Source organism: Algibacillus agarilyticus (assembly GCF_003286125.1).
GTDB classification, from domain to species: Bacteria; Pseudomonadota; Gammaproteobacteria; order Enterobacterales; family Alteromonadaceae; genus Algibacillus; species Algibacillus agarilyticus.
Genome location: NZ_QMED01000004.1, coordinates 57672 through 115342, shown reverse-complemented (window position 1 = coordinate 115342; position 57671 = coordinate 57672). Strand labels below are relative to the sequence as shown.

Annotated in this window: 41 protein-coding genes and 1 other RNA gene (1 of these 42 only partly in view); 27 read left to right on the top strand and 15 right to left on the bottom strand. The window is 37.3% G+C overall.

The window, feature by feature from the left end; all coding sequences use genetic code 11:
- Positions 1-528 precede the first annotated feature (528 nt).
- From DPX34_RS05090 to DPX34_RS05080, 3 genes are all read left to right on the top strand, one after another.
- Positions 529-4137, top strand: coding sequence for a TonB-dependent receptor (locus DPX34_RS05090; RefSeq protein WP_111977330.1), 3609 nt, complete (start codon positions 529-531; stop codon positions 4135-4137).
- A gap of 66 nt (positions 4138-4203) precedes the next feature.
- Positions 4204-5775 (top strand): Ig-like domain-containing protein, encoded by a 1572-nt coding sequence (locus DPX34_RS05085; protein WP_198673631.1) that lies wholly within the window; start codon positions 4204-4206, stop codon positions 5773-5775.
- 184 nt (positions 5776-5959) lie between these two features.
- Positions 5960-7489 (top strand): tryptophan halogenase family protein, encoded by a 1530-nt coding sequence (locus DPX34_RS05080; protein WP_111977328.1) that lies wholly within the window; start codon positions 5960-5962, stop codon positions 7487-7489.
- Between the two features lie 437 nt (positions 7490-7926).
- On the opposite strand, the gene DPX34_RS05075 is transcribed toward DPX34_RS05080, so the two are convergent.
- The gene (locus DPX34_RS05075) at positions 7927-9432 is read right to left on the bottom strand and encodes a UxaA family hydrolase (RefSeq protein ID WP_111977327.1); all 1506 of its coding nucleotides are present in this window, start codon (positions 9430-9432) and stop codon (positions 7927-7929) included.
- 130 nt (positions 9433-9562) lie between these two features.
- Here DPX34_RS05075 and DPX34_RS05070 point away from each other — a divergent pair, with 130 nt between their 5' ends.
- The gene (locus DPX34_RS05070; RefSeq protein ID WP_111977326.1) at positions 9563-9913 is read left to right on the top strand and encodes an L-rhamnose mutarotase; all 351 of its coding nucleotides are present in this window, start codon (positions 9563-9565) and stop codon (positions 9911-9913) included.
- A gap of 81 nt (positions 9914-9994) precedes the next feature.
- Here DPX34_RS05070 and DPX34_RS05065 read toward each other — a convergent pair whose 3' ends face one another.
- On the bottom strand, positions 9995-10795 hold the full coding sequence (locus DPX34_RS05065) for an alpha/beta hydrolase (RefSeq protein ID WP_111977325.1): 801 nt from the start codon (positions 10793-10795) through the stop codon (positions 9995-9997).
- Positions 10796-10909: 114 nt separating this feature from the next.
- Positions 10910-12016: a Zn-dependent alcohol dehydrogenase gene (locus tag DPX34_RS05060; protein ID WP_111977324.1), complete on the bottom strand. Its 1107-nt coding sequence runs from the start codon at positions 12014-12016 to the stop codon at positions 10910-10912.
- A 195-nt stretch (positions 12017-12211) separates the two neighbouring features.
- On the opposite strand from DPX34_RS05060, the gene DPX34_RS05055 reads away from it, so the two are divergent.
- The 7 genes from DPX34_RS05055 to DPX34_RS05025 all read left to right on the top strand — a co-directional run bounded on the left by DPX34_RS05055 (position 12212) and on the right by DPX34_RS05025 (position 22734).
- The gene (locus DPX34_RS05055) at positions 12212-13081 is read left to right on the top strand and encodes an AraC family transcriptional regulator (protein WP_111977323.1); all 870 of its coding nucleotides are present in this window, start codon (positions 12212-12214) and stop codon (positions 13079-13081) included.
- Between the two features lie 92 nt (positions 13082-13173).
- A complete protein-coding gene (locus DPX34_RS05050) occupies positions 13174-15771 on the top strand; it encodes a glycoside hydrolase family 2 TIM barrel-domain containing protein (protein ID WP_232824661.1) in 2598 nt (865 codons plus the stop codon).
- Positions 15772-16015: 244 nt separating this feature from the next.
- Positions 16016-16954, top strand: coding sequence for a family 16 glycosylhydrolase (locus DPX34_RS05045; RefSeq protein WP_232824660.1), 939 nt, complete (start codon positions 16016-16018; stop codon positions 16952-16954).
- Positions 16955-16969: 15 nt separating this feature from the next.
- A complete protein-coding gene (locus tag DPX34_RS05040) occupies positions 16970-19510 on the top strand; it encodes a glycoside hydrolase family 2 TIM barrel-domain containing protein (RefSeq protein ID WP_111977321.1) in 2541 nt (846 codons plus the stop codon).
- 321 nt (positions 19511-19831) lie between these two features.
- Positions 19832-21583, top strand: a complete 1752-nt coding sequence (locus DPX34_RS05035) for a TonB family protein (protein WP_111977320.1) — start codon at positions 19832-19834, stop codon at positions 21581-21583.
- A 128-nt stretch (positions 21584-21711) separates the two neighbouring features.
- Positions 21712-22461, top strand: a complete 750-nt coding sequence (blaDIM, locus tag DPX34_RS05030; protein ID WP_157964623.1) for a DIM/SIM/IMP family subclass B1 metallo-beta-lactamase — start codon at positions 21712-21714, stop codon at positions 22459-22461.
- Positions 22462-22512: 51 nt separating this feature from the next.
- On the top strand, positions 22513-22734 hold the full coding sequence (locus DPX34_RS05025) for a hypothetical protein (RefSeq protein ID WP_232824659.1): 222 nt from the start codon (positions 22513-22515) through the stop codon (positions 22732-22734).
- A gap of 117 nt (positions 22735-22851) precedes the next feature.
- On the opposite strand, the gene DPX34_RS05020 is transcribed toward DPX34_RS05025, so the two are convergent.
- The gene (locus DPX34_RS05020) at positions 22852-23763 is read right to left on the bottom strand and encodes a LysR family transcriptional regulator (protein ID WP_111977318.1); all 912 of its coding nucleotides are present in this window, start codon (positions 23761-23763) and stop codon (positions 22852-22854) included.
- A gap of 141 nt (positions 23764-23904) precedes the next feature.
- On the opposite strand from DPX34_RS05020, the gene DPX34_RS05015 reads away from it, so the two are divergent.
- From DPX34_RS05015 to DPX34_RS04980, 8 genes are all read left to right on the top strand, one after another.
- On the top strand, positions 23905-24366 hold the full coding sequence (locus tag DPX34_RS05015) for a DoxX family protein (RefSeq protein WP_198673630.1): 462 nt from the start codon (positions 23905-23907) through the stop codon (positions 24364-24366).
- Positions 24367-24446: 80 nt separating this feature from the next.
- On the top strand, positions 24447-25394 hold the full coding sequence (locus DPX34_RS05010) for a glutathione S-transferase family protein (RefSeq protein WP_111977317.1): 948 nt from the start codon (positions 24447-24449) through the stop codon (positions 25392-25394).
- 11 nt (positions 25395-25405) lie between these two features.
- A complete protein-coding gene (locus tag DPX34_RS05005) occupies positions 25406-26209 on the top strand; it encodes a DODA-type extradiol aromatic ring-opening family dioxygenase (RefSeq protein ID WP_232824658.1) in 804 nt (267 codons plus the stop codon).
- Positions 26210-26628: 419 nt separating this feature from the next.
- Positions 26629-28233: a DNA phosphorothioation-dependent restriction protein DptF gene (dptF, locus tag DPX34_RS05000; protein ID WP_111977316.1), complete on the top strand. Its 1605-nt coding sequence runs from the start codon at positions 26629-26631 to the stop codon at positions 28231-28233.
- A gap of 1 nt (position 28234) precedes the next feature.
- Entirely contained in the window at positions 28235-29545 is a 1311-nt protein-coding gene (gene dptG, locus DPX34_RS04995) for a DNA phosphorothioation-dependent restriction protein DptG (protein ID WP_111977315.1), read from the top strand.
- Complete coding sequence (dptH, locus tag DPX34_RS04990) at positions 29526-34559, top strand: DNA phosphorothioation-dependent restriction protein DptH (RefSeq protein WP_232824657.1); 5034 nt, start codon at positions 29526-29528, stop codon at positions 34557-34559. The genes dptG and dptH overlap by 20 nt, the downstream gene beginning before the upstream one ends.
- A 1-nt stretch (position 34560) precedes the next feature.
- Positions 34561-35856, top strand: a complete 1296-nt coding sequence (locus DPX34_RS04985; protein WP_157964622.1) for an ATP-binding protein — start codon at positions 34561-34563, stop codon at positions 35854-35856.
- A gap of 3 nt (positions 35857-35859) precedes the next feature.
- Complete coding sequence (locus DPX34_RS04980) at positions 35860-36849, top strand: O-methyltransferase (RefSeq protein ID WP_111977312.1); 990 nt, start codon at positions 35860-35862, stop codon at positions 36847-36849.
- Here DPX34_RS04980 and dndE read toward each other — a convergent pair.
- From dndE to dndB, 4 genes are read right to left on the bottom strand one after another with little or no spacing between them, the layout of a single operon-like run.
- Positions 36846-37187, bottom strand: a complete 342-nt coding sequence (gene dndE / locus DPX34_RS04975) for a DNA sulfur modification protein DndE (protein WP_111977311.1) — start codon at positions 37185-37187, stop codon at positions 36846-36848. The two genes, DPX34_RS04980 and dndE, sit on opposite strands and share 4 nt — an antisense overlap.
- On the bottom strand, positions 37187-39142 hold the full coding sequence (dndD, locus tag DPX34_RS04970; protein ID WP_111977310.1) for a DNA sulfur modification protein DndD: 1956 nt from the start codon (positions 39140-39142) through the stop codon (positions 37187-37189). Before dndD ends, dndE begins: the two co-directional genes overlap by 1 nt.
- Positions 39132-40799 (bottom strand): DNA phosphorothioation system sulfurtransferase DndC, encoded by a 1668-nt coding sequence (dndC, locus tag DPX34_RS04965; protein ID WP_111977309.1) that lies wholly within the window; start codon positions 40797-40799, stop codon positions 39132-39134. The genes dndD and dndC overlap by 11 nt, the downstream gene beginning before the upstream one ends.
- Positions 40789-41880, bottom strand: a complete 1092-nt coding sequence (gene dndB, locus DPX34_RS04960; protein WP_111977308.1) for a DNA sulfur modification protein DndB — start codon at positions 41878-41880, stop codon at positions 40789-40791. The genes dndC and dndB overlap by 11 nt, the downstream gene beginning before the upstream one ends.
- A 123-nt stretch (positions 41881-42003) precedes the next feature.
- Here dndB and dndA point away from each other — a divergent pair, with 123 nt between their 5' ends.
- Positions 42004-43131, top strand: a complete 1128-nt coding sequence (gene dndA, locus DPX34_RS04955; RefSeq protein ID WP_111977307.1) for a cysteine desulfurase DndA — start codon at positions 42004-42006, stop codon at positions 43129-43131.
- Position 43132: 1 nt separating this feature from the next.
- Here dndA and DPX34_RS21860 read toward each other — a convergent pair whose 3' ends face one another.
- The 3 genes from DPX34_RS21860 to DPX34_RS04945 all read right to left on the bottom strand — a co-directional run bounded on the left by DPX34_RS21860 (position 43133) and on the right by DPX34_RS04945 (position 44695).
- Positions 43133-43303 (bottom strand): hypothetical protein, encoded by a 171-nt coding sequence (locus tag DPX34_RS21860; RefSeq protein ID WP_198673629.1) that lies wholly within the window; start codon positions 43301-43303, stop codon positions 43133-43135.
- A 217-nt stretch (positions 43304-43520) separates the two neighbouring features.
- Positions 43521-43886, bottom strand: a transfer-messenger RNA (tmRNA) gene (gene ssrA / locus DPX34_RS04950).
- 113 nt (positions 43887-43999) lie between these two features.
- Positions 44000-44695, bottom strand: a complete 696-nt coding sequence (locus DPX34_RS04945) for a hypothetical protein (protein WP_111977306.1) — start codon at positions 44693-44695, stop codon at positions 44000-44002.
- Between the two features lie 346 nt (positions 44696-45041).
- Between DPX34_RS04945 and DPX34_RS04940 the strand changes: the two genes are divergently transcribed.
- Entirely contained in the window at positions 45042-45743 is a 702-nt protein-coding gene (locus DPX34_RS04940; protein WP_111977305.1) for a division plane positioning ATPase MipZ, read from the top strand.
- On the top strand, positions 45700-46038 hold the full coding sequence (locus DPX34_RS04935; RefSeq protein WP_111977304.1) for a hypothetical protein: 339 nt from the start codon (positions 45700-45702) through the stop codon (positions 46036-46038). Before DPX34_RS04940 ends, DPX34_RS04935 begins: the two co-directional genes overlap by 44 nt.
- Positions 46039-46059: 21 nt before the next feature.
- Here DPX34_RS04935 and DPX34_RS04930 read toward each other — a convergent pair whose 3' ends face one another.
- Positions 46060-47238 carry a flagellar assembly protein T N-terminal domain-containing protein gene (locus tag DPX34_RS04930; protein ID WP_111977303.1) on the bottom strand — a complete coding sequence of 393 codons (1179 nt, stop codon included), beginning with the start codon at positions 47236-47238 and terminating at the stop codon, positions 46060-46062.
- Between the two features lie 158 nt (positions 47239-47396).
- Here DPX34_RS04930 and DPX34_RS04925 point away from each other — a divergent pair, with 158 nt between their 5' ends.
- The 3 genes from DPX34_RS04925 to DPX34_RS04915 are packed head-to-tail and all read left to right on the top strand — an operon-like array spanning position 47397 to position 49253.
- The gene (locus DPX34_RS04925) at positions 47397-48047 is read left to right on the top strand and encodes a FlgO family outer membrane protein (protein WP_111977302.1); all 651 of its coding nucleotides are present in this window, start codon (positions 47397-47399) and stop codon (positions 48045-48047) included.
- 19 nt (positions 48048-48066) lie between these two features.
- Positions 48067-48531 carry an LPP20 family lipoprotein gene (locus DPX34_RS04920; RefSeq protein ID WP_111977301.1) on the top strand — a complete coding sequence of 155 codons (465 nt, stop codon included), beginning with the start codon at positions 48067-48069 and terminating at the stop codon, positions 48529-48531.
- On the top strand, positions 48531-49253 hold the full coding sequence (locus DPX34_RS04915; protein WP_111977300.1) for a FlgO family outer membrane protein: 723 nt from the start codon (positions 48531-48533) through the stop codon (positions 49251-49253). The genes DPX34_RS04920 and DPX34_RS04915 overlap by 1 nt, the downstream gene beginning before the upstream one ends.
- A gap of 113 nt (positions 49254-49366) precedes the next feature.
- Here DPX34_RS04915 and DPX34_RS04910 read toward each other — a convergent pair whose 3' ends face one another.
- Positions 49367-53734, bottom strand: a complete 4368-nt coding sequence (locus tag DPX34_RS04910) for a PKD domain-containing protein (RefSeq protein ID WP_198673628.1) — start codon at positions 53732-53734, stop codon at positions 49367-49369.
- 203 nt (positions 53735-53937) lie between these two features.
- On the opposite strand from DPX34_RS04910, the gene DPX34_RS04905 reads away from it, so the two are divergent.
- Entirely contained in the window at positions 53938-55620 is a 1683-nt protein-coding gene (locus DPX34_RS04905; protein ID WP_111977298.1) for an alpha-amylase family glycosyl hydrolase, read from the top strand.
- 75 nt (positions 55621-55695) lie between these two features.
- Here the strand turns inward: DPX34_RS04905 and DPX34_RS04900 are convergent, their stop codons facing one another.
- Complete coding sequence (locus DPX34_RS04900) at positions 55696-56550, bottom strand: AraC family transcriptional regulator (protein ID WP_111977297.1); 855 nt, start codon at positions 56548-56550, stop codon at positions 55696-55698.
- Positions 56551-56758: 208 nt separating this feature from the next.
- On the opposite strand from DPX34_RS04900, the gene DPX34_RS04895 reads away from it, so the two are divergent.
- Complete coding sequence (locus tag DPX34_RS04895) at positions 56759-57367, top strand: N-acetyltransferase (RefSeq protein ID WP_111977296.1); 609 nt, start codon at positions 56759-56761, stop codon at positions 57365-57367.
- A gap of 115 nt (positions 57368-57482) precedes the next feature.
- Here DPX34_RS04895 and DPX34_RS04890 read toward each other — a convergent pair whose 3' ends face one another.
- Positions 57483-57671, bottom strand: partial view of a ThuA domain-containing protein gene (locus DPX34_RS04890; protein WP_111977295.1) — the end only. Its footprint extends 837 nt past the window's final position; the window shows 189 of its 1026 coding nt (coding positions 838-1026); its start codon lies beyond the right edge, outside the window — the gene reads right to left on this strand; its stop codon occupies positions 57483-57485.

Genomic DNA, 57671 nt, shown 5'->3' with positions numbered 1-57671 from the left:
TGTACTAAGCTTTTTTGTAACTCATTTAATCTTTTCTTATAAATTCATTTATATATAAATATCATTTTCTCTATTGAAATAATGGCGTCAATATAATTATTTGTTTAGTTTTAATTGTCATAATCAATTGCCTTCTAATAAACAGTGCTAAATTGTTATCTATTTGTAAAATTAAATTACAATTTAAGCAAAATAAATAAACCAGTTAGCTTTAGTACAAAAATTTTCCGGCTATTAATGAGTATGTAAAGCTCAATAATTAAGCACTTTATATTTAAAAGGTTATTAAAATGGATACATTTATTCCTTTATGTACTTAAAAAACACATATGTTTATTAAATGTAAAAAAGTTTTATTATATTTGATATATGAAACCATGAATTTGTTGACAAATAGTTAGTCACTTGGTTAAGATGTTTACATGCGATGTAAATGATTCATTTGTAAAAATATTTACGTTTAAGCGTTGTTATAAATTTATAAAAATATAATAAAGATAATTGAACTACCATTTGGAGAACAAACAGATGTCGAACAGTTTCAAATTAAAACCAATCGTCTTAGCTATGGTGCCATTACTTGTCACTGGTAATGTATATGCCGTTGAAGAAGAAAATAAAGCAGACGAAGTAGAGACGATTGAAGTAACTGGCTATCGAGGCAGTATATTAAAGTCAATACATGATAAGCGTAATTCTAAAACGATTGTTGATTCTATTTTTGCCGAAGATATAGGTAAAACAACCGATCAAAATATAGCTGATGCATTAAGCCGTGTTACCGGTGTCTCTATTCAACAAGAAGATGGTGAAGGAACTAAAATATCTGTAAGGGGTGCAGGCGCAAACTTAAATAACATCTCACTTAATGGTGTGCAATTAACCAGTTCAGATCCTAATCAAGGAGTTGATTTAAGTGCGTTTTCTGCTGATATATTGTCACAAATCAGTGTTTATAAAACCTCAAGTGCCGATCACGATGAAGGTTCATTAGGTGCAAATGTTATTTTAAGAACGGCTAAACCGTTAAATACAGATGAGCGCACATCATTTGAATATCAAGGTCGATATAATCAATTTGCAGATAAAGCCGATCGTAAATTAAGTGCGAGTTTATCACGCAAATTTTTTGATGAACGTTTTGGTTTTATATTAACAGCTGCGGATGAAACACAATCAGTAAGAAAAGACTCAGTAACGGGTAATTGGTTAGACCCGTATCAAGTTACAACGTTAAAAGCGGGCGGTGCACGTGATTTAGATGGCAACATCATTCAAGAAGATATGAATGTCATTATGCAAAAATCGTTAGGTTTTAGTTTAAATCAAAACCAACGTGACCGAAGCACTGTTACAGCTGGTTTCCAATTTATCCCTACCGATTCAACCGATATTCAACTTGATTTAAGTTATTCAAAGCAAAATGTTGTTACCGATGATCATAAAATTAATGTCAATGTGCCTAATTTTTGGGGCAACAGTGATAGTGATAACTTAACCGTGGGTAAATGGGGTAATGTACAAGATCCTGAAGGTGGAGATTTATTAGACCCCGAGACTGGCACGCCAATTCCATTACCGGCGGTTGCCGATCCACAAGAAGATTGGTGGACGGTTAACACGGATTCACATACGGTGGTAAAATCGTTAAACCGGTTTGGCAATGGGAGTTTTGGTCGTTTACAACGTGAAGACGAAACAATAAATAAAATTGTAACTTTAAATGTGACGCAAGATATAACCGACTCTTTAAGAGTTGAGTTTAAAGCAGGTTACTCTGCAACAGATTACGATATTTTAAATGCATCTAATGTAAATACGGCTAACTGGGATACAACCCCTAACTCAGTATTACGTGAAATTCCATTATCAGAGTTAGAACCGGTTGGCTACGACTGCACATCTGGTACATGCCAAATGGTGGTGGGTACAAGCCCATACACTTATGTACCCGGTGGAATAAATGACAACATGCGAAATAAACCAACTACGGGTTTTAATCCTTTAGATCCAGGCGCACATCATGTCGGCTATGTTTCTGCTGATGATAATTTTACAAAAGATGTAAACAAGAGTTTATTTGTTGATTTTGATTGGGACTTAGATGAGTTTGGCATCACGACCATTGAATTTGGTGGTAAAGTCTCGCAACGCACAAAAGATGTTTATACAAAAAATGGTTTATTTCAGGGAAATGCAATTAGCGCATTTGACCCTATCACGGGTAAACCTATACCGGGTTTAAGCCCATCGAGTATCCGTGCTTCTGAAATTGTAGATGATGCTTCATTTCCTGTCACTGATTGGATGAATGGCTTAGCGGGCATGAGCAGTGATTACGACACCAGTTTTGTTAAAAATGGTTGGGGCTTAATCAATGCTGAAAAAGCATTTTATCAAATGTTTGCCCTCGATGATGTTGAAATTAATTATGACGAAAGTGGCCGTCGTAAGATGATCCAAGATAATTATTCAGTCTACGGTAAGTTAAACTTTGAGCTATTTGATGGCCGTTTGACGGGGGATGCAGGTCTTCGATTTGTGCATACCGAAGTGACTTCACCTATCGGTAGTTCAAAAATTGAATATTTCAGAACAGATAGAATCTTTACACCACATGAATTAGTCGCTAATGGTTTATTCAATCAAGAGCTCGACCCTTGTACCAAATTTGCCAATACAAACCAAACGATCCGTATTGATGGTACATATCAACTAGGCGATGATCAAAGCTTTACTGACAGTAATGGAACTACCTACGGTGCCGGTGAAACCATCCCTAATGAATACCCATGTTATGACCCTAATATTGCGGAATCGACTTATGTAGACCCTGTTAGTGGCGAGTCAGTTGAAGGTTTTGCTGGACCTGAAATACCGGTTACTAATGGTCGTAGCTGGTGGGGTAATATTCGCCATGCTGATCAATCAACATTAGGCGACGCAAATTACCAGCGTTTATATGAAAGCAACGGCTTTGGTGAAAGTGATGTTTGGTTACCTAGTTTAAATCTGAATTATCAATTTTCACAAGAATTGATTGGTCGTTTTGCCACGTCCAAAACGATGGCTCGTCCTGGGTTTGATAAATTACGCCCTGCTTTTAGCGTGAATGAAGATGTTTGGGGCCAATTCTCTCGTATTAATGTACCTAACCCAAATCTGCAGCCGTTAGAATCTACTAATTTAGATTTATCTATCGAATGGTACTTTAACGACAGTGGTCAACTCTCGATAGCCGCCTTTAATAAAGATATGGTTAACTTTGCTGAAACGGTTAAAGATAATTTTTATTACCGAGATATGCGTCATTCAACAGATAGTGAAATCAGTATCGAAGATATTTTAATTCCTATTGATAGCAATTTAATGGCTGGTCAAGACACGACCACGGTTAATGGTACGGCTGCGCAATGTATGCCTGACCGTGCGGTACAAGATAAGTTGAAAGGAACATTAAGTCTAGGCTGTGAGTTAGCGCAAACGACGATTGAACGTAATGGTAAGTCAGCATATACAAGAGGTATTGAGTTTGCTTATCGTCAAAGTTTTGATTTTCTACCGGGTATTTGGTCTGGAATTGGGACTAACATTAACTACACGTATGCTAAATCAGAATCAGATGCCGAAATATTAGAAGCATCCGGTAATAAATTAAAAGCGGCACCGCAAGCTTATACACCAAAACATACCTTGAATACGGCGTTATATTGGGAAAAATTTGGTCACCAAATTAAATTAACGCATCGTTATAATTCTATCCAAATGGATGCTCAAGGTATGCTAGATGGTAGAGCGTGGGTTGACGCTCGTAGCGTAATTGATTTATCTGCCAACTATAAAGTTAATGACATGGTTTCAATTAGCTTTAATGCACTTAACTTAACAAACTCAGATGTTCGTACATTCTTTACAAGTACCACTATGAATTTAGGTGATCAATTAATGGATGCCGAGGGTAACTATTTAAATTCTGACGGCGCTATTTTACCTGAAGGTCATGCAGAAAGTGAGCGTGTATCAGTGGTATTTGATGAAGGAAATCCAATGGAAGACAGCAGTGTTCCAACGCATCGTACGATTAATGCCTATAAAACGGGTCGTCAATTCCGTTTAGGTGTTCGTGTTAAATTTTAATTAATACGTATCAAGGTTTTCATGAGTCGCGATGAGCGGCTCACGTTCAAGTTTTGGAGAAAAAGAATGAATTTTAAATTAAAAGATGCGATTTTACCGAGTGTATTGATTAGCTTATTAAGTGCATGTGGCAGTGATACTCAAACTCAGGCCACCACAGCAAGTGCATTACCCACGACAGATGAACCGGTTATTGTTAAAGAATACAATGAAAATGATCCGATAAGTGAAGTTGATTTACTCGCCGGAATGAGTAACCCCGATGGCACGACATTATTTATCAATGGGACTATCCAAGCGTTATCAACTGAGGTTATTCCCTATATACAGCAAATAGGTAAAGGCACTGATAAATATAAGATATTTGACCGTCCGCAAGCGGGTATTGAACTCAGTGGCAATATGCTTAAAGTTCAACCTTTTGTTTGGACCGATAAATTAGCATTTGGTGATAAAGAAGTTATCGAATTAACTTATAAAATTGATAATGGTTACGATAATGGCGATGCTGATTTTGATAATGATCAGTTTACGCGTAAGGTCGTAATAACTATTAATGGTGTTGTTGATGAAGTTGAAGACATTATATTTAATCATCCTTCTGGTTTAGTTGCTAACCCAGGGTTTACCACTGATTTAAGTACGTCTATTTATCCAGCGAATTCAACTTATCAAGCGTTAACTTATGAAAGCTCTAACCCAGCGGTGGCTACGATTTCTGATTCGGGTGTTATTACGGGTGTGACACTAGGTGATTTTACTATTACCGTTAAATCACACAATGGTGATGCAGGGCAAATAGTTAAAATGATTAACGGTAAAGTAGAGCAGTTAGTCGACCCTATTGGTGTTGAGTTAAGAGCGGGTGGTGGTAATTTATCTGCTTTTGCACTTGATGTGACCGGAACGCAAACTTTACAACCTGTTTTTTTACCTGAAGGTGCTGATTTCCAAAATGTGCCTACCGTAACCTGGACATCAACTGATACATCTAAAGTAACGGTTGATGCTAATGGCGTAGTCACAGCACTAGAGTATGATATTAATGATAGCAATAATGTGAATGTTGTTGATATTGTGGCATCAATTACGACTGGCGCGGGCACATTAACTAAAACTTTACCAGTAACCGTTACACCCCATAAAACCAATTTTTTCCATTCTCGTAATGCAGATTTTGAAAAAGGTGAGTTGGGTTTATGGAGTAATTATTGGGAGAACTTACCTAACTCCGTTAGTGTAACAACGGCAGCAGCTAAAGATGGCATGTATGGCGCACATATTGTATCTGACGGCACTAAACATACTGGTATTACTTTTGCTGCCGATATTTCTCCACAAATTGTGGGTGAAGGTCAAGGCCGTAAATTTAAAGTGAGTTATGATATAAAATCGAATAATTACTCGGGTGCGAACCAACCATTCCGTTTCTACTTTATTGCTCAAGGTTCTTGGGGTACGCGTATTGAAAAATGGCACGCACCCATTAATAGTAATGATTGGCAACATGTTGAAATTGAGCTGGATGAAACTGACTGGTCAACCACATCAAATTTAGGCCGTTTTGATTTTTATTCAATATTAGGCAAGCCTATTGATGTTTATGTCGACAACTTCAAGTTAGAACTTGTTGAATAATATCTATCAGGTTATTTATTGATATAAAACCCTTCTCATGAAGGGTTTTTTGTTTCTAATTCTAATATTATTTAGCAAGTTTCAGATACTCGTAAATAGACGATAAAATCGGTATCTGGCGTTTGGTTAATAACTGCGGATTTATTGTCATTATTTGTGTGAATGTTTAAAAATGGAAACGGTTATGATTAACAAAAATAAAATTGCAATCACGATTGTGGGCGGTGGAACGGCAGGGTGGTTAACCGCCGCCATTTTGGCAAAAGGACTTGATAAGCAAAAGTATACGATCACCGTTATCGAGTCACCTGACATTCCAACAATTGGTGTAGGAGAGGCTACTATCCCGACAATTATTCAATTATTTGATTACTTAGGTTTACCTGAAGCCGATGTATTAAGCAAAATTGAGGGAACATATAAATATGGTATCCATTTTGAAAATTGGTCTCAAATAGGCGATCAATATATGCATGCTTTTGGCCAAGTGGGTACGCCATTAGAAAATATATCGTTTATGGATATATGGCTTAATTTTGCCGAAGAATTACAATTAAACAATCTAAATTCTTTTTCACCCACCGCGGTTGCAGCATACAACAATAGGTTTAGCCGATCGGCGCAACCCAAACAACTTCAACCCAATTGTTATTATCCATTGTCAGTTTTGCATTACGCGTTTCAGTTTGATGCAGGGCTATTAGCTAAAATTTTACAAGAGTTCGCGGTTGAACAAGGTGCTATATGGGTACAAGATACTGTTGAACAGGTCAATTTAGCCGTGAAAGGAGATATCGAATCCGTAAAATTAGCATCAGGTAAAAATAACCATGCGGATATCTTTGTGGACTGCTCTGGAACAAGAGGCCTATTAAATAAGCAAGCGCTTAAAGGTCACTTTGAAGAATGGAAATCATTTTTACCTTGTGATACCGCAATAGCGGTACAAACTTCAATTGACGAGCCCGTGTTACCTTATACAAAATCGATTGCGATGAACTCAGGGTGGCGTTGGCAGATACCGTTACGTAAACGAATGGGTAATGGATACGTTTTTTCATCTGAATTTATTGGCGCTGATAAAGCAGAACTTGAGTTTATGCAGTCACTTGAGTTACCAACAATCAATACCCCAAGAACAATTAAATTCCAAACAGGTTGTTTAGACAAGCCTTGGGATCGCAATAGTGTCGCGATAGGCCTGTCTGCCGGTTTTTTAGAACCGCTAGAATCAACCAGTATACACTTGATATACAAATACGCGATTAATCTAAAGAACGCCTTTGTTTATGGTAAAAAAGTTGAAGAAGAAGCTGACCTTTTTAATACAGAATACAAACAAGATTGTTTAGAAATCAGAGACTTTTTAATAGCACATTATCACCTAACTGACAGAGAAGACTCTGCATTCTGGCGATACTGTAAAAACATGAGCATTCCAGATAGTTTAAATGAAAAGCTTAGGCAATTTAAACAGACAGGGCATATCCAATTAAAACAAGGTTCGCTATTTGCTTTTGAAAGTTGGGCGCAATTGCTTGTTGGTCAAAAATATTTGAAATCCTACAAACAATTTAATAATCCGATCAAGGTGAATGGGCAAGTGGTGACAACAGAACAAGCACATGCCTTTTTAAGTCGGGTTCATCATGCGATACAACAAGAAATTATTAAATTACCTAGCCATACTGATTTTATAAAAAGTGGCTACTGAAGATAAACACGTCCTAGACATACTCTTTATTAGGAAGGGGTAATTCGGTTAAACGGGTACGAATTAATCTATTTGAACTTTAAGTTCAAGTATTAAAAGGGTGCTCATTTAATATATAGTCTTCTCGCTCAGGTTTTATGGTTCATTGTCAGCGCTTGCTCTCGACTTTGGCTCCTGCGTCGTTCTAACACCTAAATCCATTTAGGCGGCCCCAATCACATAGTAGAGCATATGCTCATGGGGTCTCGAAGCTTGCCTGCATGGATGCAGGTAAGGGGCGAGAGCAGGACGCGGTAGCTTTGACGGCTTTGCTTACATGGATGTCAGTACTTAGGTTTCGTCTGGAACTAGAAACCTGCCCCTAAAACCCGATCGCTTTGACTATAAATAAATGCAAAAAGAACACCAAAAAAATGGTTTTAGCTAGAATAAAAAAGTTACAAGGTCACGCCATTTTTCCAAATTGAAATCTCGCGGCTTTCATTGATTTCATTGTTGGTCAACTTACCCGACGCGACTTGTAATAAATAGTCAAATAACTCATCTGCACATTGATCGATATCAATATCAGAATCTAATATTTTACCGGCATTGAAGTCTATCCAATGAGGTTTCTTTTGGTATATACCTGAGTTAGATGATATTTTAACCGTGGGTACAGGGAAGCCAAGTGGCGTGCCTCGACCGGTAGTGAAAAGTACAATATTAGCGCCAGCAGCGGCTAAAGCAGTCGACGAGACAGCATCGTTGCCAGGCCCTTCAAGTAATGTTAAACCCGCTTTAAGAGAGGCATTTTCACCATAAGCAATGACTTCATTGACGGTGGCTTTACCGCCTTTTTGAATAGCACCAAGTGATTTTTCTTCTAACGTTGTTAAACCGCCTGCTTTATTACCCGGTGATGGGTTTTCATAAATAGGTTGATTATTATCAATAAAATATTGCTTAAAATTCTGTACTAAATCGACCGTTTGCTCAAAAATAGATTGGTTTGATGAACGATCCATAAGGACTTGTTCAGCGCCAAACATTTCAGGTGTTTCGGTTAAAATTACTCGACCACCAAATTGGGTTAACTTGTCTGATATACGGCCTACAACCGCATTAGCGGTTAAACCGCTAAAACCATCTGACCCTCCGCATTTCATACCTAATGCCAGTTTAGTCACCGGTTGGGTTGTGCGTTTATCAGTTTGCATGATGTTAAGTAACGCTTCTACTTGCGTAATACCATGCTCAATTTCATCATCAACTTGTTGTGAATTAAAATAACGAATTCTGTCTTCATCTAAACCTGTCGCTTCGGCTAATAACGTTGCGAGTTGATTGTTCTCGCATCCTAAACCAATAACGACCACACCGCCTGCGTTAGGGTGTTGCATTAAGCTAGCTAAAAGCTTACGCGTGTTAGACAAATCATCCCCCAGCTGTGAGCAACCAAAAGGATGTGTTAATGCAACAAAAGCATCGGCTTTATCACTATAACGACGCATACAAAGATCAGATATTCTCTTGGCAGCTTGGTTTACACAACCAACGGTATTGATGATCCAAATTTCATTCCTGATCCCAACTTTACCATTTTTACGCAAATAGCCTTCAAATGTTGGCGCTGCTTGTGGTTTTAATTCAGGCGGAATATACGCATTATATTGATACGATTCATCACCTGATAAATTAGTTTTTAAATTATGGCTGTGTATATGACAGCCAGCATTGATGGCTTGGGTTGCATGTCCTATGCTATAGCCGTATTTATAGATTGACTGTTCAGCCTCAATCGCAGTTATTGCCATTTTGTGGCCCGCAGGGATTTCTTCTTGTGTGGTTATATGTTGCCAAGGACTAGGCAGTTGTGTATTTGACGGAATAGTCTGGATAGCAACTAATACATTATCATCTGGATGAACTTGAATAACGGTTCTAATTTCTGAATGACTCATTACGGACCTATGAATTAATATAATGAAGTTTTGTTTAAATATGATAACCTAATTTTATATTTGTTTCACTTTCCTTTTGTTCTATTAAACGAGTAATGAACAAAAACCTGTTATTAGGAGATTTAATCCCATGCCCAAACGAATTTGTTTAGCCCTTGATCTTGTCAATGATGACGCACTAATTAAAGAATATATCGAGCATCATCAACCGCAAAATGCTTGGCCTCAAATCACTCAAAACATGCGTGAAAATGATATTTTGGATATGGAAATTTACCATGTTGGCGATCGATTATTTATGATCATGGAAGTCGGTGACAACTTCGATGCCAATAAAAAGGCAGAAACACCTATTGGTGTAGAGAAAGAAGAGGCATGGCAACAATTAATGTGGAAATTTCAAAAGGCGCTTCCGCAAGCAAAGCCTGGCGAGAAATGGGTCGAGATGCAAAAAATATATGATTTAAAAAATGCATTATAGGTATACCCAAGTGATTTAGGTATAAAAGGTAACCCGCTATGACTATATTAGCGGGCTATCGTTTTAACGATGTCGTTAGTGTTATTTTTCTTGTTCTATTTGAGCAAAAAAATCAAATGTTTTAAGCACATGTTCATGCCAATAATCCCAACTATGCTCACCCGTAAATGATTCAAACTTAAATTGAATACCTAAGTGTTTTAATGTTTCAGCAAACTTTAGGTTTCCTTCGTATAATACATCGTCCTGACCACAGTCAAAACGAATAGGCGGTAACGACTCTTTATTCGTTGTTAACCAATGGCTAATGCTCGCTTCGTTTGATTCCGCACAGGTATACTCATCGATTGACGTTTCCGTAAATAAACTGAGTTCGTTTATATCTGTGATCGAAGAATGTGCCGATATACCGCTAATTTTATCAGCATATTTACTGCCAAGTCTTAAAGCGCCGTATCCACCCATTGATAAACCGCTAATATAAACGGGACTATTTTCAGATACATTATCGACCGTTTTAATCACACTGTTGATAACATCATCCATGATCCATTGATCATAATTACCATTTTTAACCGTAGGTAAGTAACCTGAACCTTCATCAAAACCGCCATCTGAAGGCATCACGACAACAAATTCTGAATGGTTATTTTTAGCCCAATTATCGTAGGCTATATGTAAGCCGCCAAGGTGCATCCAAGCCCAGTGATTACCATAAACACCGTGTAGTAATATGATAATAGGCGCATCTTTTTTTTGAGCATTAACATTATAAATTGAAACATCATGGCGACGATTTAAATGTGAGGAATGAAGCGTTAATAATTGTGTGTTGTCGGCAGTGTATTTAGGATTAGACACTTCTAAACGTTTAACGGCCATGGATTATCTCCAAATTAAATAAGTATAATTATTCTGTTGACGGCGTAAATAAACCCAAGTGGTTTCTTTGTCTTAACTTAGGATTATTTACGCGTATTTTAATCATTAGCGGAGTTAATCAAAAACAACCACGCCTTTAGCAATACGGCCATTGAGTAAATCATCAAAGCCCTGAGCAATGTCTTCAATTGCATAAGTTTTAGTCACCAATTCATCAAGCTTTAAACTACCATTGGTGTATAAATCTAAAATACGGGGGAAATCACGTTCAGGGTTACACATGCCATAAAGTGGGTTTATATAGATTTTGTCCCATTCGAATAATTCGCAATCAAAATCAATACGCTGTTCTATACCGCTCACTTGTACTGCGGTGCCGGCACTGCGAATAAGGGTTAACGGTGCTGAACCAAGAGCAGGAATAGCCGTGCATTCAAAAGCATAATCGGCACCACGTCCGTCGGTTAAGGCTCGAACTTGTTCACGTACTTGAACAAAATCAAGATCATCTTTAGCGGCAATAATGCCATGTGTTGCACCAAAGAATTTTGCTTGTTCTAAGCGACTTTCGTTTATATCAATCGCAATGATTTTGGCTGCACCCGATAACTTGGCTGCTTGAATAGCGTTTAAACCCACGCCACCACAACCAATAATACAGGCCGAAGAACCCACCTTAACATTGGCTGCATTAACCACAGAACCCCAGCCGGTCATCACACCACAGCCAATTATCGAAGCTGATGCAAAAGGTATTTCATGGTTTAATTTAACCACGGCTGATTGCTTAACAACCGTATACTCACTCATCGTGCCTAAATGAAACGAACGCTCGATTGGGTTTTCATCTTGTTTTGTTGCTGCGGGGTGAGCATGGCCTTCAAGATCGCAACCGCAAACGGGTGAGTTAGTCTCGCAGATATGTAAATTACCTTCATTACATTGGAAACATTCTCCGCAAGGTATTGCCCAATTTAAAATGACTTTGTCGCCAACCGCAACTTTGCTAACTTTATCTCCCACAGCGGTAACAATACCGGCACCTTCATGCCCTACAATGAATTCTTTATTCCAATTTTGGATTGAATCCCAATCGGTGTGGCAAATACCCGATGCTTTAATGTTAACTTGGACTTCGTCGCTTGCAGGTAAACCGACTTCAACCGTTTTTAAGGTATATTGGCCTTGACCATCAGAAATAATAGCGCGAGATAATGTCATGATAAGTTCCTATATTTTTATCTATTTATATACCCTTATTCAATCATGGTTTGACTGTATAATCTGCAATATAAAAGCTAATAAATATCAGATATATGTACTAAACTGCCTGTATAAATGGTTTTAATAGTCAAATATAACAAGATTGTATAGTATCTTGGGTTTGGTGCTACTTTCATAATATAGGATAAGTTAATGGCAAAAATGAAAGTTTATTGCGAACCCTTTTGCATAGAGAAAGGCTATAACTTTGAAATTCATCATGTGAGTTACGCTGAAAGTGACCCGTATTCTTGCTTTATGCATTTTCATGAAGTGCATGAAATTATCGTTTTTGACGAGATAGAGGGTTCCTATTTTTACAGCCAAGGCGAATCGCAATTAATTGATAACGATATTGTATTTACGCCGACACTTGAAACGCATGATTTTGAACTCAGTGACAAAAAAAAATCTTGGTATATTGTGCAATTTTTACCAGATTTTTTTAAACAAAACGGACTCGAAAAAGAAGCCTCGTTTTTTTTACAAGGCATGCATTTAAGGTTGCCCGCAAAACACTTACTTGAAGTAAAACAACAAGTTGAGTGGTTAAAAAAAAGTTATGATGAAAACCCGCATAGTTTAAAAAGTAATACCCTTTTGAAATTATTATTAATTTGGTTAGCCGACTATGCAGAACCCGTAAAACCCCCACATACGCAACCCATTGCTTTAACGCAAAGCTACGAACGGCTATCGCCGGTTATTGAGCTTTTTAAGCATCAGCAGTCAGTCGATTTATCGTTAAGTCAAGTTGCTGAAATGTGCCATTTATCGCCTTCGTACTTTTCACGCTTGTTTAAATCCATTTTCAGATGTAATTATTCTGAGTATGTCATTAGGCATAAACTTTATAGTGCGGCACGGTTGTTAAGCCAAAGTGGGTTTTCAATAACCGATATTAGTTTTGAACTGCATTTTTCAAGCCCATCTCATTTTATTTCACTGTTTAAAAAGCAGTTTGGCGTCACACCTAAAAAATATAAAACTGAACTACAAACCAGAAATAATAATCAAAAATAACAAATATCTAACATTTTTAAACTTAAATGTTATCTTTTATATATTAATTAAGGGTTAAGGTTAATATATATTAAATTAGAAATTAAAATATTATGATTATAAAAAGAGACTCATGGTTAAGCCGTTCTTTATTTGCGTCGCTTAATAAATGGCAAAGACGTGTTTTACAGTTTTGTTTGTCTGTTGTTTTAATAGGGATGTGTGTTTTTAACTTAAACGCTAAAATTATCAGTGATTTTAATGAAAACTGGCTATTCACTTTAGATAAACAACAAGCGGCACACCAATTCAAATTTGACGATACAAATTGGCAACCGGTCGATTTACCGCATGACTGGGCTGTCGCATTACCTTACACAAAGGAAGGCGCGGCTAGCACAGGGTTTAAATTAGGCGGAATCGGTTGGTATCGTAAGTATTTTGAAGTAACGGAATCAGACTTACAAAAACAAATTTGGTTAGAATTTGATGGTATTTATAACAATTCTGAAATTTGGCTTAATGGCCATTATGTGGGCGGGCGACCAAACGGATATACAAGTTTTAATGTTGATATAAGCCCTTATATAAAAGCAAGTGAATCTAATGTGGTGAGTGTAAAAGTAGATCGCACTGCTTATGCTGATTCACGATGGTACACCGGCTCAGGTATATATCGCGATGTTAGAATCGTTAAAGCCAATAAAGTGTATATACCACAGTGGGGGATCCAAGTTAAAACACCTACAGTGAAAGTCGATAAAGCCCTAGTTGATATTAATATCGCGCTTAATGCGTTAAATAAGCAGGGCGATAACGCCATGCTTTTTATCGCACTCAAAGATATAAACAATAAAGTAGTTGCTAAAACACAACGTGAAATTCGCTTGCAATCGTCGCAATCGATTTCAGAACAATTAACGGTTAAATATCCGGCGTTATGGGATATTGACTCGCCCAATCTTTACACCGCTCATGTCACCATTACACACCAAAACCAAGAGATTGCCGCAGATCAAACACGTTTTGGTATTCGTTCTATCGAATTTGACCCTAAAAAAGGTTTCTTTTTAAATAACCGCCAAACCAAAATAAAAGGGGTGAACTTACATCATGATGCGGGTGCCATTGGCGTGGCGGTGCCCAAAAGTGTCTGGGCTTATCGTTTAGCCAAATTAAAGCAAATTGGTGTTAATGCTATCCGTATGTCGCATAACCCGCATTCACCTGATTTACTCGATTTGTGTGATGAAATGGGCTTTTTGGTTAATGCAGAATCGTTTGATGATTGGGATAGACCTAAAGGTAAAAGTAAAGCCTATCTAGGCGATAACAAAGCCACCGGTGCTTCTGCTCAATCTTATAGTGAGCATTTTAATGTATGGGCCGAGCGTGATTTAAAAGACTTAATCAAACGTGATTTTAATAATCCTTCAATTATTATGTGGAGCATTGGTAACGAAATAGAGTGGACCTATAAATACTACCCCCAGTCAGTATCACACCATGAAGATGGCACTAGTTATTACGAAGATGCGCCCGATTTTGATAAACAACGTATTATGGATAACATAAAAAAATTCAATCCAGACAAAGAAGACAATCTTGTTATCATTGCTAAACAATTATCAGGTTGGGTAAAAGATATTGATACGACTAGACCCGTTACAGCAGGGCTGACACATCCATCAGTGGGTTTTGCCACGGGTTATACTGACGCGCTTGATATCGTCGGTTTTAATTATCGTGCCGCCGCTTATCAAAAAGCTCACGAAACCTATCCTGATCAAGTTATCTATGGTTCAGAAAATTGGGGTGCCTGGCGTGAATGGCGCGATGTGGTTGATAAAGACTATATCGCCGGTATTTTTATATGGACCGGATTTGCGTACAAGGGTGAAGCTGGCCCATTACCTAGAATGGGCTTAGACATTTCGTTATTTGATTTTGCCGGTAATAAAACCCCGCGTGGTCATTTTTTTGAAACCCTATGGAACGATACACCAAAAACATACGTCGGCACCACATTAGCTAGTCAATCTGAATTTAGTTTTGATAAAACAAAAGGCTGGACATTTACACCGCGTAAATACCCAGATTATATTTGGGATAAGATCAGAATGTGGGAATGGTACGATATTAATGAATCTTGGCAATACAATGCACACGAACAAATAGTCGTGCAAAGCTATACAAATACAGAAGAAGTCGAATTATTTATTAATGGGCGTTCACAGGGTAAGTTAACGTTACTTGATTTTGATGATCGTGTGATTAAATGGCTTGTACCTTACCAAGCGGGTGAGTTAAAAGTGGTTGGTTATAATAAAGGAAAACCCGTAACGGAATCTATTATTAACACGCCAGATAAGTTAGCTAAAATTGAATTATCGGCTGATAAAAACAGCTTAACGCATAATGCTAACGATACTTTAATAGTGCATGCCGTATTAGTCGATCAACAGGGTAATCGACTAGCATTATCTGAAGACCAATTGCAGTTTATCGTTGATGATTCACTCCGGATCATTGGCGTAGATAACGGTTCTGAAAATAATATCCAAGACGTTTTAACCGACACATTAAACGTGAGCAAGGGTAGGGCGATAGCACATTTACAACTCACCGACACCGCCGATAATAAAACGGCTACGATCAAAGCCAAAGTGGGTGATATAACCTCAGACCCCTTGATCATCAATGTTAAGTAATAACGATATTCAAGTCACTTGAGTATAAACTTAAAACAACTAAAAATGAGGATGCTTGTTTTTAGTTGTTTTGCCTATTCTATTCATTTTTGAATCAGTTCACATCTGTGCTCACATCTGTGATTACACGTCAATCAGGATTGCATTTAATTCTATGTAATCATATATAAAATAATCATGGTTAATTTTTTGTTGATTATGTATATTGTTTACAATTAATGATATAAAGTATGTGGAGTTTATGATGAAAATTAAAATAGCAAGTATTATCACGACCGTTGGTTTATTAACTGCCTGTAACCATTTACAAAATAGTGAGACTCAAATAACGCAAGCCGCTGATTGGCAAGCTGTGCCGCTGCCGAGCGAGATTAGTGCGAGAGGTGAATGGCAATTGTTTGACGCGTTAAGTGACAGTTTTAATTATCAAGGTAAAACATCGCATTTTTATAACAAGTGGCATGACAATCATATTCGTGGATGGAAAGGCCCAGGCGCAACTTATTTTAGTGCCGAACACAGTGATGTTTTAGCGGGTAACTTGGTACTAACGGCGTCTCCGGTTCCAGAAGAACAACAAGGTAAAGTGATAGATTATGGCAATTTTAAAAGTCGTAAAACAATTTATACCGGTTTTGTAACGGCTAAACACACAATTGAGTACCCCATTTACATAGAAGCAAAATTAAAAACATCGAGCTTAGCGCTCGCGAATAATTTTTGGATGTTAAGTGATGATGATCGAAACGAAATTGATGTAACTGAAACCTATGGTGATAAGCCTAAAACCGTTTCGCATATGTCAACTAACTACCATATTTTTAAACGAGACCCAGTGACCAATGATTACTTAGAAGATTATGGTCATAAGCAAGGTTTTGCAGAAACACCTGATAAAGCGCATCTCGATGAAGATTTTCATCTGTTTGGTTTTTATTGGGCAAGTCCGACTGAAATGGAATTTTATTTAGATGGACGTAAAGTCCGCGATTTAAACACGTCTAATGATTTGAACGATCCCGACGGGTTATTTTTTGATCGCAGTATGCGCGTTATTTTCGACATGGAAGATCACGTATGGCGAGCAAGAAAAGGCATAACGCCAACCATTGAACAACTTAATAATAAACAAAAAAACAAAATGTACGTGGATTGGATCCGCGCTTACAAACCAATAAAATAAATAGGTAATATAAACATGATCAAATCTAAATATCTCATTGTGAGTCTATTGTGTTTTGGCTTACTCGCCTGTGGCGATCATGATCAAAAAACAACCACCGCTAAAAATCGGGTAGAAGCCAACTTTAACCATAATTGGCTATTTTCATTAAGTGATGACCCGTTTTATAGCCAAGTTCAATATAATGACAAAACTTGGCGCTCATTATCGGTACCACATGATTGGAGTGTTGAATTTGAATTTGATCAAGAAAAAGGTGACGGTGCAACGGGATATTTAGCCGGTGGCGTTGGTTGGTATCGTAAGCATTTTGCCACACCTAGCCAAGGCACAAGACACTACCTATATTTTGATGGTGTTTATAATCATGCCGATATTTGGATCAATGGTAAAAAATTAGGTAACCAAGTATACGGCTATACCCCTTTTTATTACGACTTAACCGAACATTTAAGTGATAAAGGCGGCAAAAATGTGATCGCGGTGCGGGTTGATCACTCTCGTTACATCGATAGCCGCTGGTATACGGGTTCAGGTATATATCGTGATGTTGAATTAATATCGACTCACGATACACATATACCCATATGGGGCACGTATTTAACGACGCCAGTGGTGGCTCAAAAACAATCTCAGGTCAATTTAAAAACTGAAATACAAAACAAACAAATGGCAGACGTGGCTGTTAATGTGGTTACACAAATAATGGATGCTGATAACAACACAGTAGCTCAGACAAGTAACAAGCAAACCATTAAAGCCAATATGCAAGCCAGCGTTGAGCAAAATTTAAACGTAGATAACGTTAAATTATGGGATTTAGCAACGCCTTATTTATACCAAGCAAAAACCCAAATATTAATAAATGACGTTATTGTAGATGAATACACAACGCCATTTGGTTTTAGAAATATAGAATACGATGCCGATAAAGGGTTTTTCTTAAATGGCCGCTCAGTAAAAATTAAAGGGGTAAACTTACATCACGATGCGGGTCTAGTGGGCACGGCAGTACCCGATGATGTATGGCGTCGTCGTTTAACAATACTTAAAGAAGCCGGTGTTAACGCCATACGAGTTGCGCACAATCCATCATCACAAGACTTTTTAGATATTTGTGATGAAATGGGGTTACTGGTACAAGCTGAAATATTTGACGAATGGGATAATCCAAAAGATAAACGACTAAACCAACAAGAGCGTCATAGTGATTACATTAGCCGAGGTTATGCCGATTACTTTCAAACGCATGCCGAGCAAGATTTAAAAGCCACAGTAAAACGAGACCGAAATCACCCTTCAGTGATTATGTGGAGCATAGGTAACGAAATTGAATGGACTTATCCACGTTACGCCAAAGCCACAGGCTATTTTGATATGAATGCCAGCGGTAATTATTTTTATAACCTACCATTTATCACCCCAGAAGAAATCTATAAACGCTTTCATGAAAGTGAAGAAGGCGAATATGTATTAGCTAAAACGGCTAAAAAGTTATCTAAATGGGTGAAATCGCTAGATACAACACGGCCTGTTACGGCAAACCTAATACTGCCTTCAGTGAGTCATATTAGTGGTTACACCGATGCGTTAGATGTTATTGGTTACAGTTATCGACGGGTAATTTATGATTACGGGCATCGATTATTCCCAGACAAAATGATCATGGGCACCGAGAATGTACCGCAATGGCACGAATGGAAAGCCGTAGAAGAACGAGAATTTATTGCCGGTACTTTTTTATGGACGGGTATAGATTATATGGGTGAAGCACATGCTCAATGGCCAAATAAAGCCACCCGAAGTGGTTTAATGGATGTAGCTGGGTTTAAAAAGCCTTCGTACCATATGTTTAAAACACTGTGGAATGATGAACCTCATGTTTATTTAACCACACAAACCCTGGCAAAATCACCTTACAAATTGGATGAAAACCAACAAATTGTCGAGAAAAAACCAGGTGCTTGGGAGCAATATGTTTGGTTTTGGCACGATGTAAATCATCACTGGAATTATGAAAAGGGTGAAAAAATTGCGGTCGAAGTTTATGCAAACTGCCCAGAAGTTGAACTGTTTTTAAATGATCAATCATTAGGCAAACAGCAATTAGCGCACTTTCCAGATAAAATTATAAAATGGGTTGTACCTTATTCAAAAGGCAACATAACCGTTAAAGGCACGCAAAACTGCACTGTGATGGACCAAATACACACAAGTGGTGAAGCAACACAAATTACATTAAATGCCGATAAAACAACAATAAACGCAGATGGAGAAAGTGTTGTTCATATCGAAGTAGAATTGCTTGATCAAAACAACCATGTCGCGCAATTAGACGATAAACAAATCGAGTTTGTAATTGAAGGTCCGGTTAAATTATTAGGTGTTGATAATGGTATGTATAACAATATACAGCGCTATCAAAATAACGTGATCACAACCGCTAAGGGTAAAGCATTGTTGATAATTCAATCTACGCTTAAGCCGGGTGAGATAAAGATTATGGCTAAAAGCGAAGGTATAAGTAATCAAACAATTAACATAACCAGTCGATAATCGAATAAAAAAAACGAATTGATAGGTCAATAACACGCAATTTTGACCTATCAAATCAACTCCTTAAATAACCCCTTATTGCTAAGTCGTTAATATTTCTGCTTTATTAATTGTTAAATGGGTTGCTTTTCTAACTTTGTTACAACAAAATGACTATATAACAGTTTTTTTCTGTGAATCTGTTCAAAGATTTCATAAAATCCTTTTTTCTTACATATTTTATGAAAAAAAGTCGTCAGGTTGATAGACAACTGAGTAAACAAGTGATTATTATGTTTACAGCTTATTAACATTTCTTAACTCAAAAAATGCCGTAGTTATATGAAGAATAAAATTAAAAAAATTTCAATCAAGGCCATTTCTATTTGCTCAATGCTGTGTATACCTTTCATAGCGGATGCTAGTATAGAATCTGCCAAAAAGGCATTCGAAGAGCGCAACTATAAAGCATCGTATGCTGAATTTATGAAATACGCACAAATTGGTAATCCACAAGCTCAATATTATATTGGTCTTATGTATTACCAAGGCAAAGGTGTTGTTTCAGATATATACGAAGCGAACGCATGGTTCACCCTATCTAGAAAAGGGGGCTACCGAAACGCTGTTGATATGATGCAACGCCTCAGACGAGAGCTGCCATCTAAACGTGAAGCCAAAGTGATCGGTCAAGAAATCGAATCACTGTATGGCGAAGAAGCGTTATCAGTTTCATTATTTCCACAATTCACATCTGACAACTCACTTGATAAACAACTCACACCACTTGAAATTAAAAACCCGCAAGTTGAAGATGCCAGTGGTTGGGCGCTTGTTTCGGTTACGATTGATGAAAACGGCGTTGTTAGCAACCCTAAAATATTTAACTCATACCCAGAAGGGGTATTTGATGATGAAGTTTTAAATGCCGCAAGTCAGTGGAAATTTAAATCGCAGCAACGCGGCGAGCACATGGTGCAAGTTGATGATTACATCATCAAATTTGAATTTAAAACCACAAACATTCGTTCACATCAAAGTTATCTACGTAGTTTAAATAAATTTACAGAATCACTAAGTGCGCGAGCTTCAACCGGAGATGCTGAGTCGCAATACTTGTTAGCGCGTTTATATGGTCAAGGCATATTAAGACCTAAGATGAGCGATAAAATTCGCACATCAGCGGCTTGGTTGCTTGAAGCGGCCAAATCGGGCCACCCACGTGCGCGTTATGATTTAGCCAATCGCTTGTTAGATGGCCGAGGCGTACAAATGGACCCGGTTAAAGCGTATGTTTGGTTAGAAATGAGTGCGCAAGATAAATACCCTCCCGCACAATATGTTTATGCCAAAGAAGTATTAGCAGGTAACCCGACAAAACGCGAATATACCGAAGCCGTGCGCATGCTTGAAGATGCCGCAATTGAAGGCAACGCAAATGCGAACCAAGAGCTCGGTGTTTTATATGCAACCAGTATTTACGATGATTTCTTTTACCCCTTTAAATCAAGCTTAATCGGAAAAGATGGTCTTTATACTGATGAATCGCACCCGGATTATTTAATGATTATGGGGGCTGCCTATTCAGCGCAAGGTTCAAGCTCTAAATCGTCTGAATTCTTGTCACAGGCTTATTCAACCGCATTAAGCCGTGGTTGGCCAACCAGCCGAATTATGAGTTTAGCGCAGCAACTGAGTGTTGATTTAAGTGCCGATTCAAGCAAACCTGAACCGGTTATTGTTGAAGAAGCGAAAAAAGTTATTGCTAATAATCAACAAGTCGCAAAGTTACAAGCACCTAAGAAAAAGAAACTCGTGCCAATTGATCGCATCGGCCCGGTTTATCCTGAAAACGCAGAAGTTGAAGGCGTTGAAGGTTGGGTGAAACTGTCTTATTCGGTAAACCGTAATGGCTTAGTTGAAGACATTGAGGTTTTATCTTCGCAACCCGACGAGATATTTGATATTGCAGCAATAGACGCTCTTAAACAATGGCGCTATGAGCCGATAATTGAAAACGGGACAACCGTTAAAAGAACCGGTTTTAAAGTTAAACTGGCCTTTACATTAGCAGAACGAACCGCGGGTAACTAAATGATTACACGGTTAATAAACCTTAGAAAGCCAATCAGATGATTGGCTTTTTTGTTGCGAGTAACCCAAAAAGGATGAACGCAGGCAGCCTTAAAAAGTTAATAACAGAAACACCAATAGTACCCAACATGCTTTTCGTTTTGTTGTTTATTATATTGTTTAGTCCGCATATTAACGCTAAAACAGATAAACAAAATAACCCCGCTGAGCAGCTACAAACAAAAGCGATCGAGATCAAAAAACTGTCAGCCGGACTTTATCTTCATAAATCATATAAGCGGGTAGAGCCCTATGGTTTAGTCAGTTCTAATGGGCTTGTTGTTATTGAAAAACAAAAAGCCTTTATTATAGATACCCCCTGGACGTTGAGCGATACCAAAAAATTAGTCTCGTGGATAACAAACCAACAGTATGAATTAGTTGGCAGCCTTTCTACACATTCACATGAAGATCGAACCGCAGGCATTGAATATTTAAACGGAATATCAATACCCACCTATGCGCATAAATTAACAAACGATTTATTAAAACAAAATACCAACCCCATCGCCCAAAACGAATTTAATAGCCCACACTTAAAATTACTTAATAATACCGTTGATGCTTTTTATCCGGGAGCCGGGCATACACTTGATAATATTGTTGTTTGGTTACCTAAACATAATGTTTTATATGGCGGTTGCCTTGTTCGAAGCATACAGAGTAAAAATTTAGGGTATACCGGCGAAGCGATGATTAGCCGCTGGGCCGCATCAATAGATAATATTTTAAACGAATTTACATCAATACAAACCGTTATTCCGGGGCATGGTGCGATTGGCGATAAAAACCTACTAACACACACTAAAAAATTAGCTAAACACGTAAATAACGATTAAAATTTTTAAAGTAAAAGTTTAAAATTAATAGAATAGATTAAGGATAAAATAATGTTGATGAATGATGATATAAAAGGACTCTGTTTGTTTGTTGGTTTACTCGGCTTAACCTACGTTGCGTGCCTATTATTATTGACCTTGCTAACCGGTGCAAAAATAGTAAAGGGGTTTATGTTTATGCTCGCTTTTTCATGTGGGTTGATTAGCTTAGGTTTAACCCCACAAGTTAAAACACGAATGGCCAACATAGTTAATTCATATATCCGCCGTTAAATAACAATAAATAACGATGTATTTAAGCTAGCCACAAAACAAACCACTCTGTGTTTTTTTGCCGTTATTTATGTCTTTATTTATGTCTTTATTTATGCCTTTGTTTTGTGTGAAATATTAAAAATTATCCCAATACGGAAACGCTCCATAATAATCACTTATAAAATCAACAAAGACTCTTAACTTAGGTGCTAACAACTTACGGTGCGGATAAACAACATATAACCCCATTGTGTCAGGTTCAAATGCGTCTAATAAGGTAACCAATTTACCTTGTTTTAAGGCTTCACCCACAATAAATGTCGGTTGCAGTGTGTATCCTTCTCCGGCTATTGCTGCGTTCATGAGTATTTCGCCATTATTAGCACACAAACCCGACGGGTTATTGCTATGCATATTGGGCTTTAACGCTTGCATAAGCGGCAAATGAGGCTGATTATATTCTATATAGCTGTATCGCAAAAAGTGGAGCGGATTTAATTCTTGTGGATGTGTTGGGGTTCCATTCAACGCCAAATAGTCTGGTGAAGCACAAAGTACGAGCCTAACCGTGGCCACTTTTTTAGCGATTAATGAAGAATCTTTAAGATGACCTATTCTTAGTGCGACATCCAAACCCTCATCAACAATATCGATTTTACGATCACTTAATTGCAAATCGATGCCGACGTCAGGATACGCTTTTTTAAAATCACGTAGCAAAGGGGGTAAATGCAATGTGGAAAAAGAAACGGGTGCACTGATATGTAAAACACCGTTAACCGATTGCTGCAGCTGACCAAAATGACTTTCCATCGCGGTAATACTTTCTAATATTTGTTTAGCGTGTAAAAAACATTGTTCGCCTTCATCGGTTAAATGAACACGGCGCGTTGTACGGTTAAAAAGTCGAGTACCTAAATATTCTTCAAAATGCGAAACATACTTACTGATCAGCTGGCTCGACATATTTAATTTGTTAGCCGCTTTAGTAAAACTGCCTTCTTCAGCCACCGTAACAAAAGCCTTCATATTATCAATTCTGTCCATGACTCATCCCTAATATTACAAATGTATTGTTGTTAATTATTCAACAACTATAGCATTTATCAACATTAGGGTTGCTAGTAATATGAAATGGATTGCTGCATTAACAGTATTCAAACTTTATAAATAACATAGAGGCAAGACATGATTAACAAACACACAATACAAAAAACGTTAAAATCAGACGCAGGAGTTGGCGGATTACTATTACGCATTCCAATAGGTATTATATTAATGGCGCATGGCGGTCAAAAATTATTCAGTTGGTTTGGCGGTTATGGTTTAGAAGGCACAGGGCAATGGATGACGAGCATTGGTTTAGCACCCGGCTTTATGATGGCATTACTGGCAGGTAGTGCAGAATTTTTTGGCGGACTAGCACTCGTACTCGGTGTTGTTACCCGACCGGCGGCGGCAATAAGTGCATTTACGATGCTGGTGGCCATATTGGCTGTTCATATAAATCACGGGTTATTTTTATCAAATAATGGTTATGAATTTGCTTTAGCGCTTTTTGCTGCAACGTTAGCCTTAACTTTTCAAGGGGCGGGCAGTTACTCAATTGATAACAGGTTAGCCAAATCAATAACACCTCAACAAGCTTAAGCTTTAAGTAACCTTTATAACCCAAGTAACTATTTATAACCACAAGCTGCTTGGGCATAACCTGACAGGAAAGCATCATTATGTTAGTTAATGGTAAATGGCAAGACAATTGGCAACCCGTACAAAAACAAGATGAACAAGGCCGTTTTATAAGGCAAACCTCTTCATTTCGTAACTGGATAACACGAGATGGCTCTGCCGGTATAACGGGCCAAGGCGGTTTTAAAGCAGAGCGTGATCGATATCATTTATACGTAGCATATATATGCCCTTGGGCTAGCCGAACGCTAATGGCCAGAGCCATAAAAGGCTTAAACGATATAATTACTATATCAGTGGTTAACCCTAAATTAAGTGATCAAGGTTGGCAATTTTCCAACACGGGGCTAAACATTGATCAACTTAATAACCATGAATACATGCATCAGCTTTATACCCAGGTAAAGCCTGATTTTACCGGACGAGCGACTGTTCCGGTATTGTGGGATAAAAAAACACACACCATAGTGAATAATGAATCTGCCGATATTATTCGCATGTTTAATACCGCCTTTGTTGATCTTATTGACCAAGGCCCCGATTTATATCCAAACACACACGCGCAAGAAATTGATCAACTTAATCATAAAATATACAACCAGCTTAATAACGGTGTATATCAAGCAGGTTTTGCAACCACACAACTCGCCTATCAAGAGGCATACCTAAATCTGTTTTCAATGCTCGATGCTCTCGAAAACAGACTCGCCGATAATCGACCCTACCTGTTAGGCAACAACCTAACCGAAACCGATATTCGGTTATTTGTGACCTTAATTAGGTTTGATGTAGCTTACTACAGCTTGTTTAAATGTAACCGAAACATGATTAAAGACATGAAAAACCTAAAAGCCTACGTGCATCGAATTAAGCAAATAAAGGGTATAGAAGAAACTATCAATATCGAACATATTAAAGCTGGCTATTACTCGATTAAAGCGCTAAACCCTAACGGGATTGTGCCGGTTGGTCCTGAAAATTTAAAATGAGAAGAGGCAACATGAAAACAAATCAGCACATTATGTTTATTTCTCATGGGGGAGGGCCGATGCCATTATTAGGCGAACCTGACTATCAAGAAATGGTATCGACGCTTAAAACACTCGCGCATAAAGTAGGCAAGCCCAGTGCAATACTCGTGATTAGTGCACATTGGGAAGCGCTATTACCTACTGTTACATGCAAGCCTCAGCCCGATCTCATTTATGATTATGGTGGTTTCTCAAAAGAAGCTTACCAAATTAAGTATCAAAGTTTAGGCGAATTAAAATTAGCTAAAGCGGTTTATAACGCAATGTTACATCAAGGTTTTAAAGCAAGTAAAGACCAACAACGTGGGTTCGATCATGGGGTATTTGTACCGCTTAAAATTATGTATCCTGATGCAGATATACCCTGCGTACAGTTATCATTAATGCAAAACCTAGACCCTGAGCAGCATATAAACATGGGGCAATGTTTACGCGATGTAGCTTGGGATAACTTGCTCATAATCGGCTCCGGTTTTTCGTTTCATAACCTGCCTGCATTTTTTACACCGTCAGGCGAAGCAACAACTAAAAACCAAGCGTTTGAACACTGGCTTACAGAAACAATAACCGCCAGCCAAATGCCTGAACAAAACCGAAAGCAACAGCTGATTAATTGGCAAAATGCCCCCTACGCAAGATATTGTCACCCACGAGAAGAGCACCTTTTACCCTTACACGTATGTTATGGCGCAGCAGGCAAACCCAGTGACGAACATTATCAACTCAAAATAATGAACAAGCTTTGTTCAATGTTTTTGTGGCAGGTAAAATAACGTTAATTAATTTTTAGTCACAAGCCTTGTTCATAATTAATTTATTGTAAACATAAGCTAAATTATATTTATCCTTTGTTTGGTGAAAACTATAAAATATTATTTAGTTGTAATTAATGGCTTATCGAATGTTTCACGCATCTCCATAATAATTAAACGATTTAATAAATGAAATACCAAACTTTACCGGTATTTAAGTTGCTAACCCTAATATAATTAGGTTATAAATATAGTAACTCAAGGATAAGGAAAAAGAGTATTTAAGTGCGCCTTCGTCATATATTAAGTGTTTTATCAAAACAATCCCCCTATGCTGTTTCAACTGAGCGCGATTATTTGATATCGATAGTATTAAACCCTTTCATAATTTTCCTTTCTATTGATTTTCGGTTATTAAAAATTTACATGAGAGATACAAAATGCAAAAGCCTTTAACTTTTCATAAAGCGCTTTCTGTGCTTTCTAAATCATCACCTTATGCTGTATCAACTGAACGTAATCATTCAAATCAAGATCTATTAGATCAAGTGAAAGCTTATCTTTATATTCAAATGCCCATTGAAACGGCGGTCTACAACAAAATCGCATCATTTAGATCTAATGATAAAAAAGTATTGTTTTTATGTGGTAGCAGTGGAGATGGTAAATCTGAGCTGTTAACCAAAGCAAAAGCTATATATGGACAAAAAGTTAAGTTTCATTTAGATGCCACTCACAGTTTTGATCCTAAAGATAATGCAATTCAAACTTTAGATAACCTTTTTAATGAATTTGAAAGTCAATCAATACCACTAGTTGTGGGTATTAATACGGGGATGTTGGGCAATTACGTTGAAGAAGGAACCAATGAGTATTTTAAAACGGTTATTCAAAATTATTTAGAAAACGTAAACAACAAACAATTAGACACTTTCATTAATTTTGAAGATTATCCGAAATTTTACATTGATGACGTTGGTTATACGTCTGAATTTGTTCAAATGTTTTTAGATAGATTAACCGCTGTCGAAGATAATTTGATTAGACAAATTTATGATAAAGATAAATTAAATAACTTGAATGAAGCAAGCAAAAAACTCCATGCTAATTATGAGTTATTATGTTTACCGCTAGTTCAAAAATGCATCATTGAGCTATTATTCAAAGCCCGTTTAATGCGTGATCAATTTTTAACAGCTCGTGCATTGCTCGATTTTATTTTTATGCTGCTTACTGGACCTGGTTATCTTTTCGATAACCTTTTTTCAGGTGGTGATAATGAGTTAGCGAATAAAATAATTGATTTCGACCCTGCGCATTTAAGAACAAAAAAAATAGATCGTTTTATATTAGCAAATGATCTACATTTGCCTGATCAAGAATTTAATGAATTTAAAGAGTTTTTAAAAAATTTAGGAGTAGAGACATTAGGGAGTAGCTTATCTTACTTGCGTTTATTTTACATTCTTAAAGGGGGGCACTTCTTTAATGATTATCATGTTAAATTCGAAAAAGACTTCAATGAATCCCTGATAGAGCAATACATTAAAGTTTACCAGTTGCACAGAGACTTCGACGGTAGTTTAGAGCAGAAGAAAGACATCAAAAACTTTTATAACAATACGTTTCGCACTGCTATACGAAAATACAATAATCGCAACGCGCCTAATTTAGATAAAAGTCAATATTTAATATCTGAGCCAAACGGTTACCAATTAGTTACTGAATTAGAAATAAAGGCCGATTTAAGGCGTATTTCTAACTTCATACCCAAGTCATCTGCAAATTTTATGGCTTTTATTAAAGTGCAAGAACACTCATTAGAAATACCAGTTAACATTAATTTATTAAGATTAATGAAAAGAATTGCGGATGGTTACCGACCTAATAAACATGATAAAAACTCCGTTGTACTCTTAGATGAATTAATAGATGAAATTGCACAAGTGGCAAATCAAGTTTCAACGTTACATATTATTAAGGGAAATAAACACTTCACTATCAAAAATATTGATGACGAAGAGTTTGAAGTGAGTGGGCTATAAAATGATTAAAGAAACTTTAACACCACCAAACAATAATGCATTTAGTACATTTTTACCTCTAAGGACAAAAGATAAACATTATAAATTTTGTTGGGATACAGTCTTGGGCTATTTTGTACATATTTTGTATGGGAAGTCATTAGTTAACGGTGATATAACTAATTTTAAAGAGTCATGTGAAAAGCGCTTTTCAACAAAGTTAGATGAACCAGAATTTTGGACCGTGCTGGAAAAAATGTATTTTGATAATGACCAACTTTTTAAAATATCCCCTGAACTTCTAATTTTTAAAGTAATTAAAGAAGAGGTAGATACCAATAGTAAAAAATTGGGTGATATGTTTGTTGGTCTATTAGCGGGTTTAACACTTGATAGCTCTTCAGTTAATGATTTAAATTTTTTAGAAAAAGAAATAAAAGCTGAGTTTGATAATTTGTATGTTACTGGAAAGTCAAATACAACGCTCAAAACTGAGCCAGCTTATTTGCCATTTTTAAGTGAATTGTTTAAACAAGATTTACAATTTTTAAATAAAAGACCTCACTACTTACTCAACAATTTTAATTCTGTTATTCGCTTATATGGATTTTTGTATATCTCCCAAATGGCGTTGAATATAAAAAGTTGGGCGAATGGAGCCCCGTCAAGCAAACCCTGCTTTTTTATTATTGATAATGAAAAAGCAAGCGACGAACGTACACAAGTGAAAAGCTTTGGTTATAGCCAGCTTCATGAATACCTAGAGTATCTGTTCCCTTATTTATTTATGAATGAGGCTATACAAGTTAAAGGTGACGTTAAGCCCCTTTGGCAGGTTTTTGAATTTATTGGCGAAAACGACGTGATTAAGCTAAATCAGTTTGGTCATGATTTTGTAGAAGATCGAATGCAACGCAAATGGTACAACAACGACCAAAACTGGTTAGATTCAAGCGAGAAAAAAGAAATATTACAGCAATTACTTAGCTTATCTCATGCTCAGTTTGATAATAAAAAAGGGCGCTTAACTGAATATAACGACACCGTAGTCAAGGGAACGTTAGGTAATATTTTAGATCCATTTATTCAACGACGAGGCCGCGCAGGTCAAGTACTTACGTTTAACCACGATTACATCGTTCTACTAACAAACCTTGCTATCGGCGAGCGAGATAAGTTACGTTTTCACGAAATTATTAAAGAATTTGAAGCAAGAGGTGTGTTTTTTGATAAACAAAGCCAGCAATCGTTAATCGATTTTTATGAGCGAATGGGGAACGTAGAACGAATGAGTGATAGCGGAGATGCAGTATATGTTAGAAAAACAGTTTGAAGAATTTTTAGTTAGCCACTTTAATGTTTGGGCCGCTGAAGAATTAAAAGTTGGTTTTCGTTATCAGTTCACAAGTCCTGACAGTGATAAGGGTTTTGCACTTTATCAAGCCTTTATGAAAATTGCAGACAATAGCGTAACTGTAAAAGGTATTGAGTTAAAAACAGTGCAGTACGGTGATGTTGAATTAATTCCTGTATATGAAGGCATAAACTTTACAGAAAACTACATAGCGCATTTACGTGATGTTGTTTCAGCTATGGAAGGTGAAACAAGAGGCACTGCCTTGTTAATCATCCATAATTCTATGCTCGATACGTTAAAAAACTCTACAGAAGATGTTGCTCAGCCTGGTGTTGTTTGGGATCCAAAAAATATCAAGCTACTTCTACATAAAGAAATAGATCAAAGGGATGAAAAAGCAAAAGTTTCTGAGTGTTTACTTGATTATCACTTCGATGAAATAGTAGAGGACGAGGCCACTATGTTTGGCTTTGAAAAACTCTACAATGCAATTGCAGATGGTGACTTACAGTTTCATGAGCTTGGCTTACTAAAAGATTATCAACTTTCACAAGCGGGCTGGGAAGGTGAGCAAATCAGTTTACGTTTAAAAGAAAATAAAGAGCTAAGTGAGAAACTTGATTTTATTACTCATCATTTTCCTAACGAACTGCAAGATAAGCTAGCAGCTTTAGATTTTAGTGAAAAGTTTATAAAAGAGCACTTCCCTGAGGGGAATGTAGAAAAATACAAAGCAAGCCTCGATATCGGTGAGTGTTTCACAGAACAACAAAAAAATAGAAGTAATTTGTTAGAGCTTGAAAGTGAAAAAGCACCCGATATTGAATTACTTAGCAAAGCTAAAACAGAAAAAGGGGCAGGGCTTAGAGAGCGTCACCTAATATTACAATTAGAGCCCGAACATCATACATTTGAATTGGAATTATGTTTTTTAAATCAAAAGTTAAAAGATAGCTTTTGTAAAATACTGCACAATCAAAATCAATCTGATGTAAAAATTACCATCAAGAATCCCGGCGGCGTAAGAAGTCGTGCTGTTTTAACCGGTAGTTTTGATGGTAAAGCCCGTTATTTTACTTTTCGCGTCAAAACAGACAAACCAAAAGAGACCCATACCTTTAAAGTTTTAGTTATAGATAAAAATGACTTTTATATGGATGGTTTTAAAAATACCTATTTAGTTGACCCTGCTAAGCAATGGTTAACATTACAAACCGATGATCAAAACTTACAGATTGGTGATTCAACTATCACTAGCATCTTAAATACTAACGAACAAGTATTTGATGCTAGCGAAACTGGTGTTATTGATTTTAGCAAGCTAGCTAGTGAATCTGATGAAGTATTTTTTACCGTACAAGGATTAAATAGCCAGTTAACTTTTAATGTAGAAGGTGCCGTTGCTACTGATTCACTTTCTTTGCCATTAATTTTAAATCAAGGTCGTTTTAATCATTTATTTAACGACAATTACTACGGGCAATATAACCGCAGTAAAAATAAAGTACTCATTGATGGAAAAGAAGTCGCGCCTAAAGGCAAGCGTTTAAGCTTGCTTCAATATGAGGTAGAACTTCAAGATGCACAATTACTCGCTAAATTTAAAACAGTAAAAGATATACATTTAAATAGTATAGAAACTTACTTTCCCGATTTATTTTTTGCTTACCGTAGTTTATTTGATTATTTAGAATTTCATAAAACATTATTAAGTATTTCTGGTTGGGGTCCAAAGCTTAGAAACTTAGTTGAGCAAGTCGTTTCAACTTATCAAACTGAAGTTGATAACATTCCTCATCACGCTCCCCTATTAGAAGAACACAAACTACTAGTGAACATTGGCTTTGCCGATTTTGATGAACAAACATACATCAGCCCTTACCATCCATTGGTTCTAGCGTATAATTTAAACCTAGCAAACACCTTAAGTGAAGATAAAAACGCTTCAGGTAGCTTTAAGCTGCTACCACTAGTAACTATTCAGCGTTTAACCGCTCAAGGGTTATTACCTTTTATATATAATCCAGATTGCGATTTCTCATACAACCACGCTGAAAAAGATAATGTATTCTGGTCTAAGCTAATCCCACAACAAGAAAGCTGTTACGACTATGTACGTAAGTTAGTTAAAGATAAAGTCAGTAAATTTTCAACGGCATTTAAACATTTGTTTGTATCAGGGAGTAAAACCACTTTAATTATCAACTCTGTAAATAATCAGCAAAATAAGGAATTATTTTTAGGGTTAATTGATTTTATAAAGCTAAAAAAAGATAAAGTAACAAATATCCACGTAAATTTATACGATGAAGCAGAGTGCTATAACTGGTTTGATAAATTTTCAGATACAGCAAGTTACGATGACTTAAAAGAGCTATGCGAACTTAATAAAGGTGCAGCAAGAGAACAAGCAGATAGCATCATTGATTTATTAAGAACACGCTTAACATATAGTAAACATGAGCATGAAAGAGGCAATAAAGCACAAGTTTATGCACACATGTCATTTTTTAAAAATAACGAACGTGTTAAAGCAGTTGATGTTGATATATTAAACCAAGAAACCGGGGTTGTATGTCATGGTTTAATGCCAGGTGAAACTGCAACAAACAAAAACGGACGTTATTATACTTCTTTCGGTTTACAAGGTATTGATATAGAAAGCTCTCCGCAATTAAGACTAATAGCAAAATACAGTGGTTTAGTGAAACCGGCTAAAAATGCCTACGAAGAACATAGTCCAAATAAAACAAATGCTTTAGTTGTAACAGAAAACTTTAAAGCCTTGTTAGAACGTTCTTATGAAAATTCAATTTGGACAACGATAATAGATCCAAAAGTAACGCTAGAGTTTTTTGAAAGCCAAAAAGATATGGTGCTAATTCATTACTCTGATAATTACACCAACTCTGTGAATTACGATGCGATAACCGTTACTCGACAAACAGATTTATATCATAAAGTACTAGAAAACGATGATGGCGGCATAATTTCAGAATTTAACGCATTCAATGGTGAGTGGTTATTAAATTTAGTAACCGCTAATGAAAATGAACGTAAAGAAAAGCGTGGAATTATTGGCGCCTATAAATATGTAAACTGTCTTGTTACTAATTCTGATATAACTTGGGTTCCTATCTCTATTGCTGAAATAATTAGGGTTGCAGGGAATCTAGGTTTAAGCATGAGTGACAGTGATTTATCACGTCATTCTCAAGGCTTCAAAAAAGGTGCGATCTCAGACGATATATTGTTTGTTGGCTTTAAAGAGCAACAAATGATTTTGCTCCCTGTAGAAGTAAAAACAGGTAAACGGCAAACTCATAGCAAAGGTGTGGAACAAGCCAAAGAATTAAAACGTTATTTTGAATCATTGTTGAGCCAACAAACCTTAGCAGGAAATTTATACCGTGGTCTATTTATGCGCCAAGTACTAATGCAAATAGATAAATACAAACTTTATAAAGTGAATGAAGACGATTACTTTAATAGCATTGAAAATAATAGTGCTGAGTGGCTGCAAGGTGATTATGAATTAGCTGAGCTTGTTAATTATCCAGAGGGTATTCTATTCGTAAATGTTGAAGATAGTGATTTTACAAAAGCTTCATTTTTACAAGTACAAAATATTCTTAAAATTGAATTACCAGCTGGTAATTTAGGCCATTGGGTTAAAACACCAATGCAAACACTTGTTAACGATTTAACGCCTGCTAAGTTACACCACATAGATGAAAAATATATTTTAAAAAGTGAAAGCTCGATCAAATCACTACATCAACCAAGTGAAGACCTACAAATAATACCTGATGTAAACACACCGGTTAGCTATAACAATGTAGATGAAACAAACAAACAACTGATAGAATCAATGCCGGAGTTTGCAGAAGACACTCAACCGGTTAGTAATTCTGTTCGTAAAAAAATGCCCATCGAAGCATTACAAGCTATATATCAGCAAATAATTGATTGTTATTACAGTCATAACATTGCAGTAACAAAACCTAATGACGAAGAGGCTTTTGTCGAAGGCCCTGCCTCAATATTATTTAGAATTGAGTTAAACCCTGGTACTGATCCTAAGCGTGTATTTGAACGTTCTCAAGCGCTTAAACTTGCGTTGAAACTAGGGCAAGAGCAAGAAGTAGGTTTTGGTATTGATAAGGGTTGTGTGACGATTGATGTGCCGAAAAGCCAAGAACAACGATACTTTGTTGACCAAAATGATATTTGGCCTCATTGGCAACGCCCTGAAAACGCACTTGAAGTACCATTAGGGGAAGACCGATTTGGTGATGTTATTAAACTTAATTTTTCATCATCAAACTGCCCGCATTTATTAATTGGTGGTACAACAGGTAGTGGTAAGTCAGAAGCGCTGAACACCATTTTATACGGTATGGTAGAGCACTATAGCGATGCTGAATTAAAGCTAATGCTTATCGATCCTAAAGGCACAGAGCTTAATGATTTTGAAAGTTATCCACATTTAATTGGGCGTATCGGATTTGATGATGAAGATGCACTACAACTACTTACTCAAGCGGTTGAAGAAATGCAGTCTCGTTATGCGAAATTCAAGGCAGTAGGTGTGCGTTCATTACCAGATTACAACGCAAAAGTAAGCAAAGAAGATCGAATTCCATGGTGGGTGCTCGTGCTTGATGAATACGCTGATTTAACATCAGATAAAGATATGAAAAAGGATATTGAAGCAGAGCTTAAGCGCTTAGCGCAAAAAGCCCGTGCTGCCGGTATCCATTTAATTATTGCCACACAAAAACCAAGTGGCGATGTAATTAGCACAAACTTACGTTCTAACCTTCCTGCACAACTTGCACTACGAGTAAAAAATGGCACTGAAAGTCGAGTAATACTTGATGAGCAAGGTGCTGAAGTGCTCAATGGTAAAGGGGATGCTTATCTTAAGTCGGAAGGTAAGTTGGTTAGAATTCAGTGTGCTCGAATTAATATTAAGAAAGAGGGTTAACATGGAAAATTTATCGGTTGATGCAAATCCAACTAAAGACTTCTTTATCTCTATGCTTACAAGAGATATCCCCCTTGATAGAGCAATTTTAGACCTAATTGATAATAGTGTAGATGCTGCCAACACACTAAACAAAGACGATCTAAATGGTAAAGAAATAAAAATTACACTAGATGAGTCTGGTTTTAAAATAGAAGACAATTGTGGTGGATTTGATGTTGAAACTGCTCGGCTTTACGCCTTCAGGTTCGGTAGAGATTCTAAATCAGAAAGGTTAACTCCAAACTCTGTTGGACAGTTTGGTGTAGGGATGAAACGAACGTTATTTAAGCTTGGCAATAACTTTACCGTTAGGTCAGTATTTCCTAATGGTGCGTTTGAACTCACAGTTGATGTTCAAGATTGGCTATCTTCTGAATCTGAAAAGTGGGAGTTTCAATTACAATCTATTGAAAAGCCTAATGATGCAAATGGGACATATATAGAAGTAAGTAATTTATTTGATTCAGTCAAAGAACAATTTGTAGACAACGAATTTTTAAGGTGTTTTAAAGAAGAAGTAGCAATTGCTTATTTTAAAAGAATAAATCAAGGGTTAAAGATTTATATCAATGGAGATGAAGTTGATCTTTTTGATATTAAAGTCAGGCAGTCTGATGAGTTGAGTATTATTTCTTTAGAAGATACTTTTAATAATGTATCTATAAAAGTAAAGGTTGGCGTTGGTGAGCAAGACTTACACAAGGGAGGCTGGTATATAGTTTGTAATGGAAGGCTTGTGGAAAGCTCCGAACAATCGACAAAAACTCTTTGGGGCACAAATAGTATTCCTAAGTATCATGATCGATTTGCATTTTTTAGAGGTGTTGTAGAGTTTGAATCTGAGGATTCGAGCAAGTTACCGTGGACTACAACAAAAACAGGTGTTGATTTAGATAACCGCGTATATCGATATGCTAACAAATTAATGATCAGTGCTATCGAGCCAATTATAAAGTTCTTAAACCAACGAGAAGCCGAAAGAAAACAGGCTGCAGAGAATAGATTAGAAGAGGAAGAAACAGTCCTTGCTTTAGCTATAAGAAATGCTGAATCAATAAGTATTTATCAAGCTGATTGTGAACAAGAACAATTTATTAGACCTGATAAAATAGAAGCGAGAGCTGCAAAGTACGGTTCAATTTCTTATCAAGTTGAAATAGATAAATTAACTAAAGTTAAAGAAGTCACTGGCGCCAAAAGCGCAAGTGAAGCAGGAAAGATAACATTTGATAATTACTTTGATTATGAGTGTTAATGTATGAATAGCTCAAAAAAAATCAACTATTCAACTAGAGTCGCTAAAAATATCGAAAGGAAAATGTTAAGGGATCTACTCATTCGATTCTCAGCAGGTTTCCCTACCAATGATTATACATATGTTGGCTTTGGATCTAAGTATTTTACAGACTTTCTTATGGTTCATAAATATTTACATATTGATAAATTAATCAGTATAGAAGGAGATATAGGAAATAAACCCAAATATGACTTTAACAAGCCCTTAAATTGTATTGATATGAAATATGGTATGTCGACTAATATTTTACCGGAGATTGAGCTAGATAAGAACCGGTCAATTGTTTGGCTTGATTATGACGGATTATTAGAAGAATATTGTTTGGGTGATATTGTTACTTTATCTGGAGAGTTGGAGTCAGGTAGTGTTTTATTTGTTAGCTACAATAGCCGACCTCCTAAACCAGCTGAATTAGAAATAGAATTTCCTGAAATTGGAACTCAAATAGGTAGACTGAATGCCTATATCAAGAAAGTTCATGGTGAAAGTTATATTCCTCATGATTTAGAACTTCGAGGATTAAGTAAATGGGAAAATTATTCTAGCCTGCTCAGAATGTTGATTGTTAATTGTATTGAAAAGCGACTTGAAGTGAAAAATAGAGGCTTAGCAGAAAAAGTTAAATTAAAGCAATTAGTAAACTTCAATTATCAAGATGGTTGTGAAATGTCTACCGTCGGCTTTACATTTTACACAACACTTGAAGAGGCAGAAAAGCTAGAACAATCTAACCTTAAATCATTTGATTTTTACCGGGATAACGAGGTTCCATATATTATCGAAGTACCTAACTTAACTTTAAAAGAAGTTAAGGCATTACTAGAAATAATGCCTAAAGGACGAAAAGGTAGAAAAAAAGAGCTTGAGAAAATTATTCCTCCAAGTGATATAGAACAATTCTCAAAAATATATAAATATTTACCTATTTTTACGGATTCGGAACTGGCTTAGTTATGTTGTAAATAGAAGCTTATTCCTCTATTCAAATGTAACTTAAAAAAATCAGAAAAAGGCACACCAATTAGGTGTGCTTTTTGCTTTTGATAAGTTTCACGTAATATCGCCAAATATACCTCAGAATACTCCCCTGAAAAGACTTTCCAGCTCATTTCAACATTACTGTTTGAAGGGATATCTTCATATGCAGGTGATGTTTCTTCAGCTAATGACATACACAAAGCCCAGCGACATAAAACGTTCCAGTTTTCGATACCGGTTTTGCGTTTTAAGGTGGTTAATTGTTGCTTTTGCTTTTCAGAAAGACGAATAGTCTCAATCGTAAGTTCCATTAGAAGTATCCCTTAGTGAAAGCTGAGCTTTGCTGTTGTTCATTATATTGAATATGGTATTCACGGCAGATAGCAGGGCTTAGCTGTTCGTAATATTGTCCGTTAATTTCTTCATCGGTAGATAACAAAATCACTTGCTGGCTAGCATTAGGGAAGTAGTTGTTAATCAACTTATTACGATGCTTACCATCTAAACGCCCTAACGGCGTATCTATAACAGTTGGAATTTCTTTACCTGAAGCCTCAGCTAATCCCCATAAAACAGCGATTGCCAATAATTGGCGCTCGCCTGCTGATAACCGTCTTGGCGACATTGCTTTATCGTTATTATCTTGTAACGTTAATTCAAAGCTAGAGGGGCAAATAGTAATGCCGTTAATTAGCTTTTCTTTACGTGATAGCGCATGAAATTTTTTGCTGATATGAGTTTGTAGGTATTCAACATTTTCAATCACTAATTTTTCAGCAAAACTCTGCATGGTACTTTTAAGCTTCCCAATATGGTCAGCTACTTGTACTGCTCTTTTTTGCTCAAAGGTGTCTTTACTTTGTTGCGTTAATAAATTTGAATAACGTTGGTTAAGTACGTCTAATTTAGCTATGGCTTGATTTAACACTTCTTGTTTTTGCTTTCTTAATACCTGAGTGTTTTTAAACATTGCTTCATATTCTGCAAGTTCGTTTAACAGATGCTGAACTGTTTCATAATCAGGAATGCTTTCTAGCTTTTTATTAAATAACGTTTGCGCTTTTAATAATTCATCCCGCTCTTTAGCTAACTGCTTACGTTCACTTGAATCATTTACTAGCTTTTCATCTAAACCGTTAAACATAACGCTATCTAAATTTATATAGCATTCTGTTTCCGCAAGTTTTTGGCGGTTATCTGCCAAGCTTTTCATTGTTTCTTCTATCTTACTAAGAGCGTGATTATCAACTCCAACGTCAGTAAGTGAAGTTTTTATAACTTGCTCGTATTCACTAATAGCTTCATCAATAACTTTTGCTTGGGTAGCTTGTTTTTCAAGAGTCATTTGCTTTTTAGTCTGCGCAATTAATTCGCTTACTAAAGCTAGGGGACCACAACCTGCATCTAATTTAACGCGGTTAATTTGATTCGCTTTTAGCTTTTGCTCAATAGAGCCAAGCTCAAATTTAATAGCGTCACGCTCTTCAATTAAGTGAGCACCGGCATTTCTCACTTTTTGGCGTGATTTGTTAATATTTAAATTATATTCACTAGCGGTTTTATCAAGAGTTGCTATGTCAGTTCTTAAATCATGGACAATACTGTTTTGTTCACTGATCTCTGTTTCACACAGTGTTATTTTTTTCATAACACTATCATCAACATTGGAACTTTTTCGCTTTCGCTCTACGTTACCTAAATCAATTTGTAATTGGCTAAGCAAATCTAATCCTAATAAGTTCTCTATGCCTGTACGAATAAGCTCTGAACTTCTATCTGGGTTTGCTAAGTTTTCAATTTTTTCACCATCGAAGAAAAACAAATCAGAGAGTGAAAGTGGAATAAATTCATTAACAAACTCATCCCAATATTGACTTAAATGTCGGTTTTCTTCACCGTCACAAAATACTTTTACCTTGTCACGTGTTTCTGCTGTGACTTTCCATGATCGTATTACTTTAAACTCTTTTACTTCAGTATCTGTTGAATGGGTAAATGTTATTGATAACTCTACTTGTTCATCTTCCTTCGCATATCGATTTTTGGTGTTGGCTAAATACGTACTAAAAGCTTCTATCCCGCGGTTTGAACATTTAGCATGCTTACCATACAAAACTAATTGAAGAGCATCTAAAAAAGTCGTTTTTCCGCCACCATTTAAACCACCAAATAACACGATGGGCTTGTCTGTTGTTGTACTTAAATCTATTTCATGAAAACCTTTATATATACCAAAATTTTCAATTGTTAACTGCTTAATAATCATCACTTATTTCCTCTGACTCAATAAGTAATGAGCTATAGCCTTCTTCTTTAATAGACTTAGTTACCATTAGTATTTTTTCTTCAATTGCTTGCTTCTCTTCATCGTCAAGATTGGGAGTATTATTTAAATGTATTTGTAAACGGTGGCGCTCTCGCTCTAACGCAAACTGTTTTGCTTCAAATAAAGTATTGAATGCCCCTGTGTCTAAGCTTTTGTTTAGCTCTTCGGCCAAGTTTGCTCTGCGTAATTGATTACGGTGCTTGTTTGCAATTGACATAACAGAGCGCATTTGCTGATAAAGCAACCCATCTACATCGCCTTGCTCTTTGCAATGCGCTTTTAATTTTTCTAATACATCTATATTCAAAATAGGGTGGTGAGCACGTTTTTTACCCGGATATGTTTTATTGAGTGCTTTTTCGTAAATTCGCGGAACGCTATCTTCAGCTTCATGTTTATCTTCAAGCCAAATTCGGCGAATTTCTTCTAAATCTTCTAAGGTAAGTAGCTCTAAATCTTTTACTTCTTCAGGCCCTAATTCTTGCACAGCAACCTGCGCTTCTAATACTTTAGCTAGCAAATATTCTCGAAATGACTGTATATAAGGTCCAGGTACTAAATCTGCGCCGTGTTTTGAAACATGAACCGTTAAGTTGCCTTTCATCCGTCTGAAGTCACGATTAGCTTTATCTCGCTTAAGCTTCTCTATTTTCTTGGCTCTATTAGCATCATTAACTTCAATTTCGTTACGAAGTGAAACAAGCGGATACATCCACTCTTTTTCTTCGTCATTGGCTATCATGGCGTTCATTGATTTATCTTCAGATACCATTGTACATACGTAGCAACCAAAACGGCTGTCACCACAACTTTGTGTACTCTTATCAACAACTAAAGGGCATTCACCACCTTCGGTAGCGCCTTGGTACATACCCATTAAGTCGTGATTTGGAAAGCCCCAAGGGTTTTTTACACTGTTTAGGTATACCCATACATCATCATTACTCCAGTTGGCAATTGGCGTGTAAACCCAGACGCGATCAAGAGAATCATTTTCGGTTAAGCCTTGGGCTTTACGAGTATTTGTTTCAGAGCTTTCAAATCTATCCATACTAGCTGCACGAGCTGTACTTTCAGCCTTTCTAGTGCCAAGTACTAAAATAGCTTCACCACTTTTGTTCGCCATGTTTTGAATAAAGGTATTAGAAGGAGATATTTTTAATCTATCGGTACACCAACGAAATTTATAACGAGGTGCTGGGTACCCTTTACCTATAAGATTGACCCAAAACCTGTCTTTAACTTCTGGGGTTAAACGGTGTGGTGTAATAGGTAAGCCTTGCGCATCCGCTTGCTCTTTCATTTTACTTAAAGATTTACCTACCCACATTGCAACAATAGGGTTTTCGACTAAGGTGTCAGTACTAATTACATGTACTTTTTTCTTACATTCACCTTCTTCTTTTAGCTCTTGTAATGCATACCAAATAAGCTGCAATATAGCTGTTGAATCTTTACCACCGCTATAACCAATTACCCATGGAATTTGATCACTTTTATAAAGAGTTTTGACATGTTCTATTGATTCTCGAAGGACTTCTTTTACCCCTTTCTGGGTAAATGCAGAGTTGTTCTGTAAAACTGGATCAGAACTCATTTCTTGCCTCTATAAATTTATTTTCCATTGATAATTCTTTATCAGTTAATTGAGAACCAATTAACTGTTTAATTTTAATAGCGGTTAATTGTGCTGCTTTAGAGTTGTTATGCATGCCGCCATTAATAACACACCGTCCTTCCCAACTTTTATTTGTTCTACTCCAATCTATTTTTTTCAACGCTTTGAGTGTTTTTTTCCAGTGCTGATCATGTGCTAAAAGATAGCGCCCTACAATGCCTAAAGCTTGAAATGTTACAGAATGAGCGTGAATAGATTCATCTCTTAGCTCACCGCCAGAAACTTCATCTTGGCAAACTAACAACCAAGCTGGAATATTTTTCACTACTTGTTCCCAATAATCTGCAGCAACAGGAATTAGTTTTTTATGATTATCATAATTAATAGTGCCGCATAATAACTTTGTCGCTCTATTGACAGCACTGTGGCTGATTAGCTTCTTAGATCGAGCACCTAAGTTACTATTTTCCATATGCACTAGCTTTGTTAATCGAGGACTATTAAGGATAATCGTTTTAGATACAATAGCGTCAGGCTTGTCATCATAGGTAATACTTAATGAGCCATCTGTTTTTACTGAGTAATAATTTAGGTCTTTAAATATTCTTTGTCTTTCATCTAACGTTTTGTTGGCAAAAAATACAACGGAGATTGTTTCATCTGCTAAAGATGGGTCTTCTTTTAAAGCTTCTAAAATAGCTGCATTACGGTGTTGCCCATCGGTGATATAAATTTCAGCATCTTCGTCAATGATTAGTGTACCAATTCGCTGCTCATGTTTAGTATTTCCAATTGAAATAAATTCACAACTTCCATCTATACACGCTGTGATTGAAGAAAACACATATTTTTCTCTTTGCTCTAAGATATAATTTGCAATATCGGGAATTCGAGCTTCATTGATTAAACGTTGTGCGCGCTTATCTACTGAAAATTGTGATTCGTCAGTTGTAAATATTTTTGATAGTCGTTTTAACGGGCACATTACGGTAAAATATTCAGAATTTGCTTGTATCCCCTTGATCGCGGGGAAGGAAGTGCCTGAGATTATTGAGTTCATAGTTTTTTACTTAATATACTTTGTTCGTAAATTTTTTATTTGTTCGTACGAACATTTGCGCGCATCATACATAATTATCCTTATAATGTCTTTCATTTAGCTATTTTCTATTGGTATTTTTAAATGACAATCTATCTTGACTCAAATGCAACCACTCGAGTTTTAAAACCAGTGGCTGATTTAGTGTATAACTTAATGGTTGAAGAGTATGGAAATGCGGGTAGCCGTACACATGAGTTTGGTATTAAGGCTAAACAAGTAACTGAAAAGGCGAGAGCTCAAGTATCTGCTGTTGTAGATGCAGATAAATCAGAAGTTATTTTTACTAGCGGTGCAACTGAAAGCAATAATATTGCAATATTAGGTCTTGAAAACTTTGGATTACAAGAAAATAACAAACACATAATTACCACTAAAATTGAACACAAAGCGGTTTTAGAACCTATCTCTTATCTTGAAGGTAAAGGGTTTGATGTTACTTATTTAAATGTAAACGAAAATGGTTTAATTGATCTAGAGGAGCTTAAATCGTCTTTACGCGATGACACATTATTAGTTTCTATAATGCATGTAAATAATGAAACCGGCAGTATTCAGCCGCTAGAAGATATTTGTTCAATTCTCGTTGATAGCGAAGCATATTTTCATGTTGATGCAGCACAGAGTTTTGCAAAGTTGACAGGGGATCTCGTTAATAAACGAATCGATCTTATTAGTGCTAGCGGGCATAAAGTTTATGCACCTAAAGGCGTTGGCGCATTAATTATGCGTAAGCGAGGTTTCATTAAACCTCCGTTAAAGCCGATATTCTTTGGTGGCGGTCAAGAAAAAGGACTACGCCCTGGAACATTAGCTGTACCAATTATCGCAGGTTTCGGCTTAGCTTGTGAAATAGCACTAACAGATAATGAAGAATGGCAGAAACATGCTCAAAAATTAAAGGCAAATTTAATTGATAAAATTAAACCGTTAGGTGCTACTTTAAATGGTGATAATTCATCGCCTTACGTTTTGAACTTCTCTATTTCGGGGGTTAATTCTGAAGCTGCTATGGTTATGTTTAAAGGAATAGCGGCTGTTTCTAACGGCTCAGCATGCACTTCAACTAGCTACAAACAGTCGCATGTTTTATCTGCAATGGGGTTGGACGAAGATCGAATTAATGGCGCAATAAGAATGTCTTGGAGCCATATGACAGCAGAGCTACCTTTAGATTTGATTGTATCCAAACTTACCCAATTAAAATTATAACTTAATCTTTTTTACTGATCGTTATTTCAATATTTTTGCTGTTGTTGGCATACCATTTTTGCACATAAATTGAACCGATGATGGGCGGCATTTCGTTCTCTGTGACTTCTTTGTATCGAATGCTGTTTTTATTTTCTTTTTCGAATTCAAACTTAATTTTCTTTTCTGACATATTCAATTCCTTGGTGAAGCTGAATTATTAATGGTGTTCATAATGTTTTGGTATTCCAAGCTAGTTATCGATCAATTTGGAATACTAAAAGTGTTAATAAAAATATAAATCTGCGTTGTTTAACTAAATGCTACAAGGAGGGTAAATAGCTAATTCATTGATTTAACTGAATTATAGGCATAAAAAAAGACGCTAAAAGCGTCTTTTCCTATTGAATTGGTGGAGCCGGGGGGATTTGAACCCCCGTCCGAAATATCTCCATCGTCGGTACTACATGTTTAGTTCTTTTTTACATTCGCCTATAACCTGCGAAAGAACACGCCAGTTATAAACTAACCTGAATTAAATTTCATGTTTCAGCTCTCAGGTTGGAGCATCCGCACTATCTTGTTTGGGTTTGAACTTCTGTTATTCCCCGTCTTACAAGCGAAAGCTAGGGCAGAAGTGCTATTAGCAGGTTATTAAGCTGCTAGAGCGTAAGTTTCGTCGTTTGCGACTATTTTTTTGCGGCTTTTTACGAGGCAAACCGCCCCTCGACATGCACCTAAAACTTTGTATACCTCGTCGAATCCTAATCGGCCCCGAACAAATGAATGCAAACTTCATTTGGTTTTAAAATCTTAGCTTGTTGATTCTATTACGCGTTTAGCGGTGTGTAAACAACTATTATGTTATTAAGGTTTGTTTGCTGTTTTTTTACACTTTACATAGGGCTGAAACCGATTGTGATTTAAGCGTTGAATATAAATGTATCTCAAGTTGGTTGTTTTTTAATGTTTTAAATGTTTTTGACTGGTGTTGGCTTGGGCATAAAGCAAGCTGTATGTAGTTTGATGTTTCGTATCCGCTTAAGCGCATTTGTTTTGGTATTTGAATATATACCTTTAATTTTTCATCAATGGCTTCTATGCCTTGGTAGTACCAATCGCCACCTCTAAATTTTTGTTTAAAATATTGATTAATATTTGTGATGTTTGGATCGATCGGTTTGTTAATTGCTGTTTGGCTTGGTTTAGCGGCTGATTTGGCTATTAACGTTTTGTGTGGCGTTTGATTATTGGCTTGTGTGGTTTTGTTTGTTGTTTGAGTTTGTGATTGGTTTTGTGAGTGGGCTTGAGATTGACTTGTTGATGTTTGCGCTAAATTTGCAACTTGCATTACGCCGTCTACTGCGTTACCTAAACCGGTAAAGTAAATGGTGATTAAAACGAGTGAAGCTAAGGCTATTTTGGTTTGTTTAGGGTAGCGTTTGTATATTATTGAATATAATGATGGCTGTTTGCCCAATTTATTTTGTTTGGTACTTTGCGCATTCCATTGCGAGCGTAAAATGGTTTTTGTATTGTTGTTTGTTGTTGTAGGGTAAGTCGCCATTCTATTTAGTTTGTTCATTGTTAAAATCCCTGTTTTGTTCGCTGTCTGCTTTATTAACTGCATTTTATAACGTATTGATTTTTTTATATTGAACTAGGTCACATTATAAAATAGCGGATTTCTGGTAAGAGGATTAACCTGTGCATATTGTTTGCACGTTTGAACGCGTTATGTGTATTTAATAACCAGCGGTTATTAAAAAGTTAAAAAACATGCATTAATAGCCTAAAAAAAAGCCAGCCGTAACGTGACAAAATTATAAAGCCTTACCATACTCAATTACGTTAAGTAAATTTGCTTAACTCATATTGTTACTAAGATGAACTACAAGTTGTCGTTCTGTTGTATCTTGAGGACTGTTGTTATGATTTTGCTCGTTGGTGGAGAAAAAGGCGGTAGCGGTAAAAGCTGCTTAGCTCAAAATATTGCTGTTTATTTTTCTAAAGAAAAAGATGCTAGTGTTATGCTAGTTGATTGTGACCCTCAAAAAACCACTTCTGATTGGATCCAAGCTCGACATTCCGCACCCGATTTACCTTGGATTAACTGTGTTCAGTTATATGGTAAAGTGCGTTATGAACTCATGAGTTTTGAGAACCATTATGATTACGTGATCATTGATTGCGGCGGACAAGATAGCACCACTTTGCGTGCCGCTATGTCGGTTGCCACTCATGTTTTGTTACCTTTGCGCCCTAAGCGTCGAGATTTAAAAACCCTACCGCATATGGATGAGCTGGTTTCTTCTTGTTCTATGGTTAATCCTAAAATGCATGCCCGTATTGTCATGACTCAATGTCCTTCATTACCTAATCAGGCCGGTCGTATTCTCGAAGCGAAAGAAGTTTGCAGAACATACGGTTTAGATGTTTTAGATAGTGTTACTTTTGCGCGTAATTTATACGACGATAGTGAAGAGTTAGGTTCTTCTGTTTTAGAACTTGAGCCTAATGGTAAAGCATCAAACGAAATTAGAAGTATTATTGAAGAGTTAATGGCTGCTGAGGCGGGGAGTGAGAATAATGGGGTTAGCGGATCTGAAGAGTACTTACGAGCCGTCGGCTAAACGTAAAGTTATCAGTATTGATGAGTTTATTAACGGCGCTGAGTATTACGCTAAAGGTTTACCTGAAACGCTTGCTAATCAACCAACAAGTAAACCAGAAGTTACTAATAAAAAGTCGAAGTATAAAGCGTGTACTTTTACTTTAACCCCTACGGTTAGAGATGAGTTGTCTCAGTGTGCTCAGGCGCTAGGGGTTAATAAATCTAAGCTGGTCCGTATTATGACCCATAATTTAAATGCGATGGGTTCGTTAGAACGCCAGCTTATTGTCAAACTTTATAACATTGATGACTAAGCAAATTGTCTATGCATATGATTAGTCAATTTGCTTAACGATATCACCTACTTGTACATTACCCAGTAATTGCATGGTAGGTGACTTGCCTACTGCCGTATTTGAATACGCGTCTGTTACCACTATTTCATAATCTGTGATCACGTATTGCGGATGGTCATTTCCGTCTTCATCTACAAAGTTTGCTTGATGCGATATTTTAAATTTGTCTCCCACTTGAATGTTGTTGCTATGACCTAGGTTGATGCGGATTGTATCGCCGGTCGATTCGATAATTTTGCCATGTGCGGGTTGGCATTTTAATATTGAATCTATCTCGCCAGTTGCTTTTACGAGTTGTTCAGTTATGGCTTGTCCATAATCTGATTGCCAAAAACGTCTGCTCGATACATCGGTCATTTGTCTTGTATCAAAAGGCCATTCTGCTTGGGTTGAGTAATCGAGTATTTGTATTTGTTGCCCTGTGTATCCATCGTATATATACAGCTGCAAATCAAAAAATCGTTCGGGATCAGCACTAAAAATTGATTTCCACTTTGCTTCTGGGCGTTCTGTCATCGACATGTCTTTAATCAGGCCTGATATTATATACTGACTTTCGCTTTGCTTTGATACTTGCGCCAATTCATGACGTAAATTGTTATTGTTCATTCCTTCTTTCATTTTGATTTGTGAAGGCAAAAAAACGCGAGGATCGATATGCGTGGTTGTGGTTGATACACGATGAAACAGTTGTTCACTGATCATTTGGGGTAATTGATACACGCTGCCTACTTTTGTGTGGCTGCTATGTTGGATACGTAATGGCAAAAAGGCGACCGATTTACGATATTGCGTGGTAAAACATTGCCGCTCATCGGCAAAAATATCGGCCCGTATTGAAACGTATAAATGGTTGCCTTGTTTTTTTTCGTCGATCAGTTGAATATCATTAACAACACCACTGGCTCTTACTTCAAAGGTATCTTGTGTTAACAGGCCGTTTGTTACTTGTTGTGCGCTTTTTACGGTTGCCCCCGCAAAGAGTAGTGCGTCTTTAACGGCATTTCTTACGGCTTCTTGCCTGGCTAAATCGGTGTTTCCGCGCTGTATAGGGGCAGATCCGGTTGATTCATACCAAATGGCCTGAACATTGCCTACACAAAGAATGAGTAGGGCACACATCAAACTCAATTTTTTATGTAATACCTTAAAATACATATGAATACCTATGCTGCGTCAATAATTTGAAATGCGATAATACCAGTATAAAAGCGAATTTCATGCCAATACGAATTTATATTGTTTAAATAAGTAAACTGGAATGAAATATGCTTAAGCTGTGTTAATAATGTCTTTTAATTTTACAGGCCAAATTTATGACACGGGTTATTTTTTCCGCATTCGGCTTCGTTTGTTTATGCTTATGTTTGTCGGGCTGCACTTTTACTAAAACCCACAGCTACGAGGTACCTAAAGCGCCTGAGCATTCGGCTGAAAATTATTATTCCCCTAAAGTTAGCGAGTTGTCGGTTAAAGCATACACTTATATTTTGGCCGATGAATTATTGTTGAACTTAAGTGCTTATCAGTTAGCGGGCTCTATTGTGGTGGCTAATTGGGTTGACGAAAAAACGCGAGAAAAGGCGAATTTCTCCGGACATCCTTTAATTGATTTAGGCGGCCAGTTAGAAGAAGGCTTTGTTTATGAATTAACTAAACGGGGTTTTAGTGTAATTGATTATAAATTAATGCCGAGTATTAAAATATCTGAGCAGGGCGACCAAATTTGGAGCCGAGATGTTAATCAACTCAGTGGTAAAATTGATGCGCGCTATATTTTGTCGGGTACGTTAACCGAACATGAAAAAGGCGCTGTTGTTAATGTGCGTTTAATTCAGTTTGATAACAAAAAAGTGATCAGCGCGGCTCAAGGCTTTATACCCACTAATGTGTTTCATTCTGAAGATAATATCAGTTTACGTAATGGCTATTTGCAACATAACGGCGAACGTCGTCGTACTTATTAATTAATTTTAGGAGCTAATAATGATAAGAACCTTTTTTTGCATTGCATCATTATTATTTTTAAATGCCTGTATGGTTAATAACCTAAGCATTAATAAACATCATGAATGGGAATATTTGTTACCTGATGAAGATTATGTGGTAACGGCAGTAGGGTATGCACCCATTAAAACTCAAATTGGCCAAGATGAATCAACTAAAGTGATTAAAGCGATTAAAGCATCAAAGTTAGATGCATATCGCGAATTAACCGAAAAAGTTTATGGCCATAAAGTATCTGGTAACTCTCGGTTGGCCGATTTGGTATTAGGTGACGAAAATATAAAAGCGTCTGTTCAAGGTGTTATTAAAGGTGCTCGTACGGTTAAAACGTATCAATTAGATGGTATTTATATCACTGAACTCGAACTCAATTTGCGTGATCTCTATCGTATCCGCTCTTTTACCAACGGGCAAACAAAAGCCATTAAGGTGAGGTATTTATAATGAAACATAAAATAATGATGCTGGGTGTGCTTACCAGCCCGTTTATTTTTACGGCTTGCCAAACAACAGATGAATGGTTTAGTGCTGATACACAAGGCGGCCAACCTAGTTTGCAAATGGTTCAACAGCAAGAAAAAACCATTCAGTCAGAAGCTTTTGCCGGACATAAAGATGCGCAATTGCTTAATCACTGGGCGCGAGACCCTCATCAGTATTTAACGCAATACCATAATAATATAGCGAGTGATGGCAATTTAAAAATTAGTGATTATGTTGAATCATTAGCGATTAAATTAGTTAAAAATATGCGTTATGTCACCGATAAAACGCCTATTGCTGTCGCGAGTTTTGTGCCGGTAGATTCTAATTTAGAAGAAACTAATTTATTGGGTTTGCATTTAGCTGAAAATTTTATGCACGAAGCGCAGCAATTAGGTTTAAGCGTGATTGATTATAAATCGACGGGTACGATCAGAGTAACCGAAACCGGTGATTTTTCGTTAAGCCGCGATATTGATGAATTACGCCAATGGCACCCAATTGAATATGTATTAACCGGTACTTTTACGTTAAATGACAGAGGTATTGAAGTACATGCTCGTGTGGTGGGCATTGAATCGCGCGCGGTTGTGGCGAGTGCACAAGGTTTTATTCCGCATTCGGCTACGCAACAATTAAAACAATATAATAAAAAAGACGGTATTAGTTTAACTAAAGGTTAATTAGGTATATACCGTTTTTAGATGTTAACTTTACGGTTAATAAAAAGCCCAGTTCAATAAAATGAACTGGGCTTTTTTGTGCTTATTTAATACCTAACGGGTATTTAGCCGTTTTAATGTGAATGTAATTTTTGGCTATAGGTTGCCGAGATAGTGCTAAAGCTAAACGACGCGTCTATGTCGCCTTTGTAACAATTTAATACCCATGGAAAAGCATTGGTAATGTAGTAGCCATATTGACCATTTACTTCCATGCCATTGCATTCATCTAAATCGCCGACACCTTCGACATATTCATAATCATTACGAAATTGGCCATCATAGTTATCGCTTTGTATATTGCCGTTACCTGCCGTTGGCGTTAAATAATCATCTTCGTCGATGCGTACACCGCCATTATTTTTTAATTGATAACTGGGTGTGGCTGCACGTACATTTCCGGTATTGGCATCGGTAAAGCATAACCCATAAACAGGGTAGCCATCGGCTGCAAAACCGATAACGGGTGATGGCACGCCATTTATTTCACAGTTTTGATCAAACATAGCGAGCGGGTTGCCATGATAATGATATAAACCGGTTGATTGTGTATGGGCGTTATTTGCATCGGTGCCAAAGTTATTTTCGCTAAACATGGGGTCGTAGCGCCAAGGGTGGCTCATATCACTACAGCCTTTTTTCTCTTTGCCTAGTGCTTCATCGCCTTCGTTGTAACACGCTGCGGGTAATAGATCGACTTCAGCGCCATTGAGTAAAATGGCGTTTGTGGTGCCTAACGATATTTGTTTTACTCTTCTGGCTTCTGTTGGGGTCACCGGCACACTATAGGTGAGGGTGATCTCGGCTGCATCATGCGCAAAACTGGCCGTTTGATCGTTAAAATCATGATTAGGAATGGCGTTTGATACTATCGTACAGCTATCACCATTAAGCGTAATTTCTACGTTGCCGGTAAAATTGCTGTCATTTTTAATGTCGGTTACGTTCGCAAAATACGTTCCTACGTAATTTTCGCAGCTGTCGTTTCTATTAATAAATTCATCATCTTTAATGTCAACTAAATCATTAACTGCCGTTATGGTTACGGTGCTTTCTTCACTATTAATTTTTCCATCATTAACGATTAAAGATAACGTATAAGCGCCCGGCATATCGGGCGTTAATTGTGGTGAAACAGCGGTTTGATCGATTAAACCGACCACGCTATAAACCGGTTGGCTGGTGATAACCCAGTTATACGTTAAATTATCGTTATCGGTATCTGAACTTGCTGAACCATCAAGGGTTAATGTTTCACCCGTTGTAACTTGTGAGTTGATGCCGGCATTGGCTATGGGGGTGGCGTTATCATTTGTGGGTGAGGCCGCTACCGTAATATTAAGAATCGACGCTGTGCTTTCTATTGTACCGTCGTTAACAACTAAGCTAACAACATAAGTACCAGCGATATCACCGATAAATGAAGGTGAAACATCGGTGTTGTTGGTTAACATAGCCGTGCTGGTATCGGGAGCTGTCAATACCCATAAATAGGTTAACGTGTCTGCTTCATTATCATTGCTTGCTATGCCCGTAATATTAACCGTATCGCCTACGGTATAACCGCCATCACTTAATATGCTGGCTAATGCATTGGGGGCTGTATTGGCTTTAGCGACTAAAACCGATATTTGTGTTGCATCACTGTTTAATTGCCCATCAGATACCGTTAGCGATACATCGTATGTGCCTTCAACATCGGCAATAAAAGTAGGTGATACACTAGTCGCATCTGACAGTACTGCATTGCTGTTATCAGGGCGAGTAAGTTGCCATAAATACGTTAAATTATCCTTTTGCGCATCGGTGCTGTTTATTCCGGTTAGGGTTACGGTGTCACCCACTAAATACCCAGAATCACTCGTTATACTGGCTGACGCAATCGGTGCGGTATTAGCCTGTGTAACGGTGATCGTTAAGCTTTGTGATTCGCTGGTTAACTCTCCATCATTAACCGTTAAACTAACTATATAGGTGCCTGCTACATCAGCTGTAAAACTCGGGGTTTCACTGGTTGTACTCGATAATATCGCGGTGCTTGAATTAGGTGTTTCTAATTGCCATAGATAAGTTATGGGGTTGTTTTCGGGATCATAACTATTACCCACTGAAACGGTGATTACCTCTTGTGTTGTGTAGGCTGTTTGTGAGGTTAAACTTGGGATCGCAATAGGGGCTAAGTTAGTCACAATGGCACTGGATACACGAATATTAATAGTGGATGCCGTGCTACTTAATAATCCATCATTCACGATCAAACTTGCGGTATAAACACCGGCTATATCGGCCACAAAATTGGGGGTCATACTTGAATGGTTTGAAAGCGTTGCTGAGCTGCCTTCTGGCGAGGTTAACGCCCAAAGATAAGTTAATGTATCACCTTCTGAATCGGTACTGTATTCACCGGTTAACGTAACGGTATCGTTCTCGGTAAAACTAGTATCAATTGTTAAACTGGGTAGGGCAACCGGTGCTGTATTTAATGAGGTTACGCTAATGTTTATTTGAGCAGCCTCACTCGATAATTCGCCATCAGAAACTTCAAGCGAAGCGATATAATTGCCGATACTGCTGGGTGTAAAAGTGGGGGAAACCACATTGGGGTTGATTAACGTAACTTGATCGCCAGAAGGTGAAAATATTGACCAAGTATAAGTGAGTGTATCGCCATTGGCATCTTGACTACCGCTGCCATTCAGTGTGACTGTTGTATTAACACTAACCGACTGATCAGCGCCGGCATGAGCCACAGGGGCGATATTAGATTCCGAAATAAAGATAGATACGCTATCGGCTATGCTATCAACCTGACCATCATTTACAACAAGCGTTGCGATGTATGTGCCAGCAACATCGGGCATAAATACGGGGTCAAAAAGTGTTTGATCAGATAAACTCGCGTTGCTTTGTGCAGGGGTTGAGAGTGTCCATAAATAAGTGAGTGGGTCATTGTTTTGGTCGCGACTTTTACTCGCATTTAACAAGACCGCTTTATTGGTTACGCTGGTTTGATCTTCACCGGCATCTGCAATAGGGGTTACGTTTATGTCGCTTATCGCATCAACTTCGTCTTGTGCTTCTTGTTTTACACGAGTTTGCAAATTGCCAACAAAACTATCAACATCATTTAAATCATCCGTTATTTCTGTGGGTAGGGTTGTTTTATCAAACGCAATAAAGTCGCCTAAAATAACCTGCTCTTTTAATGTTGTTTTTAGTGTGGTTAATTTTTCATCGGTTAGGGTAATGTCGGTTAAAATAGCTAACTCGTCGATTAACGCTTCTACAACCTCATTTTCTGCTGTTTCGATTAAAACGGTGAGTTCGGCACTGCTGGTATTTGTGGTTAACGCCCCCGATATTTTTGTCACGACTTGATTGGTAAATGGCGTAACCGCAACATCATCAACTGTTTCATTATCTGTGGTTAAATTGACTAAGGGTGAAGTCGAAAGGGTCACGGGGTTTGCAGAGAAATCTTTATCGGGTCGGTCTGAATCTGTTGCGCCTGCACCAATGTATGAGCGAATTGGGGCCGTGGTTGCCGCTGTGATTTCGTCGTCACTTAATATTAATTCGTAATTTCCGTTTTCGTCGGTCACGGTATTGGGTTCGCCTTCGTCAAGCTCTCCATTTAGATTCAAATCAAGGTAAACAATAGCGCCGCTAATATAGCCATCTATGACCTTACCTTTTACTGAAACTGAGTCTGTTATGGTTAACGCGAAGGTATTATTTACCTGCTCACCTGAGCCATCATTGAGTCTTATTTGTAAGTTATTATAAGCACCGGCGTCTTTTACTGTGGGGCTGATTGTTAGCAACGATGTTTGTGCATTAAACGAAATCCAATTAGGCAAGTTACTTAATGCAATTGTTACAGGGTCGTTATCAGGATCAGTGGCAGATAATAAAAGTGAATGCGTGACTAATTCGGGGGTTGTTAAATTCAGCGAGGTTTGTAAAACGGGTAATCGATTCGTATTTTTAACTTCGATATCAAAGCTAGCCAAGCTTGTGCTTTGAGTTTGATCTGAAACGGTAATAACAATATTTGAATATACACCGGCTTGCTCATAGTTAGGAGTACCCGTTAGTTGGCCAGATGACGCACTAAAGGTCGCCCAACTTGGCTTATTTTGTATTGTAAAACGCAATGTATCGTTATTGGTATCTACGGCTGAAGGTGTAAATGAGTACGGGCTATTTTCTGCAACAAGCGTGTTGGGCTCTCCGGTGATCGTAGGGGCAACATTAACCGGTTGCTGTACTACATCATTGTTATTACCATCAGTGTTATTTCCATTATTATTTGTACCCTCATTAGCCGAAGGCGACGAAAAGCCAGAACCACCGCCACAAGCCGCTAAGATAAAAGCGAAAATGATAGCTAAGATGATAGAGGCGTTATTATACAAAAATGCTGATCTGGATCGTTTCATTGTGTGCATGCCTACCCATAATTATTTTATTATTCACTAAGCATAAGGCTTAAATGTTCAAACAATAAGGAAGAGACCCTTACGGTATTAAATTACGCATAATGATACTTTTTCAAAGGTATTTGCGAATATTGTCTATGTTGCATTATGCCGATGTTGCTTATAGTTGAATTCTAGATCACACACATAGACAAAAATTAAAAATGAATAAAACCAATATAATTGTCGTGGCTTTGACCATTGGCACCCTAAGCAGTTGTGTTGTTACGCCAACTGATGCGCCTAACAATATTTACGGCACACTTGAACCTTTCGCCAAAGAAGCCGTTTATTTTGCCCTGACCGATCGGTTTGTTGATGGCGATAAAAGTAATAATTACCCCGAACAAGGCCTAGATTGGGGCAACGGCGAATGGGGCTCTTATAATCGTGTTTTAGTCGGCCCTAATAATCAACAGGCTAACGTGGGTTATGTTGGTGGCGATTTTCAAGGTGTTATCAATAACCTCGATTATATAAAAGATTTAGGTTTTACGGCTATTTGGCTAACACCTATTTGGGATAACCCCAATATGGCATTCAATGGTGGCGAAACAATCACTTATGATGGTGGTTATAAAGATGGCGGTAAAACGGGTTACCATGGATATTGGGCACATAACTTTTACCAAGCCGACGAGCATTTGGTTTCTGATTCGCTCTCCTTCAAAAAATTTAGCCAAACACTGAAGCAAAACAACTTAAAGTTTGTGCTAGATATTGTCGCTAACCATGGGTCACCGGCTTATACAATGGAAGTCGATCAGCCGTTATTTGGTGAAATATATAATAAAGCCGGTGAACTCGTTGCCGATCATAAAAATTTGCACCCAACCAAGTTAGATAAAAATGATCCATTACAAAATTTTTATAATTCGCATACTGGCTTAGCACAGCTTTCTGATATAAATGAAAATAACGAAGCGGCATTTGATTATTTAACCGATGCTTATTTATATTGGATTGAGCAGGGCGTAGATGCTTTACGCATAGATACCATTCGTGAAATGCCGCATGCGTTTTGGGCTCGCGTTGCCGACAAAGTTCGAAGTAAAAACCCCGGTATGTTTATGTTTGGCGAAAGTTATTCGTATGATGCTAACTTCATTGCGCAGCATACCTATGCTAAAAATGGTGGGGTTAGTGTATTAGATTTTCCTGGTAGGGAATCAATAACCACTATATTTGAAAACTCAGATTCGCATTATCGTGATATACAATCTTATTTGCATTTGACCGATAATTTGTATGCCAACCCTTATGAGTTAATGACTTTTTACGATAACCATGACATGCCGCGTATGAATGCAGATGACAATGGGTTTATTGATGCGAATAATTGGCTATTTACGAGCCGGGGTATACCGGTTATTTATTATGGGTCAGAAATCAATTTTATGACCGGTAAAGCTGAGCACCAAGGCAACCGTAATTATTTAGGGCAAGAGAAAATAAACACCGCGCCACAAAACCCTATTCACCAAAACCTGAAAGCCATCGCCAATATAAGAAAAACCCATATTGCGTTGCAGCAAGGTGTGCAAGTTAATTTACAGTTTACCCAGCATACCGCCGCTTTCTATCGTATTTTTCAACATAATGGCGTTAATCAAACCGCTTTAGTTTTGTTAAATAAATCGGACGCATTGAAAAGTATTGAGTTAAGTACGTTAGTTAATAAAGGGGAATGGAAAAACGTGAGTGATTTTTCAACGCTAAACATTGAACATCACGATGACCCAACAACCGTTGAAGTAAAGCCCCACGGTGTTGCTGTATTTATATTAAATGAGAAAATAACTCACCCTGATTTATTAAGCATAGTTTTAAAAAATCAGGCTATATAAGCTAATAAATTTAGCGTAGGTTTAGATAATAACGCCATTTAGTTATAGCGTTATTATGTATAACGGCAATTTAAATTAGTGAGCAAGCCGATATTGGCGAGGCGATACTTGCATTGATTGCTTAAAACGGGTTGAAAAGTTAAACGGGTCGTCATACCCAACAAGTTGGGCTAATTGTTGAATGCTTAAATTAGTTGTTTTGAGTAAGACACTGGCTTTGTGCATGCGGATTTTTGTGACTTTTTGCAGGGGCGAGCAGTTAAAGAGTTGCTTGGTTAATCGAAAAAGGTGCGCGCGTGAATAATGGCTGTGTGCGCACAATGTATCAATTGACCAGTTGAGGTGTGGGGCATTTTCTACTGCATTAAAAAGTTGTTGTATACGATCAAGTGATTGTGCGGTTGACGGATCAATAGATTGCAGGTGCCGTGTTAACAAAATAAACAGTTGTTGACTGTATAGCTGACACATTTGCTCAGACAATTGGTCTTTTTTATATTTTTCATCTTGTAAAAGCATGAGAAGCTGTTGCCACTTATGACCTGTTGTACAATGCGATTGCAAGGTGATCGCAGAGGGGAAGTTTTTCCAATAGGTGTCTTGTGGCAAGATAAACCAAACGGTTTCCCAACCCTTAACCGGATCGGCTTGATATTCAAAATCGGTATTAGCGGGGATTAATAAACAGTCACCTGAATTAAAAACCGATAAATTATCAGTTTGCTTTTGCCATAATCCTCGGCCAGATACCGTATAAACAAGCATATGGTGTTTAGGAAAACGTCTGGCTATGTGGTAAAGCCCTTGTAGTTGAGAAACACCCGCAATATGTATTTGCCATTGTTTAAAGGCCGGAAATTCATCATCGCTAAAAAAGTGTTCACAGCAAGCTGCGCCTATTTCTATTATTTCAACCTGGGAAGCACTCATAAATACCTTAAACAACCTGCTTGTGTTGTCTTAGTCTAAATGAGTTATACGGGTTATGTATTCACTTGCATTCGTATTCATCGAATATAAGCCCGCTATTTTTATAAAAATGCACACAGCCATCAATTACTTAAGCAGATTATTGATAAAATAAGTGCATTGGCAAAGTTCACTCATCGGCAAAATAAGAACAACGAGAAAACGTATCATGACTTTAAATAAATCAACGACAATCTATTGTAAAGCGGGTAACGCCTATCATCTTCGCTTGATTAATGCAGATGATGGCGACGCGCTGGGGCGTTTTTTTGAACAACTGAAGGCCGCCACCCGTTTGCGTTTTGGTCCGCACCCGTTAACAGCGGATTATGCAAAAAGCTTTTGCGAAAAAATAAAACACGAACCGAACTTAATTAATGCTTTTGTTATTGAAGCCGTAATGTCGAGCAAGCACAATCAAAGCAAACAAACAAGCAACATTGTTGGTTATGTGATCACCGACAGTGATTTAAAAAAATACCCGCATGATGTAAATCGTTATGCCGATTATGGTGTAAATTTAAATGCAGGCAAGCATTGGGTTTTTGCCCCGTGCATTGCTGATGCTCTGCAATCATCAGGGCTCGCGACTGCGGCATTAACAGTGATTAAACAAAAGGCTACTCAGCTGGCGATCTCATCTCTCATTTTAATGGGCGGCACTCAAACGAGCAATTCACAAGCCGTAGCGTTTTATAAAAAGAATAGATTTAAAACGCTAGGGGCATTTAAAACAGAGGTTGATAATATCGATATGCACTTAGAAATCACCAATTAAATGGATTAAATCAAACAATTTTGGGTAGGGGGCTAAACCGGTCTACAACGTTATTAAAAAAACACGGTGTAACATGAATAGCACCGTGTTTAATTGTTTATTAATTCAAGGTATTTTAATTCAAAGGTTTATAAGTAAATTTACGATTTGAGACTGTATCGGCTGTTGGAAAATCACTTGGAACCGCCTGAGTGACTTTGCCCGTTGCGGCCCATTCGGTGCCGCGTTGGATAGCCGTTATTAAACTGACTGACTCATGTGCTGTATCATCATGGCCTAGCGTTGTGTGAAAAATACGACCTTT

Excerpts from the sequence above, each read along its gene's own strand:
- DPX34_RS05090 (WP_111977330.1), top strand. The coding sequence starts at position 529 with ATGTCGAACAGTTTCAAATTAAAACCAATCGTCTTAGCTATGGTGCCA.
- DPX34_RS05085 (WP_198673631.1), top strand. The coding sequence starts at position 4,204 with ATGAATTTTAAATTAAAAGATGCGATTTTACCGAGTGTATTGATTAGC.
- DPX34_RS05080 (WP_111977328.1), top strand. The coding sequence starts at position 5,960 with ATGATTAACAAAAATAAAATTGCAATCACGATTGTGGGCGGTGGAACG.
- DPX34_RS05075 (WP_111977327.1), bottom strand. The coding sequence starts at position 9,432 with ATGAGTCATTCAGAAATTAGAACCGTTATTCAAGTTCATCCAGATGAT.
- DPX34_RS05070 (WP_111977326.1), top strand. The coding sequence starts at position 9,563 with ATGCCCAAACGAATTTGTTTAGCCCTTGATCTTGTCAATGATGACGCA.
- DPX34_RS05065 (WP_111977325.1), bottom strand. The coding sequence starts at position 10,795 with ATGGCCGTTAAACGTTTAGAAGTGTCTAATCCTAAATACACTGCCGAC.
- DPX34_RS05060 (WP_111977324.1), bottom strand. The coding sequence starts at position 12,016 with ATGACATTATCTCGCGCTATTATTTCTGATGGTCAAGGCCAATATACC.
- DPX34_RS05055 (WP_111977323.1), top strand. The coding sequence starts at position 12,212 with ATGGCAAAAATGAAAGTTTATTGCGAACCCTTTTGCATAGAGAAAGGC.
- DPX34_RS05050 (WP_232824661.1), top strand. The coding sequence starts at position 13,174 with ATGATTATAAAAAGAGACTCATGGTTAAGCCGTTCTTTATTTGCGTCG.
- DPX34_RS05045 (WP_232824660.1), top strand. The coding sequence starts at position 16,016 with ATGAAAATTAAAATAGCAAGTATTATCACGACCGTTGGTTTATTAACT.
- DPX34_RS05040 (WP_111977321.1), top strand. The coding sequence starts at position 16,970 with ATGATCAAATCTAAATATCTCATTGTGAGTCTATTGTGTTTTGGCTTA.
- DPX34_RS05035 (WP_111977320.1), top strand. The coding sequence starts at position 19,832 with ATGAAGAATAAAATTAAAAAAATTTCAATCAAGGCCATTTCTATTTGC.
- blaDIM (WP_157964623.1), top strand. The coding sequence starts at position 21,712 with ATGCTTTTCGTTTTGTTGTTTATTATATTGTTTAGTCCGCATATTAAC.
- DPX34_RS05025 (WP_232824659.1), top strand. The coding sequence starts at position 22,513 with ATGTTGATGAATGATGATATAAAAGGACTCTGTTTGTTTGTTGGTTTA.
- DPX34_RS05020 (WP_111977318.1), bottom strand. The coding sequence starts at position 23,763 with ATGGACAGAATTGATAATATGAAGGCTTTTGTTACGGTGGCTGAAGAA.
- DPX34_RS05015 (WP_198673630.1), top strand. The coding sequence starts at position 23,905 with ATGATTAACAAACACACAATACAAAAAACGTTAAAATCAGACGCAGGA.
- DPX34_RS05010 (WP_111977317.1), top strand. The coding sequence starts at position 24,447 with ATGTTAGTTAATGGTAAATGGCAAGACAATTGGCAACCCGTACAAAAA.
- DPX34_RS05005 (WP_232824658.1), top strand. The coding sequence starts at position 25,406 with ATGAAAACAAATCAGCACATTATGTTTATTTCTCATGGGGGAGGGCCG.
- dptF (WP_111977316.1), top strand. The coding sequence starts at position 26,629 with ATGCAAAAGCCTTTAACTTTTCATAAAGCGCTTTCTGTGCTTTCTAAA.
- dptG (WP_111977315.1), top strand. The coding sequence starts at position 28,235 with ATGATTAAAGAAACTTTAACACCACCAAACAATAATGCATTTAGTACA.
- dptH (WP_232824657.1), top strand. The coding sequence starts at position 29,526 with ATGTTAGAAAAACAGTTTGAAGAATTTTTAGTTAGCCACTTTAATGTT.
- DPX34_RS04985 (WP_157964622.1), top strand. The coding sequence starts at position 34,561 with ATGGAAAATTTATCGGTTGATGCAAATCCAACTAAAGACTTCTTTATC.
- DPX34_RS04980 (WP_111977312.1), top strand. The coding sequence starts at position 35,860 with ATGAATAGCTCAAAAAAAATCAACTATTCAACTAGAGTCGCTAAAAAT.
- dndE (WP_111977311.1), bottom strand. The coding sequence starts at position 37,187 with ATGGAACTTACGATTGAGACTATTCGTCTTTCTGAAAAGCAAAAGCAA.
- dndD (WP_111977310.1), bottom strand. The coding sequence starts at position 39,142 with ATGATTATTAAGCAGTTAACAATTGAAAATTTTGGTATATATAAAGGT.
- dndC (WP_111977309.1), bottom strand. The coding sequence starts at position 40,799 with ATGAGTTCTGATCCAGTTTTACAGAACAACTCTGCATTTACCCAGAAA.
- dndB (WP_111977308.1), bottom strand. The coding sequence starts at position 41,880 with ATGAACTCAATAATCTCAGGCACTTCCTTCCCCGCGATCAAGGGGATA.
- dndA (WP_111977307.1), top strand. The coding sequence starts at position 42,004 with ATGACAATCTATCTTGACTCAAATGCAACCACTCGAGTTTTAAAACCA.
- DPX34_RS21860 (WP_198673629.1), bottom strand. The coding sequence starts at position 43,303 with ATGTCAGAAAAGAAAATTAAGTTTGAATTCGAAAAAGAAAATAAAAAC.
- DPX34_RS04945 (WP_111977306.1), bottom strand. The coding sequence starts at position 44,695 with ATGAACAAACTAAATAGAATGGCGACTTACCCTACAACAACAAACAAC.
- DPX34_RS04940 (WP_111977305.1), top strand. The coding sequence starts at position 45,042 with ATGATTTTGCTCGTTGGTGGAGAAAAAGGCGGTAGCGGTAAAAGCTGC.
- DPX34_RS04935 (WP_111977304.1), top strand. The coding sequence starts at position 45,700 with ATGGGGTTAGCGGATCTGAAGAGTACTTACGAGCCGTCGGCTAAACGT.
- DPX34_RS04930 (WP_111977303.1), bottom strand. The coding sequence starts at position 47,238 with ATGTATTTTAAGGTATTACATAAAAAATTGAGTTTGATGTGTGCCCTA.
- DPX34_RS04925 (WP_111977302.1), top strand. The coding sequence starts at position 47,397 with ATGACACGGGTTATTTTTTCCGCATTCGGCTTCGTTTGTTTATGCTTA.
- DPX34_RS04920 (WP_111977301.1), top strand. The coding sequence starts at position 48,067 with ATGATAAGAACCTTTTTTTGCATTGCATCATTATTATTTTTAAATGCC.
- DPX34_RS04915 (WP_111977300.1), top strand. The coding sequence starts at position 48,531 with ATGAAACATAAAATAATGATGCTGGGTGTGCTTACCAGCCCGTTTATT.
- DPX34_RS04910 (WP_198673628.1), bottom strand. The coding sequence starts at position 53,734 with ATGAAACGATCCAGATCAGCATTTTTGTATAATAACGCCTCTATCATC.
- DPX34_RS04905 (WP_111977298.1), top strand. The coding sequence starts at position 53,938 with ATGAATAAAACCAATATAATTGTCGTGGCTTTGACCATTGGCACCCTA.
- DPX34_RS04900 (WP_111977297.1), bottom strand. The coding sequence starts at position 56,550 with ATGAGTGCTTCCCAGGTTGAAATAATAGAAATAGGCGCAGCTTGCTGT.
- DPX34_RS04895 (WP_111977296.1), top strand. The coding sequence starts at position 56,759 with ATGACTTTAAATAAATCAACGACAATCTATTGTAAAGCGGGTAACGCC.